Source organism: Paraburkholderia acidicola (genome assembly GCF_002362315.1).
Lineage (GTDB): Bacteria > Pseudomonadota > Gammaproteobacteria > Burkholderiales > Burkholderiaceae > Paraburkholderia > Paraburkholderia acidicola.
The window spans coordinates 2,071,227-2,128,897 of the sequence record NZ_MTZV01000006.1; the positions used below are offsets into that span (position 1 = coordinate 2,071,227).

Annotated in this window: 51 protein-coding genes and 1 pseudogene (2 of these 52 cut by a window edge); 33 read left to right on the top strand and 19 right to left on the bottom strand. The window is 61.8% G+C overall.

Annotated elements, in window-relative coordinates; translation table 11 throughout:
• From BWP39_RS27955 to BWP39_RS27975, 5 genes are all read left to right on the top strand, one after another.
• On the top strand, positions 1-142 hold the 3' portion of the coding sequence (locus BWP39_RS27955; protein WP_096725459.1) for an H-NS histone family protein. 152 nt of this gene lie to the left of the window's left edge; 142 of the gene's 294 nt are visible here — the last part of the coding sequence; its start codon lies off the left edge, out of view; its stop codon occupies positions 140-142.
• Between the two features lie 692 nt (positions 143-834).
• On the top strand, positions 835-1,359 hold the full coding sequence (gene fae, locus BWP39_RS27960) for a formaldehyde-activating enzyme (RefSeq protein WP_096725460.1): 525 nt from the start codon (positions 835-837) through the stop codon (positions 1,357-1,359).
• 51 nt (positions 1,360-1,410) lie between these two features.
• A complete protein-coding gene (locus BWP39_RS27965; RefSeq protein ID WP_096725461.1) occupies positions 1,411-2,448 on the top strand; it encodes an aldo/keto reductase in 1,038 nt (345 codons plus the stop codon).
• Positions 2,449-2,455: 7 nt separating this feature from the next.
• Positions 2,456-3,895 carry an NAD-dependent succinate-semialdehyde dehydrogenase gene (locus BWP39_RS27970; protein WP_096725462.1) on the top strand — a complete coding sequence of 480 codons (1,440 nt, stop codon included), beginning with the start codon at positions 2,456-2,458 and terminating at the stop codon, positions 3,893-3,895.
• A gap of 69 nt (positions 3,896-3,964) precedes the next feature.
• Positions 3,965-5,362, top strand: coding sequence for an MFS transporter (locus tag BWP39_RS27975; RefSeq protein WP_096725463.1), 1,398 nt, complete (start codon positions 3,965-3,967; stop codon positions 5,360-5,362).
• A 4-nt stretch (positions 5,363-5,366) separates the two neighbouring features.
• On the opposite strand, the gene BWP39_RS27980 is transcribed toward BWP39_RS27975, so the two are convergent.
• Positions 5,367-7,052, bottom strand: a complete 1,686-nt coding sequence (locus tag BWP39_RS27980; RefSeq protein WP_096725464.1) for a tannase/feruloyl esterase family alpha/beta hydrolase — start codon at positions 7,050-7,052, stop codon at positions 5,367-5,369.
• Positions 7,049-8,155 carry an OpgC domain-containing protein gene (locus tag BWP39_RS27985; RefSeq protein WP_096725465.1) on the bottom strand — a complete coding sequence of 369 codons (1,107 nt, stop codon included), beginning with the start codon at positions 8,153-8,155 and terminating at the stop codon, positions 7,049-7,051. Before BWP39_RS27985 ends, BWP39_RS27980 begins: the two co-directional genes overlap by 4 nt.
• Before the next feature lie 282 nt (positions 8,156-8,437).
• Between BWP39_RS27985 and BWP39_RS31795 the strand changes: the two genes are divergently transcribed.
• Entirely contained in the window at positions 8,438-8,608 is a 171-nt protein-coding gene (locus tag BWP39_RS31795; protein WP_157915190.1) for a hypothetical protein, read from the top strand.
• Positions 8,609-8,618: 10 nt separating this feature from the next.
• Entirely contained in the window at positions 8,619-10,220 is a 1,602-nt protein-coding gene (locus BWP39_RS27990) for a peptide chain release factor 3 (RefSeq protein ID WP_096725466.1), read from the top strand.
• A 77-nt stretch (positions 10,221-10,297) separates the two neighbouring features.
• On the opposite strand, the gene BWP39_RS27995 is transcribed toward BWP39_RS27990, so the two are convergent.
• Positions 10,298-11,167 carry a LysR family transcriptional regulator gene (locus BWP39_RS27995; protein ID WP_096725467.1) on the bottom strand — a complete coding sequence of 290 codons (870 nt, stop codon included), beginning with the start codon at positions 11,165-11,167 and terminating at the stop codon, positions 10,298-10,300.
• A 311-nt stretch (positions 11,168-11,478) separates the two neighbouring features.
• On the opposite strand from BWP39_RS27995, the gene BWP39_RS28000 reads away from it, so the two are divergent.
• Positions 11,479-13,836: a GNAT family N-acetyltransferase gene (locus BWP39_RS28000; RefSeq protein ID WP_096725468.1), complete on the top strand. Its 2,358-nt coding sequence runs from the start codon at positions 11,479-11,481 to the stop codon at positions 13,834-13,836.
• Between the two features lie 38 nt (positions 13,837-13,874).
• Here the strand turns inward: BWP39_RS28000 and BWP39_RS28005 are convergent, their stop codons facing one another.
• Complete coding sequence (locus BWP39_RS28005; RefSeq protein ID WP_096725469.1) at positions 13,875-14,417, bottom strand: hypothetical protein; 543 nt, start codon at positions 14,415-14,417, stop codon at positions 13,875-13,877.
• Positions 14,418-14,626: 209 nt separating this feature from the next.
• Between BWP39_RS28005 and BWP39_RS28010 the strand changes: the two genes are divergently transcribed.
• The gene (locus BWP39_RS28010; protein WP_096726219.1) at positions 14,627-15,397 is read left to right on the top strand and encodes an SDR family oxidoreductase; all 771 of its coding nucleotides are present in this window, start codon (positions 14,627-14,629) and stop codon (positions 15,395-15,397) included.
• Between the two features lie 9 nt (positions 15,398-15,406).
• Here BWP39_RS28010 and BWP39_RS28015 read toward each other — a convergent pair whose 3' ends face one another.
• Entirely contained in the window at positions 15,407-15,844 is a 438-nt protein-coding gene (locus tag BWP39_RS28015) for a GNAT family N-acetyltransferase (RefSeq protein ID WP_096725470.1), read from the bottom strand.
• 67 nt (positions 15,845-15,911) lie between these two features.
• On the bottom strand, positions 15,912-16,700 hold the full coding sequence (locus tag BWP39_RS28020; RefSeq protein WP_096725471.1) for an IclR family transcriptional regulator: 789 nt from the start codon (positions 16,698-16,700) through the stop codon (positions 15,912-15,914).
• Positions 16,701-16,985: 285 nt separating this feature from the next.
• Here BWP39_RS28020 and BWP39_RS28025 point away from each other — a divergent pair, with 285 nt between their 5' ends.
• From BWP39_RS28025 to BWP39_RS28065, 9 genes are all read left to right on the top strand, one after another.
• Positions 16,986-18,038 (top strand): sugar ABC transporter substrate-binding protein, encoded by a 1,053-nt coding sequence (locus tag BWP39_RS28025; protein WP_096725472.1) that lies wholly within the window; start codon positions 16,986-16,988, stop codon positions 18,036-18,038.
• A complete protein-coding gene (locus BWP39_RS28030) occupies positions 18,035-19,558 on the top strand; it encodes a sugar ABC transporter ATP-binding protein (protein ID WP_096725473.1) in 1,524 nt (507 codons plus the stop codon). The genes BWP39_RS28025 and BWP39_RS28030 overlap by 4 nt, the downstream gene beginning before the upstream one ends.
• On the top strand, positions 19,548-20,600 hold the full coding sequence (locus tag BWP39_RS28035; protein ID WP_096725474.1) for an ABC transporter permease: 1,053 nt from the start codon (positions 19,548-19,550) through the stop codon (positions 20,598-20,600). The genes BWP39_RS28030 and BWP39_RS28035 overlap by 11 nt, the downstream gene beginning before the upstream one ends.
• Before the next feature lie 50 nt (positions 20,601-20,650).
• Entirely contained in the window at positions 20,651-20,974 is a 324-nt protein-coding gene (locus BWP39_RS28040) for a UxaA family hydrolase (RefSeq protein ID WP_096725475.1), read from the top strand.
• A 28-nt stretch (positions 20,975-21,002) separates the two neighbouring features.
• On the top strand, positions 21,003-22,310 hold the full coding sequence (locus BWP39_RS28045) for a UxaA family hydrolase (RefSeq protein WP_096725476.1): 1,308 nt from the start codon (positions 21,003-21,005) through the stop codon (positions 22,308-22,310).
• Positions 22,311-22,357: 47 nt separating this feature from the next.
• Positions 22,358-23,407, top strand: a complete 1,050-nt coding sequence (locus BWP39_RS28050; protein ID WP_096725477.1) for an aldo/keto reductase — start codon at positions 22,358-22,360, stop codon at positions 23,405-23,407.
• Position 23,408: 1 nt separating this feature from the next.
• Entirely contained in the window at positions 23,409-24,245 is an 837-nt protein-coding gene (locus BWP39_RS28055) for an amidohydrolase family protein (RefSeq protein WP_096725478.1), read from the top strand.
• Between the two features lie 82 nt (positions 24,246-24,327).
• Positions 24,328-25,071: an SDR family oxidoreductase gene (locus tag BWP39_RS28060; RefSeq protein ID WP_096725479.1), complete on the top strand. Its 744-nt coding sequence runs from the start codon at positions 24,328-24,330 to the stop codon at positions 25,069-25,071.
• 89 nt (positions 25,072-25,160) lie between these two features.
• Positions 25,161-26,009 carry an ureidoglycolate lyase gene (locus BWP39_RS28065; protein ID WP_096725480.1) on the top strand — a complete coding sequence of 283 codons (849 nt, stop codon included), beginning with the start codon at positions 25,161-25,163 and terminating at the stop codon, positions 26,007-26,009.
• A 114-nt stretch (positions 26,010-26,123) separates the two neighbouring features.
• On the opposite strand, the gene BWP39_RS28070 is transcribed toward BWP39_RS28065, so the two are convergent.
• The gene (locus BWP39_RS28070; RefSeq protein ID WP_096725481.1) at positions 26,124-26,594 is read right to left on the bottom strand and encodes a PaaI family thioesterase; all 471 of its coding nucleotides are present in this window, start codon (positions 26,592-26,594) and stop codon (positions 26,124-26,126) included.
• Between the two features lie 814 nt (positions 26,595-27,408).
• On the opposite strand from BWP39_RS28070, the gene BWP39_RS28075 reads away from it, so the two are divergent.
• Entirely contained in the window at positions 27,409-27,705 is a 297-nt protein-coding gene (locus BWP39_RS28075) for a hypothetical protein (RefSeq protein WP_133116956.1), read from the top strand.
• Here BWP39_RS28075 and BWP39_RS28080 read toward each other — a convergent pair.
• Positions 27,702-28,268, bottom strand: a complete 567-nt coding sequence (locus tag BWP39_RS28080) for a GNAT family N-acetyltransferase (protein ID WP_096725483.1) — start codon at positions 28,266-28,268, stop codon at positions 27,702-27,704. The two genes, BWP39_RS28075 and BWP39_RS28080, sit on opposite strands and share 4 nt — an antisense overlap.
• Positions 28,269-28,575: 307 nt before the next feature.
• Between BWP39_RS28080 and BWP39_RS28085 the strand changes: the two genes are divergently transcribed.
• The 4 genes from BWP39_RS28085 to BWP39_RS31635 all read left to right on the top strand — a co-directional run bounded on the left by BWP39_RS28085 (position 28,576) and on the right by BWP39_RS31635 (position 34,026).
• Entirely contained in the window at positions 28,576-29,883 is a 1,308-nt protein-coding gene (locus BWP39_RS28085; RefSeq protein WP_096725484.1) for an HlyD family secretion protein, read from the top strand.
• Between the two features lie 36 nt (positions 29,884-29,919).
• A complete protein-coding gene (locus BWP39_RS28090; protein ID WP_096726220.1) occupies positions 29,920-32,013 on the top strand; it encodes a peptidase domain-containing ABC transporter in 2,094 nt (697 codons plus the stop codon).
• 98 nt (positions 32,014-32,111) lie between these two features.
• Positions 32,112-33,482: a TolC family protein gene (locus BWP39_RS28095; protein ID WP_170043908.1), complete on the top strand. Its 1,371-nt coding sequence runs from the start codon at positions 32,112-32,114 to the stop codon at positions 33,480-33,482.
• A 235-nt stretch (positions 33,483-33,717) separates the two neighbouring features.
• A complete protein-coding gene (locus BWP39_RS31635) occupies positions 33,718-34,026 on the top strand; it encodes a hypothetical protein (RefSeq protein ID WP_133116957.1) in 309 nt (102 codons plus the stop codon).
• A gap of 1,073 nt (positions 34,027-35,099) precedes the next feature.
• Here the strand turns inward: BWP39_RS31635 and BWP39_RS28100 are convergent.
• Positions 35,100-35,339 (bottom strand): annotated as a pseudogene (locus tag BWP39_RS28100) (lipid II flippase family protein); the annotation flags it as partial.
• 452 nt (positions 35,340-35,791) lie between these two features.
• Here BWP39_RS28100 and BWP39_RS28105 point away from each other — a divergent pair.
• Genes BWP39_RS28105 through BWP39_RS28120 form a run of 4 tightly spaced genes read left to right on the top strand, consistent with a single transcriptional unit; the run spans position 35,792 to position 44,784 of the window.
• Positions 35,792-36,910: an efflux RND transporter periplasmic adaptor subunit gene (locus BWP39_RS28105; RefSeq protein WP_096725486.1), complete on the top strand. Its 1,119-nt coding sequence runs from the start codon at positions 35,792-35,794 to the stop codon at positions 36,908-36,910.
• Between the two features lie 12 nt (positions 36,911-36,922).
• Positions 36,923-39,988, top strand: coding sequence for an efflux RND transporter permease subunit (locus tag BWP39_RS28110; RefSeq protein ID WP_096725487.1), 3,066 nt, complete (start codon positions 36,923-36,925; stop codon positions 39,986-39,988).
• Between the two features lie 6 nt (positions 39,989-39,994).
• A complete protein-coding gene (locus BWP39_RS28115; protein ID WP_096725488.1) occupies positions 39,995-43,210 on the top strand; it encodes an efflux RND transporter permease subunit in 3,216 nt (1,071 codons plus the stop codon).
• 2 nt (positions 43,211-43,212) lie between these two features.
• Positions 43,213-44,784, top strand: coding sequence for an efflux transporter outer membrane subunit (locus tag BWP39_RS28120; RefSeq protein WP_096725489.1), 1,572 nt, complete (start codon positions 43,213-43,215; stop codon positions 44,782-44,784).
• Between the two features lie 2 nt (positions 44,785-44,786).
• Here the strand turns inward: BWP39_RS28120 and BWP39_RS28125 are convergent, their stop codons facing one another.
• From BWP39_RS28125 to BWP39_RS28135, 3 genes are all read right to left on the bottom strand, one after another.
• Positions 44,787-47,012, bottom strand: a complete 2,226-nt coding sequence (locus BWP39_RS28125) for a beta-glucosidase (RefSeq protein ID WP_207557148.1) — start codon at positions 47,010-47,012, stop codon at positions 44,787-44,789.
• A 417-nt stretch (positions 47,013-47,429) separates the two neighbouring features.
• Complete coding sequence (locus BWP39_RS28130) at positions 47,430-47,642, bottom strand: hypothetical protein (protein WP_096725491.1); 213 nt, start codon at positions 47,640-47,642, stop codon at positions 47,430-47,432.
• Between the two features lie 137 nt (positions 47,643-47,779).
• Positions 47,780-48,520 carry an enoyl-CoA hydratase/isomerase family protein gene (locus BWP39_RS28135; RefSeq protein WP_096725492.1) on the bottom strand — a complete coding sequence of 247 codons (741 nt, stop codon included), beginning with the start codon at positions 48,518-48,520 and terminating at the stop codon, positions 47,780-47,782.
• A 175-nt stretch (positions 48,521-48,695) separates the two neighbouring features.
• On the opposite strand from BWP39_RS28135, the gene BWP39_RS28140 reads away from it, so the two are divergent.
• Positions 48,696-49,346 carry a glutathione S-transferase family protein gene (locus tag BWP39_RS28140; protein ID WP_096726221.1) on the top strand — a complete coding sequence of 217 codons (651 nt, stop codon included), beginning with the start codon at positions 48,696-48,698 and terminating at the stop codon, positions 49,344-49,346.
• Between the two features lie 49 nt (positions 49,347-49,395).
• Here the strand turns inward: BWP39_RS28140 and BWP39_RS28145 are convergent, their stop codons facing one another.
• From BWP39_RS28145 to BWP39_RS28155, 4 genes are all read right to left on the bottom strand, one after another.
• Entirely contained in the window at positions 49,396-49,647 is a 252-nt protein-coding gene (locus tag BWP39_RS28145; protein ID WP_096725493.1) for a DUF1488 family protein, read from the bottom strand.
• 212 nt (positions 49,648-49,859) lie between these two features.
• Complete coding sequence (locus BWP39_RS28150) at positions 49,860-50,063, bottom strand: cold-shock protein (protein WP_091012403.1); 204 nt, start codon at positions 50,061-50,063, stop codon at positions 49,860-49,862.
• Between the two features lie 313 nt (positions 50,064-50,376).
• Positions 50,377-50,550 (bottom strand): hypothetical protein, encoded by a 174-nt coding sequence (locus tag BWP39_RS31800; protein WP_157915191.1) that lies wholly within the window; start codon positions 50,548-50,550, stop codon positions 50,377-50,379.
• Between the two features lie 156 nt (positions 50,551-50,706).
• Positions 50,707-51,249, bottom strand: coding sequence for a DUF1003 domain-containing protein (locus BWP39_RS28155; RefSeq protein ID WP_096725494.1), 543 nt, complete (start codon positions 51,247-51,249; stop codon positions 50,707-50,709).
• Positions 51,250-51,405: 156 nt separating this feature from the next.
• On the opposite strand from BWP39_RS28155, the gene BWP39_RS28160 reads away from it, so the two are divergent.
• Together BWP39_RS28160 and BWP39_RS28165 are read left to right on the top strand one after the other, a co-directional pair.
• Positions 51,406-51,624: a hypothetical protein gene (locus tag BWP39_RS28160; protein ID WP_096726222.1), complete on the top strand. Its 219-nt coding sequence runs from the start codon at positions 51,406-51,408 to the stop codon at positions 51,622-51,624.
• Positions 51,625-51,635: 11 nt separating this feature from the next.
• The gene (locus BWP39_RS28165; RefSeq protein ID WP_096726223.1) at positions 51,636-52,247 is read left to right on the top strand and encodes a GNAT family N-acetyltransferase; all 612 of its coding nucleotides are present in this window, start codon (positions 51,636-51,638) and stop codon (positions 52,245-52,247) included.
• 23 nt (positions 52,248-52,270) lie between these two features.
• On the opposite strand, the gene BWP39_RS28170 is transcribed toward BWP39_RS28165, so the two are convergent.
• Positions 52,271-52,675, bottom strand: coding sequence for a carboxymuconolactone decarboxylase family protein (locus BWP39_RS28170; protein WP_096725495.1), 405 nt, complete (start codon positions 52,673-52,675; stop codon positions 52,271-52,273).
• Positions 52,676-52,811: 136 nt separating this feature from the next.
• On the opposite strand from BWP39_RS28170, the gene BWP39_RS28175 reads away from it, so the two are divergent.
• Complete coding sequence (locus BWP39_RS28175; RefSeq protein ID WP_207557149.1) at positions 52,812-53,696, top strand: LysR family transcriptional regulator; 885 nt, start codon at positions 52,812-52,814, stop codon at positions 53,694-53,696.
• An 11-nt stretch (positions 53,697-53,707) separates the two neighbouring features.
• Here the strand turns inward: BWP39_RS28175 and BWP39_RS28180 are convergent, their stop codons facing one another.
• Together BWP39_RS28180 and BWP39_RS28185 are read right to left on the bottom strand one after the other, a co-directional pair.
• Complete coding sequence (locus tag BWP39_RS28180; RefSeq protein WP_170043909.1) at positions 53,708-54,700, bottom strand: alpha/beta hydrolase; 993 nt, start codon at positions 54,698-54,700, stop codon at positions 53,708-53,710.
• Positions 54,701-54,855: 155 nt separating this feature from the next.
• The gene (locus tag BWP39_RS28185; RefSeq protein WP_207557150.1) at positions 54,856-55,965 is read right to left on the bottom strand and encodes an AGE family epimerase/isomerase; all 1,110 of its coding nucleotides are present in this window, start codon (positions 55,963-55,965) and stop codon (positions 54,856-54,858) included.
• A 163-nt stretch (positions 55,966-56,128) separates the two neighbouring features.
• Between BWP39_RS28185 and BWP39_RS28190 the strand changes: the two genes are divergently transcribed.
• The gene (locus BWP39_RS28190) at positions 56,129-56,815 is read left to right on the top strand and encodes an MgtC/SapB family protein (protein ID WP_096725498.1); all 687 of its coding nucleotides are present in this window, start codon (positions 56,129-56,131) and stop codon (positions 56,813-56,815) included.
• Positions 56,816-56,938: 123 nt separating this feature from the next.
• Positions 56,939-57,671 carry the 5' portion of a hypothetical protein gene (locus BWP39_RS28195; protein ID WP_096725499.1) on the top strand. Its footprint extends 593 nt past the window's final position, so 733 of the gene's 1,326 nt are visible here — the first part of the coding sequence; it begins with the start codon at positions 56,939-56,941; its stop codon lies off the right edge, out of view.

The following is a 57,671-nucleotide window of genomic DNA, read 5'->3' on the forward strand; positions in this document are numbered from 1 at the left end:
CAAACGCGCCCCGGGTGCGCGCAAGGCGCCGCTGCCGCCGCGCTATCACAATCCAAAGACCGGTGAAACGTGGAGTGGCCGCGGCCGCACACCTGGGTGGCTGGTGGGCAAGAACCGCGATCGCTTCCTGATCGAAGACTGAAGCCGGCAGCGTTTTTCGCCGCACGACTCAAGATACCGATGGCCGATGCATCCACGCGATGCATCGGCCGTTTGCTTTGTGCAGCGATATCAAGCTGCACTATGTATGACGCGGCAACGTCGCGGTGACGCATCACGTGTCGTTTTTCGCACCGTTGAGTGATTCCCGAAAACGCTCACCTTTGACCGATCTCGCGCGGGCGATGCAGCGGTTCGATGGAGCGTGCTGACGGACGATGACTTCGACTAGACGCGATGTCGATTCGGACATGAGCTCGATGCGGATGGATGCTCGAACGTCGTCTCGGAGTCACTGGTGCCGCTTGGGTAGACTAGCCGCACAGCCTTATCTGACAAGGCTTTGCGACGCTCGATGAAATTTTATCTAACGGCTCACGCACATGCCAGGCACGCTGCATAAGCATACCCATGCGGCTGCCAAAGCACGCGCCTCGCACACCGCATACGGTGCGAACCGACGACGATTTCGCCTCACGTCACTCGCGTGAATACCGCCAGAATTCGCCGGTCCTGAAAACGCTCACCTTTAGGCAGATCGAGACCTGCAACACGCGCCTGGGAGAAACCCGGAAATGAGCGTGCCTCATACCCTGCATCAAAAAACATCGATTCACTGCCGTTCGTCGCGGCCCGCACAATCGCGCCATTCACTCAACCGCTGACGGAACGACCATGAGCGCCACGACGGACAAACAACTTTATATCGGCGAAGGATTCGAAGGGCCGGGCGTCAATCTCGCCCACATCAACGTGCTGGTCGGTCCGCGCAACGGCCCGGCAGGCCAGGCGTTCGCGACCGCGCTCGCGACGCCGAGCACGGGCCACGCGCCGTTCGTCGTGATCGCGCGTCCCGGCGTGCCGACCAAGCCGCTGACGCTGTATGTGAACAAGGCGCAGATCGATGGCGAGTTCCACGGCAATGCGACGTGGGGTGCATCGCAGGCCGGGATTGCGAAGGCCGTGGCTGAGTCGCTGGAGAACGGCACGCTGCCGCCTGAGGCGGAGAACGACTGGGTGGTGGTGTCGGCGAACTGGGTCAACCCCAAGACCGACGATCTCGATGCCGTGTTCGAGAACAACTATCGCGCCTGCAAGAACGCGATCGTCGCGGCGATGAAGGGCTTGCCGCATCGCGATGAAGTGTTTGCTGCCGCGCGCGAAGTATCGAACCCGTTCTATACGCCGAAGCAACGCTGAGCGTAACGCTCGGCTCCACTCGGCGTCGCTAAAAAATCTGGAGACAGTGTCATGGAATACACCCGCCTCGGCCAGTCCGGCCTGAAAGTTTCGCGTCTGTGCCTCGGCACGATGAACATGGGCACGCCGCAATGGAAGCCTTGGATCTTCGATGAAGCGCAAAGCGAACCCATCGTGCGTCACGCGCTCGATGCCGGCGTGAACTTCATCGATCTCGCCGATTTCTATTCGACCGGTGCCGGCGAGGAAGTCGTCGGTCGGATTTTGAAGCGCGCTACGCGTCGCGAAGAGATCGTCGTCGCGACCAAGGTTGGCTACGACATGGGTAGCTACCAGAACGCGGGCGGCCATTCGCGCAAGCACATCATGGACGGCATCGACGGGTCGTTGAAACGTCTCGACATGGACTACGTCGATATCTTCATGCTGCATTTCTTCGACGTGAATACACCAGTCGAAGAAACGATGGGCGCGCTGAACGACATCGTGCGGGCGGGCAAGGCGCGCTACCTCGGCGTGTCGACGATGTACACGTGGCAGTTCGCGAAGATCATGCAGGTCTGCGAGCGCAACGGCTGGCACAAGCCGATCAATATGCAGTTGCAGTTGAACCTCGCTTACCGCGAGGAAGAACGCGAAATGATTCCGTATTGCAAGGACCAGGGCGTGGGCGTCTCGGTGTTCAGTCCGCTCGCACGCGGTTTTCTGACCAGCGATCCGACCTCGACGCGCAACCAGACCGATTTCTTTACTGCGCAGATGTATGGCGACGCGACGACGCGTGAGATTGCTGCATCGGTGGCACGCGTCGCGGCGCGCCGTGGCGTGACGCCCGCGCAGATTGCGCAGGCGTGGGTACTCAATCACGGCGGCGTGTCGAGCATGCTGGTGGGTGCGGATTCGGCGGCGCAGTTCGACAGTGCGCTGGCCGCGCTCGAGACGAAGCTCGACGCCGACGAACTGTTCGAACTCGAACGCAACTACACCCCGTGCGATCTGATCAACGACTACACCGCCGGGCAGCGTATTGCGCGCGAATCGCGGCCCGCCCAAGGCGCGTTCGCGGAAACCTTCGGCAAGGCGGCGTGAGGCATATATGAACGAATTTCTCCGGACAGGGCATTACATCGGCGGCGAGTGGTATCAAGGCGAAAGCACGTATGCGGTTCGCAACCCGGCAACTGGCGACGTGATCGCGCAGGTTGCAAAAGCGGGCGCCGACGAAACCGCGCAGGCGATTACCGCGGCTGAGCGGGCATTTCCCGCGTGGCGCGCATTGACCGCGAAAGAGCGCAGCGTGCGCGTGAAGCGCTGGGGCGAACTGATGCTCGAGCATCGCGACGCACTCGCCGAATTGCTGACACGCGAGCAGGGCAAGCCGCTCGCCGAAGCACGCGGCGAAGTCGCGTACGCGGCGAGCTTCTTCGAATGGTTTGCGGAAGAAGCGAAGCGCAGCTACGGCGACGTGATTCCGAGCCCGAAGCCTGGCTCGAAGATCATCGTGACGCGCGAGCCGGTCGGCGTCGTCGCCGCGATCACGCCGTGGAACTTCCCGCTCGCGATGATCACGCGCAAAGCCGGTCCCGCGCTTGCGGCAGGTTGCACGATGGTGCTCAAGCCGTCCGAAGAAACACCGCTTTCCGCGCTCGCACTGGCCGTGCTGGCAGAACAGGCCGGCATTCCGGCCGGCGTGTTCAACATCGTCTCCGGCGATGCGGTTGCGATCGGTAATGTGCTGACGGCTTCGCCGGTCGTGCGCAAGCTGTCGTTCACCGGTTCGACGCGGGTGGGCAAGTTGCTCGCGAAACAATCGGCGGACACGCTGAAGAAACTGTCGCTCGAACTGGGCGGCAACGCGCCGTTCATCGTGTTCGACGATGCCGATCTCGACGCGGCCGTGCAAGGTGCGATTGCTTCGAAGTTTCGCAACACCGGGCAGACCTGTGTGTGCGTGAACCGCTTCTATGTGCAGGACGGTATCTACGACGCGTTCACCGAAGCGTTGACGCGGGCTGTGAAGACGATGCGTGTCGGCAATGCGCTCGAAGGCGACGTCGAGCAGGGACCGCTGATCAACGAGGCAGCGCTGCGCAAAGTCGAGAGCCATGTTGCCGATGCCTTGCAGAAAGGCGCGACTGCGTTGACCGGCGGCAAGCGCCATGCGCTCGGCGGTACGTTCTATGAGCCTACGGTCTTGAGCGGCGCGACGCGCGCGATGCAGATCGCCGAAGAAGAAACCTTCGGGCCGGTTGCCGCGTGCTTCCGTTTCAAGACTGAAGCCGAAGCGATCGCTGCAGCCAACGATACGCCGTTCGGTCTGTCCGCCTATTTCTACACGCGCGATCTCGGCCGTGCATGGCGCGTCGCGGATGCGCTCGAAAGCGGCATGGTCGGCATCAACGACGGCATCATTTCAACCGAGGTGGCGCCGTTCGGTGGCGTCAAGCAGTCGGGTCTCGGTCGCGAAGGATCGAAGTATGGGCTCGATGAATACGTCGAGCTGAAGTACATGATGATGGCGGGCCTGGGCGGTTGATTCGCGCAGTACGGACACACGCGGTACATACACAACAAAACAGGAGACAGCGTGAGCATCCATCACGACATGCAGGCCGCGCCGCTCGGGCGTACGCCCGGTGCAGCGCGCATAGCGTCAGGAGTGGCACCGACGGCGGCCAGTGCCGCACGCGCTTCCGTCCCGCTCGACGACGTGCCGCTCAATCGCTTTCACGTGAAGATCGCGGGCCTGACGTTCGGCGCGCACTTCACCGAGGGCTACGCGCTCGGCACGATCGGTTATGCGCTTGCGTCGCTGAACCGGCAGATGCCACTCGACGCGTTCTGGATGGGCATGATCGGCAGCTCGGCGCTGATGGGGATTTTTCTCGGCAGTCTCGTGTTCGGCTGGCTGTCGGATCGCATGGGCCGGCAGAAGATTTTTCTGCTGAGCTTCCTGATCATCACACTCGCGGCGTTTGGACAGTTCTATGTCAGCTCGCCGCTGATGCTGTGCGCGTTGCGCGTCATCATCGGCTTCGGCATGGGCGGCGATTTCGCAGTCGGTCACGCGATCCTCGCGGAGTTTTCGCCGCGCAAGCATCGCGGCGCGTTGCTCGGTTCATTCAGCGTGATCTGGACCGTCGGCTATGTCGCGGCGAACGTGCTCGGCATGCTGTACGGCGATGCATCCGCGGATGCGTGGCGCTGGTTGCTTGCGTCGGCCGGTGTGCCTGCGCTGATTGTTCTGGTGCTGCGCATCGGCACGCCCGAATCGCCGCGCTGGTTGCTCGGCCAGGGGCGCGCAGCCGAAGCAAAGGCGATCGTGCTCAAGTACTTTGGACCGCACGTGACGCTCGATGGCGGCGCGCACGATCACACAACACGCACGGCACGCGGCGGCTTCGCGCGGCTCTTCACCCCGGAGCTGATCCGTCGCACGTTCTTCAACTGCACGTTCTTCGTGTGTCTCGTGATTCCGTACTTCGCGATCTACACGTTTCTGCCGACCATCCTCAAGGCGATTCACCTGAACGAGGGCTTCGGCGCCGACTTCCTGCTGAACGGCTTTCTCGTACTCGGTGCGGTGATCGGTATCTGGCTCACGATCAAGCTGCCACGCCGCGTGTTCCTGATCGGTTCGTTCGCGGTGACCTGCCTGTCGCTGGTGGCGCTGTCGCTGTTGCCCGATTCGGCGGCGCTCGCGATGATCGTCGCGTTTGCCGTATTCACGCTGACGATGTCGGCGTTCTCGAACCTGGTTGGCGTGTTTCCGCCCGAATGTTTTCCGACTGAAGTGCGGGCGTGCGGTGTGGGCCTGGCGATTGCCTGCAGCCGGCTCGGCTCGGCGGTCGGCACATTCCTGCTGCCGCTCGGCATCGCGCAGATCGGCTTTCACGCGACGATGTTCGCGCTCGCCGCGGTACTGCTCGTGGGCATGCTGGTATCGATCGTCCTGGCACCGGAGACGCGACACCTGACGCTAAACCAGGCGAGCGGCGAGTGAGGTGTCAAGGCTCGACGCAGCGGAAATTTTCCGCACGATCGAGGTTGCCATGTCCGGTATAGCGCGGAAAGGCGGGGTACCGGCATAGCGGTCGTGAGCGGCCGTTGGTGGCGCGCGCGAGATCGACGGCGACGAGCGTTTGCGGCGCGACGCCGTGTGTAACCCAGTCGTCGAGCGCACCGAGCATGTCGACCGACGGGATGAATACGCCGTTGCCGTGCTGGAAGCCCGGCACCATATACAGACGCATGAACGAATCGACCTGCGCATCGCCGTAACGCGCGATCAGCGCGCGGTAGTACGCGATGGTCTGGTTCGGGCTGATCACTTCGTCGGCGAGTCCCTGCAGCGTGATCAGCTTGCCGCCACGCGCGATGAAGCGCGACATGTCCGGGTTCATCGCACCGATCGTGCCCGACAGATCGACGAGCCGCGGCAGATAGCGCCCCGGGTGCTGGACGTCGAATTGCAGGGAATTCGCGGTGTCGTCGCGCGTCACGAAGTAGCGGATGTACGCGTCGCCCTGCGCGTACAGATAGCCGTTCGAAAAGAAACCGGGTTCGGGCAAGCGTTCGGCTGAATGCGCGAGTCCGAGCATGCCGGTGAAGTGCGTCCCCTGAAACACGTTGTAGCCGCGGTAGCGGGTGACGCCCCATGCCAGTGAGTAGGGCAGCGAGAGCCCGTCGCGCAGCACCGACAGTGTCTTCAGTTGCGCGTTGGTGAGACAGGTGTCGTCTGCATCTTCGTTTGCGGTTTGTGGCGTGCAGCGTAGCGACTGGATCAGCTGCGGTTCGATCGCGCGACAGGCCGCTACGTCGCTGACGATGCCGTCGGCGGCGCCGTCTAGCGCGTCGCACGCGGCAAGCGTGCGCCGGTACACAAGTTCGAGCAGTGTCGGCGGGATGAAACCACCTGGTTTGCCATATTCGGCCTGGCCGACCTGCACGCCGAGCAACCGCACACCGGAGAAGTTCAGCGCCGGCGAGTTGGCGATCACGCCGTCGTAGTCGTCGGGAAAGCGCTGGATCACGGTGTAGCCTTCGCGGCCGCCCGTCGAGCCGCCCGCGAAGTACAACTTCTCCGGCAACCGTCCGTAGCTGCGCGCGATCAGCGCGAGTGCGACGTCGTGAGTCTTCTTCAGATGCGCGTAACCGAAATTGATCACCGCTTCGTCGACGAGTCCGAAGGCGGCGAGACCGGGATTGCCTACGTGGCCCGAGTCGTCGCCGAAGGTCGCGTAGCCTCGCGCGAGCGGTGGCTGATCGGGCGAGAACGGCACGGTACCGGTGCCGCTCACCACGACACCGCTGTAACCGCCGCCGCCGAACTGCAGCGCACGACCGTTCCAGCGCCGCGGCAGATTCAGTTCGAAACGGATGTCGGGGGCACTTGCCTTCAACGGCTTGATACTGCCGACGATGCGGCAGTATTCGCCGTCGACATTGCCCGGCGCCGCGATTGCAATCATCGCTGCGCTATCGATCTGTGCACCGTGCGTCGGCAGACCGATCTCGGCGGCGGGTAGCGCGAGTCCAGCAAGCTCGGTGCAACGCATCGGCACCGTGGGCGGTAAGCGCAACGGCTGAACTGGTGCCTTCTCTCCACCCGCGCCCGGCGCACCGCGGCCCATCGCCAGCGATGTCCACACAAGCGCACCGACGGCGCAGGCGTTGCGTACCCGCGCCGTCATCCGATGCGTGCGCCTTGCACGGCCGCGCGCGTATGCGGACCGCGCCAGTCGCGCCAGGTTTTCGCGAGTGCGAGCATTGCGGCGATGGCCGCGAAATCGCCGGCGAGTGCGGCCAGGAAGCCGGCGAGGCCGTGCCAGCCATGCGGTGTCGCGGTATCGACGACGAGCGAAATCAGCGTGCCGCCGACGAAACACACGAGCCCCGTCCTGCCCACCGCGATTACAGCCGGCAAACGCTGCGCGAGCCGTGCGACCGAGCCGCGCGCAACGCAGTACGCGGCGAGCCACGCGATGGCGCCGAAATTGACGACTCTCACGAACGATAGATGCTGCTTCATGGCACCCGGTAACGGTTGAACGAGAACGAACAGCTTGACCACGGCGAAGGCAACGACGACAGCGAATGCAATACGTGTGAGCCACTGGCCCGCAGGCGATGTCATCCGCACCGCCGAAACCGGATGCAGACGGCACACCATGCCGAGCACGAACATCAATTGCCACGCAAACGGATTGAAGGCCCAGTCGCCGACGTCGTCCATGCTGAACGCCGATGCGATCGGCGGCGCGAACCACCAGATAGCGATGCTGCACGCGAGCGCCGCCACCGCCGAACGGCGCGCCAGCGGTACCGCCAGCGGCACGAACAGCGCAAATATGACATACATCGGCAGCACGCTCGACAGATACGGTTGCCGGCGCAGCGTGAGGATGTCGAATGCGCTGCGCATTGGATGAGCCGCAAAGGGTTGCCAGCCGCTCAGATCGACCATCAGGTGATTCAGGCGCAGCAGCGCGAGAATCGCGCCTGACAGTAGCGTAAGGATCGCCGTGAGCAGGTACGCGCGATAGATTTCCCAGCAGCGCCGGAAGAAACGCGTCCGCGCAGCGGCTGCGCCACCGCGCGCAAGCACGGCCATATAGGCAGCCGCCGACGCATACCCGCCAAGAAACACGAACACTTCCGCCGAGTCGCACAGCGCGTACGCATGCAACATCACGTGCGACAGCATGCTGCCCGGAATGTGATCCAGCACGATGACGATCAGCACGACACCGCGGAAAAAATCGACCTCGATTGAACGCCCCTGGCGTGATTCCATTGGATTCTCGCTGGCTGATATGGGAAACCGAAACGCTGCGCGCTGGCGGTCGCGCATAACCGGTACGAACACCGTGCGCCCGGAATGTTCCCGGGCGCGAAATCATTGTGCGCCTCGACCTGAACCTGCTGCAGCGAGCGCGGCAGGGCGCATTTCCCGCCGCTCCCGCCCGCGACGTGTATCATTCGTCCCGGCGCTGTTCTGTGCTGGCGTTTCCAGCATTTCTTACCGCTCGTGCTATTTCCGTTACGACGCATCACGACCTGTCGGACGGTGTCGCACATGACGCGGGCCGATCCGGACCCTTCCGCAGTCATCGCCGCCGCGCTCGCCACGTTTGCCCAGTCCACCGCCGCACGTGCGTCCGGCCAGATTCCTGTTTGCGTTTTCGAACGCTTTTCGTCTCTTTTAGAGGCGAATCGCTATTCGATCCGCCGCCCGACCTTTCGTTAAGCCAGCTCCGATGCCAGTTTCAGAACTCAACCGCCGCCGCACCTTTGCGGTCATTTCCCACCCGGATGCGGGCAAGACCACGCTGACCGAAAAACTGCTGCTGTTCTCGGGCGCGATCCAGATCGCGGGCACCGTGAAGGGCCGCAAGAGTAGCCGCTATGCGACCTCCGACTGGATGGAGATCGAAAAGCAGCGCGGCATTTCGGTGGCGAGCTCGGTGATGCAGTTCGAGTACGGCGACGCGGTGATCAACCTGCTCGATACGCCGGGCCACGAGGACTTTTCCGAAGATACCTACCGCGTGCTGACGGCGGTCGATGCGGCCGTGATGGTGATCGACGGTGCGAACGGCGTTGAGGCGCAGACGCTGAAGCTGCTAGAGGTGTGTCGCAGCCGCAAGACGCCGATCGTGACGTTCATCAACAAGCTCGACCGCGAAGTGCGCGAGCCGCTCGATCTGCTCGACGAAATCGAACAGCATCTCGGCGTGGCGGCGGTGCCGTTCACGTGGCCGATCGGCATGGGCAAGGAATTCCAGGGTGTCTACGATATCCAGCGCGACCAGGTGCGTTTGTTCCGCGCGGGACAGGACAAGGCGGGCGGCGCCGTCGAAACGCTGCACGCGTTGAGCAACGCGGACGGCGAAGCGCGTTTCGGCCATTCGTGGATCAAGGCGAAGGAAGAAATCGATCTGATTACCGGCGCGACACCGATCTTCGATCGCACGGCGTTTCTCGCTGGCCAGCAGTCGCCGGTGCTGTTCGGTTCGGCGATCAACAACTTCGGCGTGAAGGAAATTCTCGATGCGCTCGTCGATCTCGCGCCGCCGCCATCCGCACGGATGACCGTGCAACGCGCAGTCGAACCCGACGAGCCGAAGTTCACCGGCGTCGTGTTCAAGGTGCAGGCGAATATGGATCTGGCGCACCGCGACCGGGTGGCGTTTATACGCGTGTGCTCGGGGCACTTCGAGCGCGGTATGGCGTTGAAAGTGACGCGTTCGGGCAAGACGTTCCGCGCGAATAACGTCGTGAGCTTTCTGTCGCAGCGTCGCGAGACGGTGGCCGAAGCGTATCCGGGCGACATCATCGGTATTCCCAATCACGGCACGCTCAGTCTTGGCGATACGCTGACTGAGGGCGAGGACCTGCAGTTCATCGGGCTGCCGTTCTTCGCACCGGAAATCTTCCAGACGATCGAAGTGGTCGACCCGATGCGCGCGAAGCAGCTTGGCGAAGCGCTCAAGCAACTTGGCGAGGAAGGGGCGATTCAGGTGTTCCGTCCGGTGATGGGCGGCGCGATGATTCTTGGCGCGGTTGGACAGCTGCAGTTTGAAGTGGTGTCGCACCGGTTGTCGACGGAATACAAGGTTGACGTGCGAATCATGCCCGCGCGCTACCGGATGTCGCGCTGGGTGACCTCCGACGACGCCGCAGAACTGCGGCGTTTCACCGATTCATACTCGGCGCGGATTGCGCTCGATGCATCGAATGCGCCGACTTATCTGGCTTCGCATGTCTCCGAGATCGAGGTTGCGCAGAAGGCGTGGCCGAAGATTGTTTTCAACGAACTGCGTGAGCATTCGGGGGCGCCGTTTAAGAAGGCGCTGTGAGGGTAAGCGGTCAGCCGGCAACGCCAGGAGTGGGCGTACTTCCGCAGCGCTGACACCAGCGTAGTACGCCCACCCCCTCACTCCATCTTCATCACCTCTTCCCGCATCCACCCCGCCAGCGCCTGCACATGTTCGAGCGCTGCATGCCGCGGCGCGATATCGAGCCAGTATCCGTAGGGCCCGGTCACCTCAACGTCCGACATCCGCGCCAGACTGCCCTCCGCGAGTTCCTCGACGATCATGTTCCGATCGACAACCGCCAGTCCCGCACCCTTGCGCGCCGCATGAATCGCCTGCTCGAGCGTCGAAAACTCGATACCGTTCTCCGCATAGTGCGCAGGCAACCCGGCCGCGGCGAGCCAGCTCGGCCACAGTTCGAGGCGCGCATCGTTGTGCAGCACGTGCAGTGCCGGAAGACGCGCCAGCACCGCGTCGAGCGGTTCGCTGACGAAACGCGGCGCACCGACTAACGTGTGTCGTTCGATCATCAGCAGTTCGGACTGCGCGCCGGGCAGCGCCGCGTTGCCGAAGCGGATGTTGCAGTGGCAGTCGTCGCTCGGCCCGGTACGTACCGACAACTCGACGTCCGGCAACTCGACAGCCAGCGATCCGAGGCGCGGTGAAAACCATTGCGTCGCGAAGGTCGGCGGCACGGATAGCACGAGCCGTCGGCGGCCGGTGGCTGAGGCGACCTGGCGTGCGCCGCGCTCGATCGTATCGAATGCATCGGTCACGCACGGCAGCAACTGCGTGCCGGCAGCGGTCAGGCGAATGCCCTTGTGATCGCGCTCGAACAGCTTGGCGCCCAGCGATTCCTCGAGAATCCGGATCTGGCGGCTCACGGCGCCCTGGGTCACGCACAGCGCCGCCGCGGCGCGGTTAAAGCTCATATGGCGCGCCGTCTCTTCGAAGAAACGCAACGCAATCAGCGATGGCAAGCGTCGCATACGGGTCCTTCAGTCTCGATGGTTGTCCGGCGAGGGGGTGCCTCGCCGTTCGCAATCTCTGCGGTTATTGATGTCGTGTGTTGCATGGCGCCGATGTATGACGCCCTTCACAGGACGCCATCCGGAAACCCGCACATGCTCCGCCCGCATCTTACTGCGGTTGGAGGCGGCTTCGTATGCCGTGCAGTATCGTGGGAGCGTTGAATTCGTCGCATCCGGCGGCGCGTTTCCGCGCGACTTCGCCTATCCTCTGATGACGTGCGCGCCTGCCGGTCGTCCCATCGCGCACCTTCCCAACTGCGGAGCCCCCCGTGACCGTTCGCAATCTCGACGCCCTGTTTCGTCCGCAATCGGTTGCCGTGATCGGCGCGTCGCAGCGGCCCGGCAGCGTCGGCGCGATGGTCTGGACACGCGTGCTGCAAGGCGGTTTCGCGGGGCCGCTGTGGCCGGTCAATCCGAAGCTCGAGACGCTCGATGGCTATCCGGTCGCCGCCGACGCTGGCGATCTGCCCGACGCGCCAACCGTCGCGCTGCTGTGCACGCCGCCCGCGACGTGGCCCGGCATCGTGCACCGGCTGGGCGGTCTCGGCACGCGGGCGGCGATTATCGTCGGCGAGGCGCGCAGCGATGCGGATCGCCGTGCCGTGCAGGACACGCTCGCGGCGGCCCGGCCGCATCTGCTGCGTATCGTCGGGCCGGGTAGCCTCGGTGTCATTACGCCCGCGCTGCGCGCGCATCTCGGCGCGCCGTCGTGCACGGTGCCCGCGGGTGGCGTCGCGTGGGTATCGCAATCGAATGCGCTGACCAATGCGGTGCTCGGCTGGGCGCACGCGCGTGGGCTGGGTTTCTCGCATGCGGTGGCGCTGGGCGGCGAGGCCGACGTCGATGCCGGCGACGTGCTCGACTATCTGGCGAGCGACTCGGGTACCCGCGCAATCCTGCTGGAGCTCGACACCGTGCGCGCGGCGCGCAAGTTCATGTCGGCGGCACGGGCGGCCGCGCGCAACAAGCCGGTGCTCGCACTGCGCACGGGCCGCGCCGATCCTGCCGACGCGCTGTACACCGCCGCGTTCCGCCGCGCCGGGATGGTGCGCGTCGATGCACTCGACGACCTGCTCGACGAAATCGAAACGCTCGGCGTGGGCCGCGTCGCGGCGAGCGACACGGCCACGCTGATCACCAGCGACCGTGGCGTCGCGACGCTCGCATGCGATGCGTTCGACGCGGCCGGCGACACGCTCGCGCACTGGCCACAACCCACCACCGATGCACTCGCGCGAGCGTTGCCGCACGTCGCAGCCGGTAACCCATTGGTGCTCGGCGACGACGCGCGCCCCGAACACTTCGGTGCCGCGTTGCAAGCGCTCGCCGAACATCGCGCGAGTGGCACGGCCTTCGTCGTGCACGCATCGACGCACAGCGCACCGGCCGCCGATGTCGCACGTGTGCTGATCGCCCATCAGCGCTACGCGTATCGCGGCTTGCTCGCGTGTTTCTTCGGTGGCCTCGATGCAGCGACGCGCGATGCGCTGCACGCGCAGGGCATCCCGGTGCACACCACGCCGCAGCGTCTCGCGCGCGCGTTCGCGCGGCTCGTCGATTACCGGCTCGGCCGCGAGCTGTTGATGCAGACGCCAGAAGGCTCGCCCGCGCAATTACCGGCCGAGATCGATGCAGCGCAGGTCGAAGCGCGTGCCGCGCTCACTCAGGGCGCAACGCAACTGAGCGGCGCAGCAGCGGCGCGTTTCTTCGGCCACTTCGGTTTGACAGTCGAGGAACAGCAGACCGATAACGAAGCCATCGTCGATGTCGCCGTCGAACTGCACGACGACGACAACTTCGGCCCAGTGTTCCGCTTTACGACTCCATCGCCGGATGGCATCGCCGCGCCGATGCGTGTGTACGGATTACCGCCGTTCAATCCGACGCTGGCCCGCGACATCACGGCGAATTCGCCGTACGCGCGGCGGGTTGCGCCCGAGCCGACGCTTGCCGCGCTGACCGCGTTGTCGCAGACCGTCTGCGAGATCAAGGAAGTGGTCGGGCTGACGCTCACGCTGCGCGTATTGAAGGACCGCACGACGCTCGTGGCGCCGATCGTGCGCGTCGCGGCGACGCGCAGCCGGCTCGCGATCATGCCGTATCCGCGGCGCTTCGAAACGACGCTCGACTGGCATGGCCTGCGCGTGACGGTGCGGCCGATCCGCCCGGAAGACGAAGCCGCGCATCGCGCATTCGTTGGCTCGATGACGCGGGATGACCTGCGCCTGCGCTTCTTCGGTTCGGTGGGGAGCTTCGATCACACGCAGCTCGCACGCATGACGCAGATCGATTATGACCGCGAGATGGCGTTGATCGCCACCATCGCGAACGACGACGGCACGGCGAGCACGCTCGGCGTAGTGCGCGCCGTCGCCGATCCGGACAATGAGACCGCCGAGTTCGCGCTCGCCATTCGTTCCGACCTGAAAGGCAAGCGGCTCGGCCGGCTGCTGATGGAGAAGATCATCGCGTACGTGCGGGCGCGCGGCACGCACTGGCTGGTCGGCGAAGTGCTACGCGAAAACGCCGCGATGATCGCACTCGCGACAAGCTGTGGCTTCACGATGACCACCACCGAAGACCCAGGCGTCATCGGTTTTCGCATGGCGCTCGATGCGCCTGCGTAGCCTTGACGCTCGGGGTGCTGAAGACCGCTTAAACCCGCTTAAGCCGCAAGCTTCATCGCCGCGTCATCAACCTGACTACGCGAAACCGCCAGCTCATCGAGCCACGTATCCGCGTAAATCGCACCAGTCTCACGCTCGAGCCGCGCGATCGTCGCCGCACAGCGGGCCGCATCCTTCGGCGTCGAGATGAAGCTCTTGACCGACTGCCCTGCCTTGAACGCATCGAACAGCGGATCGCGCACTTCGTCGGGCAGACTGCGCGTCCACTGATACGGCTTGCCGTTGAACGTAATCGACGGCGGCAGCACACGTTCTTTTTTCGTCGCGGGAATCAGGCCGTAGGTGCGCGCGGCGTCGCCGATCTGGTCGGGCGAGAAGAGTTCGTCGGGCGTGATGGCGAATTGCTCGATGTAGGTTTCGATGGCCTGCATCGCCGTGGCGCGGTCGTCGCGCTTTTGCTGGGCGCGCGCGACAATGTCGCGCAGTTCGTCGGCCTCGGCGGCGCTGATCGTGAAGTTTGCCTGCTTCTGCTGAAGCTCGGAAAAGCGCTGGAATTCGGAATCGGTCAGAAGTTTCGCCATGACGTGTCGTGAAGGAGGAGAAGGAGCGCGCATCGCGTGCGGTGGGTCCGGAAGGGCCGCTATTCTAGCGTCATGCGCGATGCGGTTCCAGTCGTTCGAGCAAATTGTGCGGCGGGCGGTGTGCTGCAAGTCTCTTGTGTATCGACGACAATGACGTCCTGCTTCGGATGTTCTCGCCGCGCATCGTCAATCTCTTTGTGGAAATCGCCATGACCTCTACGTCTTCTCCGTCCTCTTCCACCACGCGCGCGATCGTCACGGGCCACACACGCGGGCTCGGCGCCGCGCTGGCCGCGCAACTGCTCGCGCGCGGCATCGCGGTGCTGGGCGTGTCCCGTGGCGGCAATGCGGCGCTCGCGGAACGCTTCGGCAGTCTGTATGAGGAAGTCGCGCTCGATCTCGCCGACTCCGATGCAACCGCACAATGGCTCGCGAGCGATGCACTGCGGCGTTTTGTTGGCGACGCGGAGCGCGTCGTGCTGTTCAACAATGCGGGTGTCGTCGAGCCGGTCGGACCGGTTGAAGGCCAGGATATCGCGGCGATCGCGCGCGCGGTGAGCGTGAATGTCACCGCACCATTGATGTTCGCGAGCGCGCTGGCCGCTGCGAGCGCTGCGGCGACAGACCGGCGCATCGTGCATATCTCGAGCGGCGCGGCGCGCAATGCGATTGCGGGCTGGAGTGTCTATTGCGCAACGAAGGCGTCGCTCGATCACCATGCGCGTGCGGTCGCGCTCGATAAGAACCGTGCGCTGCGTATCTGCAGCGTGGCGCCTGGTGTCGTCGATACCGACATGCAGGCGGCGATCCGCAATGTGGATATCGAACGTTTCCCGCAACGCGAGCGCTTCGACGAACTGAAGCGTAGCGGCAAACTCACGACACCGGACGATGCCGCCCGGCAACTGCTCGACTATGCGTTGAGCGACGGCTTCGGCAGTGTGCCGACTGCGGATGTGCGGGAACTGCCGCCGCAGTGAGGCTCGTTGCTACGCGTCGTTCAGATTTTTGGTCATGAACACGCGACGCGTGCCCGGCGGATTGCTGGCGATGTCGCCGAACGCGCGCCAGCCGTACCGTGCGTAGAAGTCGGGTGCCTGGAAGCTGATCGTGTAGAGGAAGCCCGTATGGCAGCCGCGTCGGCGGCCCTCTTCCTCGGCACGCGCAAGCAGCGTGCTGCCGATGCCCGAGCCGCGCAGCGATGGTGGCAGATAGAACAGATCGATGAACAGCACGCCGAGCGACGTGCGACCGGTGATGCCACCCACCTCGCCGGTGGCTGGATCGGTGACCCGCACGGTCAGTGGCCGCTTGTCGTTGATACCGGTTGTGTCGATATTGAATCGGTCGAGCCCTTCGGAGAGCAGCGCATCGAAGTCGGCATCGTCGGTATCGGCAACGGTAATGGCAACGAGAGGGGCGGTCATGATCGGCAGGGTCCGGTGAGTTAAAGGCAGCGTGCCGACGCTTCCGGACCTACGCAGATGGCAACCTTCAAGCCTCCACTTCGCGGAACATCGACAGCCCCTCGATCATCTCACGCAGCAGCACCGCTGCGGCTTCGATGGTCGGCGCAGCGTACTCGTCGATACGCCGCAGATACGGACAGGTCAGCACCGCAATCGCCTGGCCCGACGGCCCGAGTATCGGGAACGTCACATCGGTGACACCGAACGTCTGCTGGCTGTCCTTCTGCCAGAACCCGGCCTGATGGATCTTGGCGCACGTGGCATCGAGCGCGGCGCGATCGATCGTCACTTCGCCCTTCACCTTCGTATGTTCGGCGAGCATCTGTTCGCGCTGCTCGTCGCTCTGGAACGCGAGCATCACGCGCCCCGAACCAGTATCGATCAGCCCCACACGCGACCCGAGCCGTACCGACATCCCCCACGATCCCGGCCCGTCCACCTGCGCGATAACCAGCAGATTGCCGCGGTCATAGACGACCAGGTGACATGACTGTTCGGCGACGTCGGCGAAACGCTGCATACGCGGTAACGCTTCGGCAATCAGCCGGCTCATCGGCGGATGACGATGCGCGAGCGCGTAGAGCTTCAGGCTCAGCGAGTAGCGATCGCCCGATGCCGAGCGCACCACATACTGTCGCGCGACCAGCCGCTCGAGCATCCGGTAGATCTCGCTGGCATTGCGATTGAGCAACTTGGTGATTTCCGCGCGCGTGAGCCCGTCGCGCTGCTCCGCGAGCAATTCGAGAATGTCGAGACCTTTGTCGAGCGCGGGAGCACGATAACGGTCGGCGTCGTCTTTTTCTTCTTGATCCATCGTGAGTCGGTGTTCGATTGCGGTTTTCGTAAGTGGCGCGCGAGTGTAGAGCGTCGCGCGCCGGCCAAGGTGCATACAGTATCAGCAAGCAGGCCAGGGAAAACACGGACGCTTGCAATGCGCACTTCACTTGACTTCAAAAAGTCCGCATATGAATAATACGTTCATTGGTGAATTGACGCTCGCCAATTTAACAACAACGCGCAGGACGATGCACTGGTCAATCTGCCGGCCGGTTCACGCAGTACCCCGCAGTTCCCACAACGCGCAGATCAGGAGACAGACATGACATTCGCAAAAGGGCCGCGCACGGCTCGCCGTTCGGCTTTACGCACCGTTTTATCGGCCGGGCTGGCCGCTGCATGCGTGGCGAGTTTCGCCGCCAGCGGTGCGGCGCAAGCCGCGGAGATCGGCAAGGTTGGCCTGGGCCTGCCACTGCTGACCTCGCCGTTCTGGGAGTCGTACAACAAGTATCTGCCGAAGTACGCGAAAGAGATGGGCATCGACATCCTCGCGCCGGTCAATTCGAATAACGACCCTGCGCAGCAGATCACCGACATGAACAATATGGTGAACCTCGGTGCGAAGGGCATCGTGGTCGGGCCGATCGATTCCGCGGCGATCAGCCGTGCGCTCGACAACGCCGCTGCGAAGGGTGTCAAGGTCGTCGCCGTCGATGTCGCGCCGACCCAGGGCGCGGTTGCGATGGTGGTGCGCGCCGACAACCACGCGTACGGTGCGAATGCCTGCAAGTACATCGGCGAGCATGTGAAGTCGGGCAAGGTCGTGCAGATCATGGGCGACCTCGCATCGGTGAATGGTCGTGACCGCTCCGAAGCGTTCCGCGCCTGCCTGAAGAATTATCCGGGCCTGTCGCTGCTCGAAATTCCGGCTGCATGGAAGGGCGATGTCGCGGCGACCGCGCTCGACAGCCTGCTTACCGCGAATCCGGACGTGAAGGCGATCTATATGCAGGCGGGCGGCGTGTACCTCTCGCCGACGCTGCAAACGCTGCGCCGCAAACAGATGCTGTTCCCCGCCGGCGATGCGAAGCACATCGTGATCGTCAGCAATGACGGCATTCCGCAGGAATACGACGCGATCCGCCGCGGCGACATCGACGCAACTATTTCGCAACCTGCGGATCTCTACGCGAAATACGGCCTCTATTACATCAAGGCCGCGCTCGAAGGAAAGACCTTCAAGGCAGGTCCGACCGATCACGACAGCACGATCATCCAGTTGTCGCCGGGCGTGCTCGAAGACCAGTTGCCGGCGCCGCTCGTCACCAAGGCGAACGTCAACGACAAGAACCTGTGGGGCAATACGCTCAAATGAACGTGCCTGTGAGTGAAGCAGTGGCCGTGGTCGAAGCGCTTGGTGTCACGAAGCGCTTCGGTTCGACGGCTGCGCTGAACGACGTGAGCATCCGCGTGATGCCTGGCGAGTCGCATGCACTCGTCGGGCGTAACGGGGCCGGTAAGTCGACGCTGGTGTCGATACTGACCGGCCTGCGCAAACCCGATATCGGCGAGGTGCAGTTTGCCGGTACGGCGGCGCCGGTGATCGCCGATCGCGACGCATGGCGCGAACGCGTGGCCTGCGTCTATCAGCATTCGACGATCATCCGCGACCTGACCGTTGCGGAGAATCTGTTTATCAACCGGCAGCCGCAGCGGCGCGGCGTGATCGACTGGAGCGTGATGCGCCGCGATGCGCGTGCGTTGCTCGATCACTGGAAGATCGACGTGCGCGAAGATGCGCGTGCCGGCGATCTGACTGTCGAAGCGCGGCAACTGGTCGAGATTGCGCGTGCATTGTCGTATGGCGCGCGTTTCATCATTCTCGATGAGCCTACTGCGCAACTCGACGGCGATGAGATCAAGCGGCTGTTTCGCCGTATCGACGAACTGCAGCGCGAAGGCGTCACGTTCCTCTTCATCTCCCATCATTTGCAGGAGGTGTACGAGATCTGCCAGGCGGTGACGGTGTTGCGCGATGCGCGGCATATCGTCAGTGCGCCGGTATCGGCGTTGCCACGCGAGCAGTTGATCGAAGCGATGACCGGTGAACGCGGCGGCCTCGCGGTCGCCGACGCGGCAGGCCGTGCGGCATTGCCGGCCGGCACGCCGGTGGCGCTCGAACTCGCCGGGTTGTGCGGTGGTGATTACGAAGATGTGTCATTTACGTTGAAGCGCGGCGAAGTGATCGGCCTCACAGGAGCGACGAGCAGCGGCCGCACCAGCGTTGCCGAAGCGATTGCCGGTCTGCGCCGGCCGCAGCGCGGCGAGATTCGCGTGGACGGTACCGTGCTGCCGCCCGGCGATGTGCCCGCGGCACTCGCGCGCGGCATCGGTTGCGTGCCGAAAGATCGCCATCACGAAGGGTTGGTGCTCACGCAGTCGGTGGCGGAAAACGCATCGATGACGATCGCGCGGATGCTCGGCCGGTTCGGCATTGCAACACCCGCGAAGAAGAACGCGTTCGGCCAGAAGATGATCGAGGCGCTCGGAATCGTCGCACCCGGACCCGATCACGTCGTGTCGGGACTGTCCGGCGGCAATCAGCAGAAGGTCGTCATGGCCCGCGCGCTGGCTACTGATCCCGACGTGCTCGTGCTGATCGATCCGACCGCTGGCGTCGATGTGAAATCGAAAGAAGCGTTACTCGCGGTCGTGCACCGCGTACGCGAGGAAGGCAAGGCGGTGCTCGTCGTATCCGGCGAACTCGACGACCTGCGCACCTGCGACCGTGTGCTCGTGATGTTCCGTGGCCGTATCGCGGCCGAATTTCCTGCAGGCTGGCAAGACCACGACCTGATCGCATCCGTTGAAGGAGTCAGTCTCCATGAAGAATAGTGTGCCAAGCCCCGCCTTTCCGGCGGGCCCCGGGCAACCCGCGAATCCGGCGCAAGGTACGGCTCGCCCGGCCCGTCCGCGCATCGAGTTCGCCCGGCTGCGCGACCTCGCCCTGGTGCCGGCGCTGATCCTGCTGCTCGTGATCGGCGCGTTCGTGAATCCGAATTTCCTGACGAAAGCCAACCTGATTAGCGTGCTCGGTGCGTCGGCGGCACTTGCGCTCGTCGTGCTCGCGGAATCGCTGATCGTGCTGACCGGCAAGTTCGATTTGTCGCTTGAATCGACGGTCGGTATCGCGCCCGCCGTTGGCGCGATGCTCGTCATGCCGGTCGCGTCCGCTGGCTTCGGCACGCAGTGGCCCGCAGCGATCGGTCTGCTTGCCATCGTCGCGGTGGGAGCGTTGATCGGTTTTATCAACGGTTTTCTGGTTGTACGGCTGCGGCTGAATGCGTTCATCGTCACGCTCGCGATGCTGATCGTGCTGCGTGGCATGCTGGTCGGCGCAACCAAGGGCGGCACGCTGTTCGACATGCCGCCGTCGTTCTTCGAACTCGCCACCACGATCGTGTTCGGCCTGCCACTGTCGGTATGGCTCGCCGCTGTAGCCTTCGCGATTGCCGCGTTCATGCTGCGCTATCACCGGCTCGGCCGCGCGCTGTATGCGATCGGCGGCAATCCGGAAGCAGCGCGAGCAGCGGGTATTCGCGTCGAACGCATCACGTGGGGCGTGTTCGTGCTGGGCAGCATGCTGGCGGCGCTCGGCGGCCTGGTGGTGACGGGCTACGTCGGCGCGATCAACGCGAATCAGGGCAACGGCATGATCTTCACGGTGTTCGCGGCGGCGGTGATCGGCGGTATTTCGCTCGATGGCGGCAAGGGCACGATGCTTGGTGCGCTGACCGGTGTGTTGCTGCTCGGTATCGTGCAGAACCTGTTGACGCTCGCGCAGGTGCCGTCGTTCTGGATTCAGGCGATCTACGGCGCGATCATTCTCGGCTCGCTGATGGTGGCGCGGCTCGCGAGTGGTGAAGGGCAGAACTGAGAACGCATAGCGCCGCCTCAGGCGGCGCACGCAATACGGGGAGAATTCTCTTGAGTAGTCCATCGAACACCGACACGCGTCTGATCCTGCTGAGCCCGCAGGACAACTGCCTGATCGCGGGGGCGCGGCTCGAAGCGGGTACGCAGGTCGACATCGAAGGCGAGCGCGTGACGCTCGTGAAGACCATCGAACTCGGCCACAAGGTTGCGCGCCGTGCGCTCGTCAAGGACGAGAAGGTGCTGCGCTACGGTGCGGTGATCGGCCATGTCAACGGGCCGGTTGCGCGCGGCGAACATCTGCACACGCACAACCTCGAAAGCGATTATCTGCCCACTTATACGCACGACGCGGGCCACGAATTCGTGCATCACTGAAGCGGCTTCGTGCCGTGCTGGAACGATCATGACTGACTCTTCCGTAGCAAATACCACCGCCGAACCGGTGCTGCAAGGCTGGTTGCGCAACGACGGCCGCAAGGGTATCCGCAATGTCGTCGCGGTTGCCTATCTGGTCGAATGCGCGCATCACGTTGCGCGTGAAATCGTCACGCAGTTTCGCGAACCGCTCGATGCTTTCGACGATCCGCTTGCCGAACGCGAACCACCCGTGCATCTGATCGGCTTTCCCGGCTGCTATCCGAACAGCTACGCGGAAAGGATGCTGGAGCAGCTCACTACCCATCCGAATGTCGGCGCGGTGCTGTTCGTGTCGCTCGGTTGCGAGAGCATGAACAAGCATTACCTCGTCGATGTCGTGCGCGCGAGCGGCCGGCCGGTCGAGGTGCTGACCATTCAGGAGAAGGGCGGCACGCGCAGCACGGTTCAATACGGCGTCGACTGGGTGCGCGATGCGCGCCGTCAGCTCGCGGCGCAGACCAAGGTGCCGATGGCGCTCAGTGAACTGATCATCGGGACGATTTGTGGCGGCTCCGATGGCACGAGCGGGATTACCGCGAATCCGGCGGTGGGCCGCGCGTTCGATCATCTGATCGAGGCGGGCGCGAGCTGCATTTTCGAGGAGACCGGCGAACTCGTCGGTTGCGAATTTCACATGAAGAGCCGCGCGGCGCGGCCCGAACTCGGCGATGCGATCGTCGAGTGCGTGGCGAAGGCCGCGCGCTATTACTCGATTCTCGGTCATGGCAGCTTCGCGGTGGGCAATGCGGATGGCGGTTTGACCACGCAGGAAGAGAAGTCGCTGGGTGCGTATGCGAAGAGCGGTGCGTCACCGATCGTCGGTATCATCAAACCGGGTGACGTACCGCCTACCGGCGGCCTGTATCTGCTCGATGTCGTGCCGGACGGCGAGCCGCGCTTCGGTTTTCCGAACATCAGCGATAACGCGGAGATTGGCGAACTGATTGCTTGCGGCGCGCACATCATTCTGTTTACGACGGGGCGCGGCTCGGTGGTGGGCTCGGCGATTTCGCCGGTGATCAAGGTGTGTGCGAACCCGGCCACCTATCGCAATCTGTCGGGCGATATGGATGTGGACGCGGGGCGGATTCTCGAAGGTCGCGGCACGCTCGACGAAGTGGGTCGCGAGGTGTTCGACCAGACCGTCGCGATCGCGCAAGGTGCGGCGTCGAAGTCGGAGTCGCTGGGGCATCAGGAATTCATTCTGGTGTACAAGACGTTCGAGCCGGTCGGGCCCGCTTGTCTGCCGTCGGGTGCGGTGCCGCGGCGGGTGGTTGAGATCACGGCGCATTGAAGGGCGGGAGTGCGGCACCGCACTCTTCAATCTCGGAGACGGATGCAATGACAGAGGCTAGATCAACAACCACGCCCGCAGTCGCACAACGACGCAACATCGGTCGACGCGCGCTGCAGGTCAGCGGGCTTGGACTCGGTACAGCGCCACTCGGCGGCCTGTACCGCGATTTATCGGAAGAAGAAGCACAAGCCACCGTCGATGCCGCCTGGAACGCAGGCGTGCGCCTCTTCGACACGGCGCCGCACTACGGTCACACCAAAGCCGAACACCGCCTCGGCACCGCGCTACGCCGCTATCCGCGCAGCGAATACGTACTGTCGACCAAAGTGGGACGTCACTTCGTGCCGCGTGTCACACCGTACGACGGCAGCGAAGGCTGGCAGAACCCGCTGCCGTTCGAAGCGCACTACGACTACACGCGCGAAGGCATCCTGCGTTCGTTCGAAGACAGCCAGCAGCGCCTCGGTATGGTCGATATCGACATTCTGCTGATCCATGACATCGGTCGTGTGACGCATGGCGAGCGCAACGCGCACTACTGGAACCAGCTCACGGCGGGCGGCGGTTTTCGCGCGCTCGACGAGCTGCGCGCGGGCGATGCGGTGAAGGCGGTCGGCCTCGGCGTCAACGAAGGCGCCGCGATTCTCGAAACGATGGCGGAGTTCGATATCGACTGTGCGTTGCTGGCCGGTCGCTACACGCTACTCGAACAGGCGACGCTCGACGACCTGTTGCCCGCCTGTACCGCACGCAATGTGAGCATCCTGTTGGGCGGCGCGTTCAACTCGGGGATTCTCGCGCGCGGCGTGCAGGGCGATCTGAAGTTTAACTATGGTGAGGCGCCGCCGGAGATCATCGCGCGTGTGGCACGGCTCGAAGCGGTCTGTAAAAGTTACGATGTCCCGCTCGCTGCAGCCGCGCTGCAGTTTCCATATGCGCATCCGGCGATCGCCTCGGTGCTCACCGGAGCGCGCAGCCCCGCCGAATTGCACGAAAACGTCGCATCGTTCGAACGCCCGATTCCTGTGGAGTTGTGGCAGAAGCTGCGCGAAGAAGGGCTGATCGATCCGCGTGCGCCGGTGCCGGGAGTCTGACGTGACGACGCAGATCGATGCGCACCAGCACTACTGGGACCCCGAGCGCGACGACTACGGCTGGCTCACGCCCGATCTTGCGGCGCTCTATCGCCGCTTCGGTCCCGCCGATCTCGCGCCACTGCGCGAACGTGCGGGCGTGGCGCGTACCGTGGTCGTGCAGGCCGCGGCAACTGTCGATGAAACCCGCTACCTGCTCGCACTCGCGCGCGACGAGGCTTCGATTGCGGGCGTGGTCGGCTGGGTGCCGATGTTGCTGCCCGACACGCCCGCCCTGATCGGCGAACTGGCGGCACAGCCGAAATTCAAGGGCGTGCGCCCGATGCTGCAAGATCTCCCCGACGACGACTGGATCGCGAACCCCGAACTCGCGCCCGCTATCGATGCGCTGATCGCGCACGATCTCGCATTCGACGCATTGATCTTCGCGCGCCACGTCGCGCCGCTCGAAATCTTCGCGACGCGTTTTCCGAAGCTGCGCATCGTCGTCGATCACGGCGCGAAGCCGCCGGTCCGCGACGGCGCTGCAGGCTGGCAACCGTGGGCCGACGGAATTGCGCGGCTCGCGCGTCTGCCGAACGTGCACTGCAAGGTGTCGGGTCTCGCCACGGAAGCGTCGCCGGACTGGACCGACACCACGTTGCAGCCCTACGTCGCACATCTGCTCGCGACCTTCGGCGCTGAGCGCCTGATGTGGGGCAGCGACTGGCCGGTGCTGAATCTGAACGGCGATTATCTGCAGTGGCATGCGGTGGCGGACAAGCTGCTTGGCGCGCTGCCGCATGCGCAGCGCGACGCGATATTCGGCGCGAACGCGGCGGCGTTCTATCGCTTGTGACCATAAAATGCCCGCAGCACGCCGGTGAGCGCACGCTGCAATACCGGGTATGACGCAAACGCTATTTCAACTGGAGCCGTAGATGATACAAAGACTGGCCGGCAAGACGGCCTTGATTACCGCCGCCGGGCAAGGCATCGGACTCGCGACGGCCGAACTGTTCGCGCGCGAAGGCGCGCGCGTGATTGCTACCGATCTGCGTATCGACGGTCTCGCCGGCAAGCCGGTCGAGGCGCGCAAGCTCGATGTGCGTGACGGCGCGGCCATCACGGCGCTCGCCGCCGAACTCGGCGCAATCGACGTGCTGTTCAACTGCGCGGGCTACGTGCACGCCGGGTCGATTCTCGAGGCGAGCGAAGAAGATTGGGACTTTGCGTTCGATCTGAACGCGAAGGCGATGTACCGGACCATCCGCGCGTTTCTACCGGCGATGCTGGAGAAGGGCGGTGGTTCGATTATCAACATGTCGTCGGCGGCATCGAGCGTGAAGGGCGTGCCGAACCGCTTTGTGTATGGCGCGTCGAAGGCCGCGGTGATCGGACTGACGAAGGCCGTCGCTGCAGACTTCGTTACACGTGGTGTACGCTGTAACGCGATCTGCCCGGGCACCGTCCATTCGCCGTCGCTCGAACAGCGGATCGCGGCGCAGGCGGCCGCGCAGAACGCTTCAGTCGACGCGGTACAGGCGGCATTCGTCGCACGCCAGCCGATGGGCCGGGTCGGCAAGCCCGACGAGATCGCGGCGCTCGCGCTGTACCTCGCTTCGGACGAATCCGCGTTCACGACGGGCCAGGCGCATGTGATCGACGGCGGCTGGTCGAACTAAGAGAACGGGCAGAACTGGTAGACCTGGCGGAGCGACCGCGCACAGGTTGTTGTTACTGGACACACATTGGATAAAGAGGAAGTGCCACGATGAAGCTGCTTCGTTATGGACCGAAAGGTCAGGAAAAGCCCGGCCTGCTCGATGCGCAAGGCAGGATTCGCGATCTGTCGAAGGTGGTGGACGATATCGACGGCGACGCGCTGACCGATGCCGGTCTCGCTAAACTGCGCGCGCTGGACCCGGATTCGCTGCCGGTGGTGGAAGGCAATCCGCGCATCGGTCCGTGCGTCGGCAAGATCGGCAAGTTCGTCTGCATCGGCCTGAACTACGCCGACCACGCCGCCGAATCGAACCTGCCCGTGCCGCCGGAACCGGTCGTGTTCAACAAATGGACGAGCGCGATCACAGGGCCGAACGACGGCGTCGAAATTCCGCGCGGCTCGAAGAAGACCGACTGGGAAGTTGAACTCGGTGTCGTGATCGGCAAGCCGGCCAAATATGTCGACGAAGCGAACGCACTCGACTACGTCGCGGGCTACTGCGTGATCAACGACGTGTCGGAGCGCGAATGGCAGATCGAGCGCGCCGGCCAGTGGGACAAGGGCAAAGGCTTCGACACGTTCGGCCCGATCGGCCCGTGGGTTGTCACGCGCGATGAAGTTGCCGATCCGCAGAATCTCTCGCTGTGGCTCGAAGTGGACGGCCATCGCTACCAGAACGGCAGCACGAAGACGATGGTGTTCGGTGTCGCGAAGCTCGTGTCGTATCTGTCGCAGTGTATGAGCCTGCAACCTGGCGATGTCATCTCGACCGGCACGCCGCCGGGCGTCGGCATGGGTGTGAAGCCGGAAGCCGTGTATCTGAAGCCGGGTCAGACGATTCGTCTCGGCATTGAAGGGCTCGGCGAGCAGCAGCAGAGGACGTACGCGGCGGAGTGACGCTGCGCGGTGCTTGTGTACTTCGAGCACAACGAATGGGCCGCCGCGAGGCGGCCTTTTTTATTGCCCGCTCGATCGCTCGATCCCTCGAACACCCCGTTGGCTAGCGCGGGCTCAGGTAGGTTGCCCCGTACTATCCACCGAAGGCGCCCACCCCGGCGCACTGGTTTCCGTCCCGTCACCGATCCGGTTGACGGTGCCCTGCGCGACCGCGATCAGCCGTTCGTCGTGGTCGTCTATCACGAACAGGTTGCACTGACAGGTCGCGTGCTGTCGTCCCGCGTAAACGACCTGCGCGCGTGCTACCAGCGTGCCGCGCACGGCAGGGCGCAGATAGTTGATCTTGTATTCGCCCATGACGACCCGCGGCCCGAGCGCCAGCGCGCCCGCAAACGTCAGCGCGTTGTCCGCCAGATAGCTGATGACGCCGCCATGCACGAAACCGTGCTGCTGCTTCAGTTCGTCGCGGATCATCAGGCATAGCGTCAGTTCCTGCGTGCCGACGTGTACCAGTTCGGCACCCAGCAGCACGCTGAACGGCTGTGCGTGCAACGCGCCGCGTGCTCGATCGAGGAGATCTGTCATCGCCGGTTCCTTCGGGCTGCGCCCGCACTGGTTCTACCCACTCTAGGAAGCAGCGGCGTGGAGTCAAGGTAAATCGAAAAAATCACTGCGGAACTGTTGCGCGAAACAGTTGGAATCCACCTGATCGGCACATTCGATCAACCTGTTTCGTCTTTTAGGGCGATCAGCCATCCCGATTCGCGAGCGATCCGGCGCGCGATGCGTGGCAATGCTTCCTGCCGGGATCGCGGTCGATTGCCGGATGGTAGCTACACCGATTTTATGGCCTTTGCAATAGAGCGAAAAGGCCGCTAGTGCCGCGTATTATCGGGCGCGTCGGCATGGACGAGTTGACCAGCAACCGTCGATCGATTGATCGCGAGACTCAAAACATTTCGGAAAATCAAGCTAGCCACCATCTCGTGCGCTGACGGTCGTTTGATCGCGGCAGCGCGGCTCGGGGAGACCTCCAGCTGAGCTGAAATGGGAGTCAGAGCCTATGCAGTGGGCAAACAGGATTGCCTGGTCAATCCTCGCTTTCTCTGTTCTTGCGTGTCTGTGTCTGCTCGGTTACGTCGCGCATGAATGGATAGCTGCACGCGATGCGTACGTGCCGCCTGTAACAACGCTAGCGAACGCGCCCGACATAGAGGCGCATACGGCGCTCACGCGAGCAGCGGATCCTCAGAATTCGGGGTGGTGATGAGGAATCGGTCCACGAACTCACCTGCAGCCAGTCGAAGACGGAGGTGACGCCATGCCGGTCGAAGCGCACAGGCGCAGACACGTGACAAGGCACGACGTCGTGGATCTGACGCCACGATGGAAGGTCTTGATGCCGATACTGATTTCGGCGATCGAGTATGGAACGGACACCGGCAGAGAGAATGCGCGACGCAATCTCAACAAGCTGGCCGACAAAGTGGATTCGGGGCAGGAGCTGCAACGACGTGTGCGGGCCGCGCTTGATCGCCTGACGAGAGTCTGGCCTACCAGGCACGATGCACTGAGTCCCGCAGAGCGCGCCGCGCTAGCGGAAGTGATGGAAGTGTTGACGCTGACTGCTGCGGATGTCGTGCGTGTTGCGCACCGTGAAGATATCGCGGACGAAAGCGGCTGGATCGATAGTTAGCCGACACAAGCATCGCTTGTACCAGCGTCGCCCCGACCAGCCGAACTCCGATCAGGAACGGGAGGCGCTATTTGCAGGTCTCGCCTCATATAGCGAACCCATCCGATTCTGCCCTTCTCCCGGATTCCCAGATCCAGCCAGCCGGCTTTGGCATACGAACGACGGCCGGCCTCATTCTCTTCGTCGACAGAAAGCATGATCGACGCGGTATCGGTCCAATGAGCCAGGAGCCATTCCGGCAAATGCCGGAGCGCCGCCGTTCCGATTCCCAAACCCTGGAAGCGTAAGTCGATACGTAGGGCCGAAATGACGGCCGCTCCCGTTGAAGCCCAACCAGGTGCGGCGTTGCGCCTCTTCAAAACGAGAAAACCCGCAATCGCTTCCCCGTCGAAAATAGCCGCGCCCAGGATGTCACCAGTCACATCGGACGCGCAAGCCGCGACTGCGCGGTGAGTTGGCCCTGCGTATTCAATCTGTTGATCGGAAATCTTCAATTTCTCAACGTCGATTTTCTGGGCCGGATTTAACTCCTCCCATCGGACGATGTGGATCTCATGAGCCATTGCTTTTCCAACCAGGGGCGAGCGCGAAAGATTGCGGGGGAATCGGAGGCATTCTACTAGCTGCGCTCGACGACGTCGGCATAACGTCCGGGGCGATCTGGATATGCACACATCAGGTAAAAAACTTCGTGATTGACTGGTCCCCTTTGATATCTGGCTCGTCTTTAGAGCGGGACCAGCCAGAAAGACAGTTCAGGCTAGAGATTCAAGGGGAGATCGGTCGATAACTTAGGAAGTCTGACCGGTCGGACGAAACCCACGCAGGTTTCAGATAGAAAAACGGACTCAACAAACATTTTCTTTTGTTGTGACAAAAAATCCAATCCAGAAGACCGCGGTCGAACGTCTGGCCGATAAAGATGGGGAAACGGTGACGCCACTATTCAGGCTCGCCGCGCTTGAGCATCGACAGCAACAGTGGCTCGGGGATGTGGTCCTCACAGGTTCGTCGCAACAGCTAGGCACGAGTGTCGTGCTCTTTGCGATCGCAGTCTCGATCGGCCTGTTCCTTGTCTTCGGTGAATACACGCGTAAGGAGGAAGTCCAGGGACGCGTGACGCTCAACGACGGTCCCGCAGATGTTTTCGCACCTGTGATGGGGACAGTGGTACGCCAACTGGTCCACGAGGGTGAACAGGTCAAGGCGGGACAACCCCTGCTGGTTCTTTCAACCGATCGAACCATCGCGAGCGGATCATCACGTGAATCGATGGGTGTCTCGCTGCGTGCTCGAAGATCCAGCCTTGAAGACGCCAGGCAACAGCAGAAAACCGTGCTTGATGAAGAGACCCGAGCCCTCAAGGAAAGGATAGCGGACCTCGACACAGCAATACGTCACCTCGATGCGGAAATAGCCGGAACCGGAAGCCGATACGACTTGAGTCTCACCAACAACAGACGGTTCGAGCAGTTGCGAAGCGAAGATATCGTCTCGCAATCTGAACTCGAACAGCACCAGCAGGAGTCACTCACTCAGCAAACGGCGCTTGAGGATCTGCGCAAGCAGCGATCGTCATCGCAGAGTGAACTCGCACAGTTGCGGGCGGACCTCGCAAATGCCCCGTTGAAAGAGCAGAACACGCTTGCGGAAATCCAACGCCAGATTTTTGAACTCGATAGCGAGATCGCAGATAACGAGTCGAACCGACAGATCACGATTCCCGCTCGAGTCGATGGTGAGGTTACGTCGCTCCTGTCGCGAGTCGGTGAAACGGTCAATCCGACCACACCGCTGCTGTCGCTGCTTCCGCGCGATGGACACTTCGTTGTTCATCTGTTCGCTCCGAGCAAGGCGATTGGATTCGTCAAAGTGGGCAACCCTGTCTCGCTGCAATACGACGCGTTTCCCTACGAGAAATTTGGCCAGTACACAGGCCACGTCAGTTCCATTTCCCGTACCGCACTCAGCCCCGGTCAACTTCAGTCGCTCATTCCAGGGCAAACCGAATCGCTGTACCGCGTCGCAGTTGATCTGGATGCCCAGACAGTTAATGCGTACGGCAAGCAGGTACCGCTTCAGGATGGAATGAGTGTTCAGGGTGATGTTCAGATCGATACCAGAAAGCTGTATGAATGGGTACTGGAGCCCTTGTATGCGCTCACCCGACGTTCATAAACAGCGCCGCGAAAATCAGTTGTGGAGCGCTTGCAGATGATTGACAGGCTCCAGTTCGGATTCCGCCGACGGATCTATCCGCAGTTGCAGACAGAGGCGACCGAGTGCGGCCTCGCCTGTCTTGGCATGATCGCTGCGTTCTACGGCTATGAAATCGATCTGCCCGCGCTGAGGCAGCGTTTTTCCGTGTCCCTGAAGGGACTGACGATGGCCGATCTGGTACGGATCGGATCGGCGCTCCAGCTCGCTGGCCGCGCGGTCAGCCTTGAACTCGACGAGCTTCAGTCGCTGCGCTTGCCCTGCATTCTGCACTGGGATTTCCAGCATTTTGTCGTGCTGGAGCGTGTGGCCCGTGATCACGTTGTTCTCGTTGATCCGGCCACTGGCACCAGGAAGGTCACTTGGGGAGAGATGTCACTGCACTTTAGCGGCGTCGCGCTCGAACTCACTCCGACCCCGGCATTCCAGGCGAAACGGGAGCAGCAGCGCATCGGTTTAGGAGACCTGCTGGGCCGGACAACGGGTGTCGGGCGAGGATTGCTCAAGGTCTTTCTGCTGTCGCTCGCTCTGGAGGGCTTCAGTATCGTTGCGCCGTTTTACGAGCAGTGGGTCGTTGATCAGGCCATCGCTACGGGGGACCGGAATCTCCTGACAACGCTTGCCTTGGGCTTCGGGCTTGTCACGATCATCAGCATCATCACCGAAGCCTTGCGCGGCTGGGCCGTCACCGTTTTCTCGACGCTGGTGAACGTGCAGTGGACTGCCAACGTGTTCCGTCACCTGACACGCCTGCCGATCGACTACTTTGCGAAGCGCCACATTGGTGACATCGTGTCTCGCTTCGAGAGCATTGACGTCATACAGCAATCGCTGACACTGGGTTTTGTTGAGGCAATCCTGGACGGCGTGATGTCGACGGGCACGTTTGCCATCATGCTGGTCTATGACCGGTGGCTTTGTCTGATCAGTGTGTGTGCAGTGCTGGCCTATGCCGTCCTGAGATTCTGCCTGTATGGCGCCTTGCGCATGTCGAACCAGCAGCAGATCGTTTTTGCTGCCCGTGGTAGAAGCATGTTGATGGAGACCGTGCGCGGCATACAAAGCGTGCGTCTGTTTGGTAAGGCAGATGAACGGCTCTCGCGATGGCTAAACCTCGTCGTAGCGGGCAAGAACACCGGTCTGCGCACGCAACGGTTAATGCTGGTTTTCCGCACTGCCCACCAGTTGATTTTCGGGCTCGAGTTTATTCTGGTTATCTTCCTCGGTGCGCGCACCGTGATGGATAACGCTATGTCGGTCGGCATGCTGTTCGCGTTTCTCTCCTATCGCTCGCAGTTCACCGCCCGGCTGAGCGCGCTGATCGACAAGTTCTATGACCTTCAGATTCTCAAGCTTCATGCAACGCGGCTTGCAGATATTGTCCTCACGGAGCGTGAGCATGAAGGAGAACTGATCCGGCGCCCGGACGTCGATATCGAGCCCTCGATTGAAGTACGCGGCCTCTCGTATGCCTATGGGAAAGCCGAACGACGGGTAATCGACGACTTCGGTGTGACCATCGCCTGTGGCGAATCGGTCGCCGTTATCGGGCCATCAGGCTGTGGCAAGACAACGCTACTCATGCTCCTGGCAGGCCTGCTGAAACCCGACGCCGGTGAGATTCTTGTCGGAGGAATTCCAATCAGGCAGTTGGGGTTATCGAACTATCAGTCAATGCTTGGCGTCGTCATGCAGGATGACCGGCTCTTCGCCGGATCAATCGCGGACAACATCAGCTTCTTCGATCCGGCTCCGGATGACGCGTGGATCCGCAAGTGCGCAGAGCTCGCTTCGATCCGCGACGAGATTCTTGCGATGCCGATGGGTTTTCATACTCATATCGGCGATATGGGGTCAGCCCTGTCGGCCGGACAGCGACAACGGGTCATGCTGGCGCGAGCGCTCTACCGACGACCCCGGATACTGCTGCTCGATGAAGCCACCAGCAACCTTGATCTCGACAATGAGCGCTCGGTCAATCTCGCCATACAGGCGCTGAATATCACCCGTGTTGTTATCGCGCATCGACCGGAGACCATCGCGTCGGCGGATCGCGTGATTGATCTTGCGCGCGCGAAGGCAGAAGCATGAGCACGATTCGCTCACGGAGCCGCTGGACGAGCATGCTGCAGGGCAGGCAGGTCATTGCCAGTCTGCTCTTCCTTGCATCAACCGTGTCGAGCGCGCATATGGACCCGTTCGACACACGCGCAGCCATTGACATGACACCACCGTCGACGCTGGCCGGGGATGAGCGCGATGCACGCGCGTGCGCAAGTGAGTCCCTGCCGCAGCGCCTGTCCCTCTATGAGGCCGTGAGCCGGGCGCTTTGCAACAATCCGAAGGTGCAGCATAGCTGGGCTAACGTGTTGATGAATGCGGACCAGGTCGGTGTCGCACAGGCGGCGTATCTGCCGACCGTCAATGCCAATGCATCGGTGCAGCGTGCCCGCAACACGTACACGAATCTTGGTCAGGGTCAACCGGACTGGACAACGCGGACATCGAGCCAGGATGCCTCTCTCTCGTTGTCCTGGGTGTTGTTCGATTTCGGACAGCGCTCAGCTAATCTGACTTACTACCGTCGTTTGCTGGATCTGGCGAAAGCATCCCATACCAATTCGCTGCAAACCATCTTCGAACAGACAGCGGAAGCGTTCTACAACGCTTGGGCCGGTGAGAGTACGTTAGGTGCGGCTGTCGAGGCCGAGGCCACTGCAGAGCAAAGCTATCGCAGCGCGCAGCGCAAGCATGCTGCAGGCGTGGGCACACTGAACGACGAACTGCAGGCGCGGACAGCCTGGCAGCAGGCGACATTTGATCGCATCAACGCGGCGGGCCTGCTCAAGATCGCACAAGGCACGCTGTGTACAGTGATGGGGCTCGCTGTCGACACACCTGTTGCGATCGACGTCGACGTCGGCGCGCAACCGACAGCGCAGTTCAGTCAGTCAGTCGGAGACCTGCTCGAACAAGCCCAGAACGTTAATCCCAAGCTTCGAGCCGCAAGGGCCCAGCTCGATGCCGACAAGGCTGGTGCCGCGCGTGCGAGAAGTCAGGCGTTGCCGACCGTTTCCCTGACTGGCAACCTGGACAACGACCGGCAGGTTGCAGGGTATCCAGGTGCGACGCCTGAAAAATCGCGTGTCATTGGCATTCAGATCAGCATCCCGATCTTCTCGGGATTCGGGCAGGTCTACCGCCATCAGGCGTCCGAGGAACAGGTCAACATCGACCGGGCCGATTTGCGTGATGCCGAGCTACAGGTGGCCACCTCGGTCTGGCAAAGCTACCAGACAGTGACGACCAGAACAGAGAGCGTCAACGTCGCCAGGTCGGAGCAAGAGAGTGCGCAGCAGGCTTACGAGGTGGCAAGCCGACGCTATGCGGTAGGAATCGGGGCTCTCCTTGACCTGCTCACGGCTCAGAGTGCGCTGGCGAACGCGCGTCGCCAGATTGTCCAGTCACAGGCCGACTGGCGAATTTCCCGGCTTCAACTCGCGCTGGCTATTGGCGTACTCGATGGCTGGCAGGGCGTGTCAGGAACGGAGGCGCCGTGAAGGATGGTCTCTTCCCGACTCGGTTGCCTCCCGCGTTCCATCGCACTTGCGACGCTTTGTGCTGTAGCGAGCAACTATTTTTACAACCAGTAGGATATTCACGCAAAAGGAGGCCAATCGATCCACGATCTAATACGAACCATACCGCTATGAACAAAGTATCAGGATGTAGCGATTCGGGGTTCTTCGGAAAACCTGATGTCGCGTTTTCTCAATCTTTATCAATGGTGTTGATATGCGTGAATTGAAAGAGCATGAACTGTTGCTGGTCGGTGGTGGGATTGATCAGGAGGAATCCTCTAATGGCGGAGGCGCAGTTTTCGGAAGCGGGGGTTTCGCCGGTGCTGGAGGCATCTCTGGCGCTTGGGGTGATGCGGCCGCTACCGCAATGGGAACTGGTGCAACCGCTGGTATGACCGCTGCCATGACCGGTTCGGTCAATCCGAGCACGGCTTTCGTTTACGGATTAGTCGCCGGAGGGGTTGGTTCGCTGGTCAAGACCGGAGTAACAAAGGTTCTCAATGGTGGCAAGCCTCCTCGGTAAGGAGCATTAGGAATAGGTTTTAGTCTCTTCGGCTCAAATTTTCGTTCCCTAGGGCGCCAATTTTTTGCTGCCGATATGATTGTTGGTTTTAACACCTCGTCCTAGTGGGCGAGGTGTTCATTGATGGCTGGTGGTGGGATAACGGAGAGCAAAATTTATGTTTAACTTGATGAAATATCTGCCAATTGTCGTTCGGTCGCTACATGTTGGCTTCATGTTTGCGGCAATTGATTTTTTTGCTATCAGACTTGGTTTTTCCGTGTCTGTTGGATTGACTATATTTGTAACCTTAACTTCTGTTCTCTTAAGTCAATTATTCTGTACATATTTCGAATCTCTAGGAAATAGGAACGACTGAGACAGGCTGATGACGTGGTCAACATATCGCCAATAAGTCATCGAGATGGGCGGTCTGGGGCAGTGTTGATGATGATCAGGCGTGACCGGTCAGACTGGTTGTGCTCCAGCAACGTCAGTTGGAAACTTGTTTGTCCAACTGGGTGCAGTGAACCAGAATGTCCATGCAGTAAAGTGCCAACGCGAAGGCTTCCTTTGGCTGGATTCACGGTAATCCCCGGAGGGCGGCCAGCAGGTGCAAGTATCTTGGGCACCCATACTTCAATGCCGTCCGCCCCAACACCTACACCGCAACCAGTCCCGAGCCCTGGCTCGCCCAAGAGAAGTGGGAAAGCGATACCCCACGCGTTTTCTGTTGCATGAGTTAATTTAAACGTGAATTCAGGATCGGGAATTCCCCGGGTTTTAATTTATTTATTTCAACGAGGAAATTATGAATATAAAGGACATTGTTTTTATATTAATTCTATCGACAATTCTCACATTGGGATTGTTCGGTATGGCAGCTTTATTTGCGAAAAATATAATTCAATGGTTCCATTCATTGCCGGTGGCGACAGCAAGATTGATTATTAGCTTTTCTTGGATCGGATCGTGCATAGCGGCGATCGTTGCCTCGCGGAGGTATCGTATTTATCGAAGAGAAAATTGACAAGGATTGTGGTGGCCTATCTGCATCCGGTATTCCGAATGGGTGAGTGATTTTTCTGACATCAAAAATCTCCGAGCATGTTCCGCTTGATGTGATGCGCGAGCCCTTCCTCGACACGCTTCGCGAGCAGCGGCCCCTGAAACGAATTCGCCGTGCGCGACACGAGCGCGATGATGCCGAACAGCGCAAATGAAACGGCGATGCGGCGTGTCCGCACACCGGCGATGCGCACCGCGTACGCAAGCGTGGCGATGACGTGGATGACGAACGTCAGTACGCAGATGGCCAGCAGTTGAATGTCCATGGTCGCGATCGACGTGATTCGAAGTGATGGAGTGATGAAGTGACGCACGCAAGACTCCATAGAAGCGGCCTCGTGCTCAACGTGCCTCTATTCTGTCGTCTGGCGTAATAGATTCTTGACGAAAGGAACGGTGATCGGTTGTAACGTGCGCCGCGCGATGCCGAAATGCACCGTGCATCGTCGAAATGAAAGGCTTTTGTTATCGACGTGACGTCGAGCGGGCACACCGTTCACACGACGACGAGCAACACGCGTGTGACAAAAATCGGCGCTCGATCATTCAGCTAATCGAAGGAAACCTGTCAGTCTGTCAGTAATATTTCGAGACTGCGGAAACAGCCCACGTAACGCGTGGGCGCAGTTCTTCGTGACATCCTCCGGCCCATTGATGACAGACCGGCAACGCGCTGCAGACGTTGCCGATCATGTCCAGGTTTCCGCACGAGGGGTTCATGAAGAGAAGGCATATCGGCTGGGCGATCGTCGTCCTGGTAGTGGTGGTCCTTGCGGTGTGGTTCTTTCATTTCCGCCATCCGGCCAGCAAGCAAGCCGCGCCCGCACCGGGCACGCCGGTCTCCGCGGTGGCGACGAAACTTGCCGACGTACCCGTCTATATCGATTCGCTCGGCACCGTGACGCCGACGCGCTCCGTCACGGTCATCACCCAGGTTAACGGGATTCTCGATACCGTCGATTTCAAGGAAGGCCAGGTCGTCCGCAAAGGCCAGACCATCGCGCACATCGATTCGCGTAGCCTCGAAGCGCAGCTCGTTCAGGCGCAGGGCACGCTCGTGCACGATCAGGCATCGCTGGCGAATGCGCGTCTGGACCTGCAGCGCTACCGTCAGTTGATCAAGGCCGGTTCGATCACACAGCAGACGCTCGACACCCAGGTCGCCACCGTCAATGAGGACGAAGGCACGGTCAAAGCCGACACGGGCAACGTGCAGAACCTGCAGGTGCAGGTGAGCTATTGCACGATCACGTCGCCGGTGGATGGCGTGGTGGGCCTGCGGCTCGTCGATCCGGGCAACTACGTGACTACGGCGAGCACGACCGGCATCGCGGTAATTACGCAGTTGCAGCCGGCCACGGTCGTCTATGCGGTGCCCGAGGACTATCTCGGCCAGATCCACAAGGCGATGACACGCGGCGCAGTGCCCGTGCTCGCGTACGACCGCGACAAGAAGAGTTTGCTCGCGCAGGGCACATTGCTCGCGCTCGACAATCAGGTCGACACGTCCACCGGTACGGTGAAGGTCAAGGCCGAATTCCCGCAATCGGGCGACACGCTGTTTCCGAATCAGTTCGTCAATGCGCGGATGCAGGCCGACACGCTGCAGCAGGTACCGGTCGTGCCGACCGCGGCGATCCAGCACGGCAGCATCGGCGACTTCGTGTTTATCGTCGGCGCGGGCGACAAGGTCGCGCTGCGCAACGTGAAGGTCGGCCCGGTGAGCGGTGACAGCACGGCGATTCTCGACGGTGGTGTGAAAGCCGGCGAACAGGTCGTGACCGACGGCGCAGACAAGCTCGACAACGGCTCGCGCGTGCGCGTCGTCTCGCACTAGCGGGCGCGTCCAATGAATATTTCGCGTCCCTTTATCGAGCGGCCGATCGCGACGTCGCTGCTGATGATCGCGCTGCTGCTCGCGGGCCTGCTCGGTTATCACCTGCTGCCGGTATCCGCGTTGCCGGAAGTCGACTATCCGACGATCCAGGTCTACACGCAGTATCCGGGCGCGAGCCCCGACGTGAGCAGCTCGTCGATCACGTCGCCGCTCGAACGCCAGTTCGGTCAGATGCCCGGCCTGAAGACCATGAACTCGACGAGTTCGAACGGTGTGTCGGTGATCACGCTGCAGTTCGATCTCGCGTTGTCGCTCGACGTCGCCGAACAGGAAGTGCAGGCGGCGATCAACGCGTCGGCGAGTTTCCTGCCAGCGAACCTCCCGTACCCGCCGGTGTACAGCAAGGTCAACCCGGCCGATGCACCGGTGCTCACGTTGTCTCTGACGTCCGATGTGCTGCCGCTCACGAAGATCGAAGACCTGGCCGATACGCGGCTCGCGCAGAAGATCTCGCAGATCTCCGGTATCGGCCTCGTCACGATCAGCGGGGGGCAGCGGCCTGCCGTGCGCATCGAAACGAATTCGGGCGCGCTGAACTCGCTTGGCATGTCGCTCGACGACGTGCGTACCGCGCTCGGTAATGCCAACGTCAACCAGGCGAAGGGCAATCTGGATGGCAAGTACCAGGCGTATTCGATCGGTGCGAACGACCAGCTTCAATCGGCCGCCGACTACGCGGACCTCGTGATCGCGTACAAGAACGGCGCGCCAATTCGCCTCACGCAGATTGCGAAATCGATCGATGGTGCAGAGGACACACGCCAGGCGGCATGGACTGGTAAGACACCGGCGATCATCCTGAACATCCAGCGCCAGCCGGGCGCCAACGTGATCGATGTCGTGGACCGCGTGCAGAAGTTGTTGCCGCAACTACGCGCGAGCCTGCCCGCCACGCTGAAGGTCGACGTGCTGACCGATCGCACGCAGACGATCCGCGCGTCGGTCACCGACGTTGAATACGAACTCGGCGTGGCCGTCGCGCTGGTCGTGATGGTGATCTTCCTGTTCCTGCGTAACGTGCCGGCCACCGTGATTCCGGCCGTTACCGTGCCGCTCTCGCTGATCGGCACGCTCGCGGTCGCGTGGGGGCTTGGCTTCTCGCTGAACAACCTGACGCTAATGTCACTTACCATCGCGACCGGTTTCGTTGTCGACGATGCGATCGTGATGATCGAGAACATCACACGCTATATCGAAGCGGGCGAGGCACCGCTTGCGGCCGCACTGAAAGGTGCAAAGCAGATCGGCTTCACGATCATCTCGCTGTCGGTGTCGCTGATCGCGGTGATGATTCCGCTGCTGTTCATGGGCGATGTGGTGGGGCGGTTGTTCCGCGAGTTCGCACTGACACTTGCCATCGCGATCGTGCTGTCGGCGATCGTGTCGCTGACGCTCACACCGATGATGTGTTCGCGGATGCTGAAGGAGCACGAGGGCGAGCGGCGCGTCGATTTCTTCGACCGTGTGAACCGGCGCTACGAACAGGGCCTCGGCTGGGTGCTCGAGCATCGCGGGCTGACGCTGGTGTCGGTGGGGATAACGGCAGCGCTGACGTTCCTGATCCTGATCTTGATGCCGAAGGGCTTCTTCCCCGAGCAGGACACCGGGCTGATCGAAGGTATTTCGCAGGCAGCACCGTCGATCTCGTTTAGCCACATGGTCGAGAAGCAACAGCAACTGGTCGCGCAGATCATGAAGGACCCGGCAGTGGAGAGTCTGTCGTCGTTCGTCGGCATCAACCAGACGAGCCCGACGCTGAACCAGGGCAGCGTGCTGATCAATCTGAAGGACAAAGGCGATCGCGACAGCAGCGCCGCGGTGATCCGCCGTCTTGCCGACGTGACCGCGAACAATGCTGGCATGAAGCTGTTCCTGCATCCGGTGCAGGACTTGACGCTCGACGATACGATCTCGACGACCAGTTACCGGGTGGGCTTGCAAGCCACCGACCCGACCGTGCTGACCCAGTGGACCCAGAAGCTGATCGCGGCGCTGAAACAAGACCCTGCATTCGCCGATGTACAGAGTCAGGCGTTGCAGGAGGGTAACCAGATCCAGCTGACCTTCGATCGCGACACCGCATCGCGCCTCGGCATCACACCGCAAGCAATCGACGACGTGCTGTACGACGCGTTCGGCCAGCGCCAGGTGTCGACGATCTATACGCAGCTCAACCAGTACCACGTCGTGCTCGCCGCCGATCGCAGCGCCGACGATCTCGGCCACCTGCTGTCGGGGTTGTATGTCGACACGTCGTCGGGGGATGTCGCACCGCTGGCGTCGATGGCGACGATGAAAATCGTCCCGTCGCCGGTGACGATCAACCGTCAGGGGCAGTTCCCGTATGCCGACGTGTCGTTCAATCTCGCACCGGGCTACACGCTCGGCACGGCGTTGACGCATCTGCACGACGTGGAGTCGCAGATCGGTTTGCCTGCGACCGTACAAGCTTCGCTTGAAGGCTCGGCGGCGACGTTCGAGCAGTCGCTGTCGAACGAGGCGTACCTGGTGCTCGCGGCGATCATCGTCGTCTACCTGATGCTCGGCATCCTGTACGAGAGCTTCATCCATCCGGTCACGATCCTGTCGACGCTGCCGTCTGCCGCGCTCGGCGCACTGCTGGCGCTCGTGATTACCGGCACGCAGTTCGACATCATCGGCTTGATCGGCATCGTGCTGCTGATCGGCATCGTGATGAAGAACGCGATCATGATGATCGACTTCGCGCTCGAACTGGAGCGTAACGAAGGGCTGCCACCCGTCGAAGCGATCCGTCGCGCGGCTGGCCTGCGCTTCCGCCCGATCCTGATGACGACGATGGCGTCGTTGTTCGGCGCGCTGCCGCTGGCGTTCGGTACCGGGATGGGTTCGGAGCTGCGCCATCCGCTCGGCATCGCGATTATCGGCGGGTTGCTCGTGAGCCAGTTGCTCACGTTGTTCTCGACGCCGGTGATCTACCTGGCAATGCATCGTGTCGAAAGCTACTTCAGCCGACGCGCACAGCCCGCGGTGGAGTGACGCGCGATGAACCTGTCTGAACCGTTCATCCGGCGGCCGATCGCGACCACGCTGATCGCCATTGGCATCGCGCTGTTCGGCGTGCTCGCGTTCAAGCTGCTGCCGGTTGCGCCATTGCCCGAGGTCGACTTCCCGACCATCAACGTGCAGGCCACGCTGCCTGGCGCCGATCCGACGACGGTCGCGACTTCGGTTGCGACGCCGCTCGAACGTCAGTTCGGACAGATCTCCGGCATCACGCAGATGACGTCGGTGAGTTCGCTTGGCGCGACGCGCATCACGATGCAGTTCGATCTGAACCGCAATATCGACGGCGCTGCGCGCGATGTGCAGGCAGCCATCAATGCGGCACGTACCAACCTGCCTGCGAACCTCGACGGAAATCCGACCTACCGCAAGGTGAATCCCGCCGATGCGCCGATTTTGATCATCAGCCTCACGTCGGATTCGGCGACGCGCGGCCAGTTGTACGACGCGGCTTCGACGGTGCTGCAACAGAAGCTGCTGCAAACACCTGGCGTTGGCGATGTTACGGTGGGAGGCGGCGCGCTGCCGGCTGTGCGCATCGAACTGAATCCGGACCGCGTGAGCCACTACGGTATCAGCCTCGAACAGATCCGCACGGCGATCTCGAACTCGAACGTCGATCTACCGAAAGGCTCGGTCACGGCCAGCGGCAATGGCTACGAAATCGGCGCGAACGACATGCTGGTTGCGCCCGCCGATTACCGTCCGCTGATCGTGCGACGCAACGGCAACGACGTCGTGCATATCTCCGATCTCGGCTATGTGCGCCAGGACGTGGAGAACCTGGAGAACTACGGGCTCTCGAACGGCAAGCCCGCGGTGCTGCTGGTCGTGTTCAAGGAGCCGGGCGCAAACGTCATCGATACAGTCGACAACGTCAAAGCTGCGCTACCGTTTCTCGAAGCATCGATCCTGCCGACCATCAAGCTGAACATCCTGATGGATCGCACGACGACGATCCGCGCGTCGCTGCTCGATGTGGAGATCACGCTCGCGATCTCGGTGCTGCTCGTCACGCTGGTGACGTTCGCGTTCTTCCGCAACTGGCGCACGACGCTCGTGCCCGCAATCGCCGTGCCGCTATCGCTGCTCGGAACGTTCGGCATCATGTACTTCCTTGGCTACAGCCTGAACAATCTGTCGCTGATGGCGCTGACCATTTCGACGGGCTTCGTCGTCGACGATGCGATCGTTGTCGTCGAGAACATCATGCGGCATATGGAGCGTGGCGAGGGGCCGGTGCAGGCGGCGCTGTCGGGCGCGCGCGAAGTCGGTTTTACGGTGCTGACGATCAGCGTTTCGCTCGTTGCGGTGTTCATTCCGCTGTTACTGATGGGCGGCATTGTCGGGCGATTGTTCCGCGAGTTTTCCGTGTCGTTGTCGGCGGCGATCCTGATGTCGATGCTGATTTCGCTGACGGTCACGCCGATGCTGTCCAGCATCGCGCTGCGCAGCACTAACGCGGGACATCACGAAGAAGAATATCCGGACTCGCGCTTTCACCGCTTCTATGCACGCACGCTCGGCTGGGTGATCCGTCGTCCGCTGCTGATGGGCTGCGTCACGCTGCTCGTGCTGGTGCTCAACGTGGTGCTCTACATCGTCGTGCCGAAGGGTTTCTTCCCGCAGGAAGATACGGGGCGACTGGTCGGGCAGATCCAGGCGTCGCAAAGCATTTCGTACCACGCGATGCAGCAGAAATTCCTGAAGATCAATCAGCTCGTATTGAAGAATCCGAACGTGGCGTCGGTGGGTGGTTTCATTGGCGGGAGTAATGCGGTGAACAGCGCGCAGATGTTCATCACGCTCAAGCCGCTTGGCGTGCGCAAGGCGAATGCGGACCAGGTGATCGCGCAGATCCGCCGTACGCTCGGCGATATTCCTGGCGCGCGGCTTTATCTGCAGTCGGCGCAGGACATTACCGTGGGCGGTCGGCAGAGTGGTGCGCAATACCAGTTCACGATGACCGCGGACGATCAGACCGATCTCGACAAATGGGTACCGCAAGTCGTCGCACAGATGCACAAGCTGCCGATTCTCCAGGACATCAATACCGACCAGCAGGACAACAGCATGCAGGCGGCCGTCAACGTGAACCGCGATACGGCGGCGCGCATGGGCGTCAACTTCGATTCGATCGACCAGGGGTTGTATGACGCATTCGGTCAGCGTCAGGTATCGACGATCTACAAGGCGGCGAACCAGTATCACGTTGTGATGGAACTGGCGCCCGAATACTGGACCGACCCGTCTGCGCTGAAGGGGATCTATATTCCTTCGGGTGCGCCGAGTTCGACGGCGAGTGGCGCGAACGGTAGCGCGAGTCCAGCGGCCGCGGCGGTGGCGAGTGCGGCGTCGGCCGCGAGTGTTACATCGCCTTCGTCGACAGGAGCGCCCGCGACGACGACTGCTACGCCATCCACCGCTGCGCTGACGAATGGCAATGCGCTCGTGCCGCTGTCATCGATGGCGAACTTCTCGATCCAGCGCACCGCGATCTCGATCAACCATCAGGGCACGTTTCCCGCCGTGACCGCGTCGTTCAATCTGCGCCCGGATGCATCGATCGGTGAGGCCACGCAGCAGGTCGACGAATCGGTCGCGCAACTGCGCATGCCGGGCAGCATCATCGGACAGTTTGCGGGCACTGCGCAGGTGTTCCAGCAATCAGTGGCCAGCGAGCCGCTGCTGATCGTCGCCGCGCTGCTGTCGGTGTATATCGTGCTCGGCATCCTGTACGAGAATCTGATGCATCCGCTGACCATTCTGTCGACGTTACCGTCGGCGGGTGTCGGCGCGCTGATCGCATTGCTCGTGACCAACACGCAGCTGTCGATCATCGCGCTCGTCGGTGTGATCCTGCTGATCGGCATCGTCAAGAAGAACGCGATCATGATGATCGACTTCGCAATCACCGAAGAGCGCGAGCGCGACCTCGAGCCCGAGGAAGCGATTACGCGTGCCTGCATGATCCGCTTCCGGCCGATCATGATGACGACGATGGCGGCGATTCTCGGTGCGATGCCGCTGGTGTTCGGCTCCGGCTATGGGTCGGAATTTCGCAAGCCGCTTGGTATTTCGATCATCGGTGGGTTGTTGTTTAGCCAGGTGCTCACGCTGTACACGACACCGGTGATCTATCTGTGGCTCGACCGGGCGTATCGCCGCCTGCGCCGTCGACGGAAGGAGGTTTGAGGATGAAACTACGATCTCTTCGTACGGTGCGCAGCGCATGCGCGGTTGCCGTCACACTATGCGTCGCCGCATGCGCGGTCGGCCCCGACTACCACAAGCCCCCGGTCGACGTGCCCGCGACATTCAAGGAAGGCGTCGACTGGCAGCGTGCGCAGGCCGACCCGCAGGCTTCGCTGTCGAGCACCTGGTGGCTGGCGTATCACGACGACACGTTGACGCATCTGATCGAACAGTCGCAGCAGGCGAACCAGTCGATCGCCGCTGCAGAAGCGGCATACCGGCTAGCGCAGGCCACCGTTGCGGCCAGCACCGCGAGCCTGTTCCCGGTGATCTCCGCCGACGGTTCCGGGAGCCGCAGCCGAAACGGTTCGACATCGAGTGCAGGTTCAAACGAACTGACAACAGGCAGCAACAGCAATAACGGCACCACGACGGGCGTGCGTAATGCCGTCGGCGTGACGGCAACAGCGAGCTGGGAGCCAGACCTGTGGGGCCAGGTGCGTCGCGAAATCGAATCGAGCAAGGGCGCAGCGCAGGCATCCGATGCGCAGCTTGCAGGGGAACGCCTGTCGATCGCCGCGACGCTCGCAACCGACTACTTCGCGCTACGCCAGCTCGACGTCGACATCGGTCTGTTACGCGAACAGCAACGCATCGACGCGCGCATTCTCGACATGACGCGCGTGAGTTTCCAGCAGGGCACGGCATCGAACGATAACCTGCTCGCCGCACAGGACACGCTCGAAGTGGTGATCGCCGATCTGCAGACGTCGCAGACCTCGCGCGAACAGGATGAGCACGCGATCGCCGTGCTCATCGGCGTGCCACCCGCGACGTTCTCATTGGCCGCGCAAACGGACTACGCGTTTCCCGATCCGGCGATACCGCTGGCATTGCCGTCGCAACTGCTCGAACGGCGTACCGACGTGGTTAGCGCCGAGCGCACAGCGGCATCGGCCAACGCGAAAATCGGTGTAGCGAAAGCGGCATTTTTCCCGACGCTCACGCTGAGCGCCGAAGGCGGCTTTCAGCACAACACGTTTGCGAATCTGTTCTCGATGCCGAACCGCATCTGGACGCTCGGCCCCGATCTTGCGGCGACGATCTTCGACGGCGGCGCACGGACGTCGGCCGTGCACGAAGCCGAAGCGACCTACGACGAGACTGTGGCGAACTATCGCGAGACGGTGCTCGCTGCATTCCAGAATGTCGAGGACAGTCTGTCGACCTGCAATCATCTGCGGCAACAGGCGCATGCGTTCGACAACGTGTACCAGCGCAACCAGCAACTCTTTGCAAGCGAGAACGCGCAGTTGCAGGCGGGCACAGCAAGCGAAGAAGGTCTGCTCACGCAGCAGTTGACGCTATTGCTGGCTGAGCAGAATCTGAAGGACACGCAGGCGCTGCTGACACAGGGCAGTGTTGCACTGGTCAAGAATCTGGGCGGCGGCTGGCAGTGGGACGATCACAAGGAGGCCGCCGTTGCGATGGCTGCGCCGGCCGGTGCGACTGCAGTTTCGCAGCCGACGCCCGACGCAGATGCAACGACGACCTCTACTTCACACGCGGACTAACTTCAGCCCCCCGTCAGACGGATATCGCGCGACGATGCGCCGACATAGACCTTGCTACCGGGAACGAACTTCCACGTATTGTTCGCGACATCCCAGATGCTCTGATCTTGCGGCGATACCACGAGCCTGACGGTCTGCTCTTCACCCGGCTGCAGGTTCAGGCGGTCCCATCCGGCGAGTCGCTTCGGCGGTTCATTCGGATCGTTGATGCCGAGATAGAGCTGCGGCACATCGACACCTGCAACCTGACCGTCGTTCTTGACGTGGAAGGTCACGATCAGGTCGTGCCACGGCGTGTTATGCACCGACAGACGCGAGTACTTGAAGTGCGTGTACGACAGGCCATACCCGAACTCGAACAGCGGCTTGATGTTCTGGCTGTCATACCAGCGGTAACCGATCTTCAGCTTTTCGGTGTAAACCGGATTCGGCGAGAACGTGCCGTTTTGCCCCCACGTCGGCGTGTCCTGATCGTGAACCGGGAACGTCACGGGCAGCCTGCCTTCCGGATAGATCTTGCCGAACAGCAGGTTGGCAATTGCCGGCCCGCCGGCCTGACCTGGGTACCAGGCTTCGACCACGGCAGAGACGTTGTCGATCCACGGCATCAGTACGGGGTTGCCGTTTTCGAGCACGACGATTGTGTGCGGATTGACGTTTGCAACGGCCTGGACGAGCTCGTTCTGATTCGACGGGTTCGACAGACTCAGACTGCCGAGATCGGCGAAATCCTCGCCTGCCGGCTGCACCACGACGACGATGGCCACATCGGACTTGCTGGCCAGTGCGACTGCGGCGTCGATCTGCTGCTGGGTGTACGCGACGAACGGATTGTTCTGGTCGGTGTTGCCCGCGTAGGTCACCGTGGCGTTAGGCGCCTGCTGCTGAATCGACTGAACGATCGTCGGATTCACCTTCAGCCATGGGACCGGCCACCAGTGACAACCCGTACCCGACGGGAACGTCAAGCCGCCGCACCCTGCAAACGCGCCGGTCACCGGGTCCCGCGTATTGCCCGAACCACCGCCCGCAAGAATGCCCGCGTCGGCGTGCCCACCGATCACCGCAATGCTCTTGAGGCTCGCTGCGGCAAGCGGCAGTTGCGCCTGGTCGTTCTTCAGCAGGACCATGCTGTGTTCCGCTGTTCTCTGCGCAAACGCGTTGGCCTGATCGAAGTCCACGGTGCCACCAGGCTTCGCCGGGTCGTCCATGACACCGAGGCGGATCATCGTGTAGAGCTTGCGCCGCACCATGTCGTCGAGGCGCGACTGGGTGATGGCATGGCTCTGCAGAGCCTGGGTGACCAGCGCCGGCGTCAGAAAGACGGTCGGTCCGACATCCTCTTCTTCATCGAGTCCCGCATTGATCGCATTCGCGGTGCTGTGAGTTGCACCCCAGTCGGATTGAATCTGCCCCTGGAAATGCCAGTCGTTCTTCAGAATGTCGTTGAGAAGGTGCTGGTTCTCGCAGGTATAGAACCCGTTGAGCATGTTATAGCCGCACATCACGCTGCCGGGATTAGCTTCCTTGACGGCGATCTCGAATGGCCGCAGATAGAGTTCGCGCAAGGTCCGCTCGTCGATCTGGCTGTTGCCGCCGCCGCGACCGGTTTCCTGTTCGTTGCCGGCGAAATGCTTGATCGACGCAATGACTTTCTGGCTTTGCGTACCGCTCGTGCGCTGCGCGAGCATTTCGCCCGCGAGCAGCGGATCTTCCCCGAGGTACTCGAAGGTCCGGCCGCCGCGCGGTTCGCGCGTGAGATTTGTGCCGCCGCCGAGTCCCATGGCGAAACCTTGCTCACGGAGCTGCTTCGCGATCTGGGCGCCGTAGTCATACGACAGTCGTTTGTTCCAGCTTGCCGCGACCGCAATCGTGGCAGGGAACGTGGTGCTCGGTTCGATGGTGCTGCCGCCACCCGTCGACGAGTCGACCATGTTCAGGTCCGGGATGCCCAGCCTCGGAACGCCCTGGATATAACCGCCACCGCCTAGAGGAACCTGGTTCATCTGATACTCGGAGTGAATCAGCTGAAGCTTTTCATCCTGAGTCAGGAGCGCAAGCAGCGCCTTTGCCCGCAAATTGGCCAGCCCGAGCGAAGCCGAAAAATTCTCAGCAGACGCCGCGGGACTTGAAGCCGCCGCAGCGACGGCGCTCTTGGCGGATAACTGCGCAGCCGCGCTGCCCGGGCTGCTGCCGCTATCGCCGCCGCAACCGCTGATTGCACTCACTACCCCTGCCGTAGTGAGGATGCCTATCCATAATGAATAACGTGATCTCATGTCATCCCTCCATTGTTCGTGTCTAGTTCACTGCATGCGCCCTTGAAACAGGCAGATACGTATCGTGACTATTGATGCCGGCTCTGGTCGCCTCGTGCTGGCCGTAATGTGACGTTGGAGAAACGTAAAGAAATGCTATGCACCATGGATACATGCGCCGCTCGTCGTGCTACGCGACGGGCGGACACTTTCATGATGCGGACTTGAAGTAATTACCCTCGACCTGAGGGGAGATTGTTGTTGCGCCTGGCAGGAAATTACGTCGAATGGAAGCGCTTCCATTTAACATTTGGTAAGTTATCCAGCGCGCACAATGGGGTCAATCAGGGTTTATATGGATCAGGCGATGCGAGGAGCACTGCGGGGTTACTGCAGGGCGTCGCGGCCATCGAGGTGCAGGCGTCGCAACAGGTCGCGACCGCGTGTGGTGAGTTCGAGCGTCGAGCCGCGATGATCGCGTCGCCGCACTTCCACGAGTTCGTAGCGGCACAAGGCGAGAACGTCGGGATCGAATTCCTCGAAGCGCAAGGTTGCGTCGCGAAACAGTAGCAAGGTTGCGAGTTCGTGATGGCTCAACATTCGACACCTCCGTAGCGAGCACAGACAATGCCGTCATGGTAGTGAGCCGTTTCTGACGTTTGGCTACAGGCTTTTTTCCGCGAATTACGCTGTTACATCGCTGACGAAAAGGCGTCGAACGAGGTGAGTGCGAGCGCTCAGCGTTTGAGTGCCGCCAGCCGCGCGCGTAGTTCTTCCGATGCCAGCGAGTCCTCGTAACCTCTGCGTGAGACGAGTGCGTCGCGCTCGCCGGCTGCGATCTGGTTGAGCTGTGTCTTCATCGATTGCACGACGCCAGGTTCGCACGCGCGAATCGCATCGACGTAGTGCGCGACGCGTTCGTTCAATGCGTTGGTGTCGATGAGGTCGGTCAGAAAACCGATGCGCAGCATTTCAGCGGCGTCGATCGTGATGCCGGTCAGGAACAGGCGCTTCGCGTTCGCGACGCCGAGTGCCGTGACATAGCGGCGCATGCCGCCGGGATAGTAGTGCAGCCCGATGCGCGCGGCAGGCATGAACATTTGCGCGCCGGTCACGCCGATACGGAAATCGCAGCACAACGCGAGATCGGTTGCGCCACCGTAGACGCTGCCGTTCAACGCGCAGATTGTCGGTAGCGGGCATTGTTCGAGTGCATCGAGAAATGCTTCGAAGCGACCGTCGAGTTGTTCGACGATGGCCGTTAGCGTGTAACCCGAGCTGAAGGTTTGCGTACCCGTTCCCGTGATGACGAGCGCGCGGCATTCGTGCGATTCGCGTACGGTCTGCAGATGCGCCATCAGCGGAGCGAGATCGTCGGGATCGATCCGGTTGTGGTGATGCGGTCGATCAAGCGTGATTTCGGCGATCTGGTTGCGGATCGCAAAGCGTGGCGTGCCGGCGGTCGTGTCGTCGTTCATGGTGTTCGGGGAGTGGCGTGTCTTCGGGTTGAACCGGAAGGCTACACCGCCAGGTAGCTAGCGGAAATACCCTTTATCGAGGGAACATAAGCGGGTGCGTCTGAAGCGACGCGTGCCCGACGGAGTGTCGCAGATACAATCGACCGCAATCGCTGCAACGTTACCGGAGACGCATATGCTGCAGGTGTGGGGGCGACGCAACTCGTTCAACGTCCAGAAGGTGATGTGGCTGATCGGCGAACTTGGGTTGTCTCATGAGCACATCCCCGCAGGCGGTGCGTTCGGTATCACGGACACCGCCGCGTTTCTGGCAATGAATCCGCACGGTCGCGTGCCTGTCATCAGGGACGACGATGGCACGGTAGTCTGGGAGTCGCACAGCATCTTGCGGTACCTGGCCGCGCGCTATGGCACCGCGCGCTTCTGGCTCGACGATGCAGTGCAACGGTCGCAGGCGGACCGCTGGATGGACTGGTCGCAGACCAGTTTGCAGCCGGCCTTTCTAACGGGCGTGTTCTGGGGTTTCTTCCGAACGCCGGAGGCGCAGCGCAATATGCCGGCGATCGACGCAAGCGTGCGCCGCTGCGCGGACTATTTTCAGCAGCTTGATCGCGTGCTTGCCGGGCAACCGTTTCTGGCAGGCAATAGTTTCACGCTCGCGGATATTCCGGCCGGCACGCATCTGTACCGGTACTTCGAACTGGAGATCGCGCGGCCCGATATTCCCAACGTCGAAGCGTGGTACGAGCGGCTCAAGCAGCGCGCCGCGTATCGCGAACATGTGATGATTCCGTTCGACGATCTGCGCGGCCGACTCGATTATTGAATGCACCTGCGTGCACATACACCGCCTTATCGATGCATCCAGAATACCTTCAGGAAATCGTATAGCGGTTTTGCGGTCCACCCATATAAACATTCCTGGCAAGCGACAGAATCCGTTCACGGTGGCGATCGAATGCGGCAAGCACAGCTGATTTGTCGTGGCCTGCTTCGGGGCCCAGACTCGATATCACCGAATCGTCGATGGCGAAAGCGATCTCGCGAGCATTGTCGTAACCCCAGAAACATACGCAATGTCGTGAGGCATCGTAGCTGCGGCTGGGATTGGGGAAGTTGAGCGCCATGTTCTCATCCCGGTTCTTGAGGCGTTGAGCATCCGTATCACGCGCTTTGCGAGTCAACAGTGCGCCTCACGACCCATGAGGTCAAGGGCTCGTTTGTACGTAATCGTGCTGGGTATTGGCGACGCAGAGAGTGATGCGGAGGATGACGCAGAGGCGGTGCAGAGAACCTGCAGAGACCGGTGCCCAGAGATGGGCACCGGATACATCATGCGTTACAGCGGCTTGATGTTAGCTGCTTGCAGACCCTTCGGGCCGCGCTTCGTTTCGTACGAAACCTTCTGGTTCTCAGCGAGGGTCTTGAAGCCTTCGCCAGTCACTTCGGAGAAATGCGCGAAAAGGTCTTCGCCGCCTGCATCGGGAGTAATAAAGCCAAAGCCCTTGCTGTCGTTAAACCACTTGACGGTACCGGTATCCATAACCAAATCCTTGGTGAAAAATAAAATGTGCTCCGGAATGGAGCGTTCGAAGCGATCAAGGAGTGAGAGGACCACGAATACCGCTAACACAGCGATCAATTGATGAGCAGCAATCGACTTTCTTGAACGTCGTCGCGCACAATACGCTGATGCGACCGAAAAGGTCAAGGAGTATACGAAATCGGTGTATCGGTACTGTCGTACCAAATGTCGGATGAAATACATGGCGACAACATCGCCAAATCCAGCCATCATGCCCGAAGCGCGGCCGCTTCCGCGGCTGGCGAAACGGGAGAAGCATGATGGCAAAGGGTCAACTGCGTAGTAATCGCGAGGCGAAAAAACCTAAACAAGACAAAAAGCCGGCGTCGCCCGCCGCGGGTGGATCCTGGGCGACTGCACCGAAGACCGCACCCAGCAGTGTGCCGGTTAAGAAGAAATAGTGGAAAGTTGACCGCGCATCGAGCGAAATCTGCGCTTTATTCACGCTTTCCACCTTTTATCTGCATATGCGCTACCTGTAGCGCATGTAAATCGGCCAGAGCGGTCTTCTGGCGAACGCGGCACCCACTGAATCCGCTGACGATTCATGCCGCATTGCCCGCACGACTGCGCCGGCCACCCTGTGCGTTCCTCCCGATCCTCACGCGTTGCCCGACAAAACCTTGCGATGCATCTCACTCGTCAGTGCTTCGATGCGCTCGCTGAGTTGCCGCGTGAGTTCGGTCAGCTTCGTGTTCTGCTCGACAAGCGCGGTGAGTTGCGCGGTTTGCTGGCCAATCTGTACGGCACGTTGTTCGGCTGCGAGCGCGAGTTCCTCGCGATGTCGAGCGTCGGCGTCCGCATGTGCCTTGTCGCGATCGGCCTGGCGCGTTTGCGCGAGCAGGATCAGCGGTGCGGCGTAGGCCGACTGCAGACTGAATGCGAGGTTCAGCAGAATGAACGGGTAGACGTCGAACTTCGTCATGCCGGTGACGTTCGCGATGACCCACAACAGCACGATCATGGTTTGCGCAATCAGAAACGTCGGCGTGCCGAAGAAGCGCGCAAACGCTTCGGCCTTGAGCGCAAACCAGTCGTCACCGAATGGCGACGACAGATGCGCGTAAGGAAGATGAAAACGCAGATGTAGGCCGTGTGAGTGGGCCTTGGGCGTGTCGTTGGGGGGGAGGGTCGGCTCGGTCATGGGGAATCCTGTTCGGGGATGAGAACGGGGTGAGGCCGAAGGGAATCGTAGCGCAGCACGCGACGAATGCCCGCTGTTTGCAGCGCAATGAAAGTAACACGCGCCGGAGTAGAATCGATGAACGGGATATCCGTCACGACATGCTTCGGTGCTGCGATGAAAACGCCTTCTACCAATGAAAAAACGCGCAAGCGTCCTTCCACCCTGACGTTGAATATCCTTACCGCACTCGTTGGCGTGATCACGCTCGGTGCGGGCATTGGCTGGCTCGTCTATACCTGGTTCGTCGATCTCGAAGTGCCGTACTTTGCGATTCCGCTAGTCGTCTGCGTGCCGGTGATCGCAGCCGTTGCATTTCGCAACCTCTGGGATTGACCGCGCCGTCGATGAGCGACAACGTCTCCGAACTCGTTCAGCCCACGCTGGTGGGTACGATCGTCGAGCTTCAACCGCTGCGACCAGAACATGCATCCGGTCTGCTTGCGGCCGCGGCCGACGGCGAGTTGTGGAACATGAGCGTGACCGTCGTTCCTGGACCCGCGACGATCCATGCGTACATTGCAAGCGCACTTGAAGGGAAACGTGCTGGCACGGCGATGCCGTTCGTGATCGTTCGCCGCGATACCGGTGCGCTGGTCGGCAGTACACGCTTCTGGAAAATCGACCGCGCGAACCGCAAGATGGAAATCGGCCACACGTGGTTAAGCGAGTCGGTTCAACGCTCGGGGGTCAACACCGAATCGAAGCTGCTGCTACTGACTCACGCGTTCGAAGTCATGAACGCGGTGCGCGTGCAATTCACTACCGATGAACTCAACGAGAAATCGCGAGCCGCGATTCTGCGTATCGGTGCGAAACAGGAAGGCATTGTCCGGCACGAACGCATCATGCCGGACGGGCGCAAACGCAACTCGGTGCGTTTCAGCATCATCGATTCCGAGTGGGTGGACGTGAAGACGATGCTGCTGCAGAAGGTCGCGAGATCGGCTGCGTATTGACGACGGCTTGCCCGCGCCGTCATTCACGCCGCAGCAGTCGCTTCGTGTTCCATCTGCGCAAACACCTCCTTCAGAAACACGAGAGAATTTCTGACGGCAGGGCCACCCGCATAGAAGGTCAACTGCAAAACCGTCTCGACGATCTGCTCTTTCGTGGCTCCTACCCTAAGTGCAGCTTCGGCATGCGCACGCAATTGCGGCATCGCATTGCCCAGCGTCACGCACGACGCGACGAGGATCAGTTCGCGCGTCGCGAGGTCGAGGCCGGGTCGATCCATGATCGAGCCGATCGACCATTCGATCGTCATGTCCGCGAACGCCGGGCAGATCTCCGCGACCTCGGCGACCATCGCCGCACCGGCGTGACCGCCATGAAGCTGTTCGAACAGTTCGAGACCGCGGCGGCGAAGAGGGGAATCGGTGGGCATCGTGTCACTCCTGAAGAGGTTGAAGGAAGCGGCCCGTCGGATGTCGGTGCCGTCTGTGCCGTGCCTCTAATATCGTTGTTGGCTGCGGTGTTTTGAAGTAGGCTCGGGTGCCTTCACTCAGAACCATGGGTTCGGAATGCTCGATCGCCTGCTCAGCATGTCGGTATTCGTCTGCGCCGCAGACCGGCGTAGTTTTGCCGCCGCCGCCGAAATATTCGGCATCTCGCCGACGATGGTCGGCAAGCACGTCCGCTTTCTCGAAGAGCGGGTCGGCGCGAAGCTGCTGAATCGCACGACACGTCAGCAGTCGCTGACGGAAGTCGGACGGCTTTACTACGAGCGATGCCGGCAAGTGCTGGCCGATGCGGACGCGGCTGATGCCTGCGCCGACGAAATGCGCGCTGCGCCACGCGGCGTGCTGAAAGTGCATGCGCCGGTATCGTTTGGCAGTCAGCGTCTCGTGCCTGCGTTGGCTCGCTATCTGCGGCGCTATCCCGGTGTCGATGTGGATCTGACACTGGCCGATCGTCCGATCGACTGGGTCGAGAAGGGGTATGACGCGGCGATACAGATCGGTGATCTGGCTGATTCGGGGCTGGTCGCGAGAGAACTCAAGCGTTACCGGATGTGGCTGTGCGCCGCACCCGTGTACCTGGCGGAAGCGGGCTTGCCGCAAACGGCCGCCGATCTAAGTGCGCACAATTGCCTCGGCTTCAGTTACTGGCAGAAGAAGAACATCTGGCGATTGAGTCGCGGCGAGTTGACGGAAAGCGTGCCGGTGAAGGGTCGTCTCACGGTGAACAACGGTCAGGCGCTGCGCACGGCGGCTATCGTGGGGCTCGGCATCATCATGCAGCCTGAGGTGCTGGTCGAAGACGACGTTGCAGCCGGTCGTCTGATTCGCCTTCTGCCCGACTACGAACTGCCGTCGCGGCCGGTGCATCTGCTATATCTCGCCGACCGGCGGCTGACATTGAAGCTAAGAAGCTTTATCGACTTCGTGGTGGAGTCGTTGCGCTAGCCGTGCGCTGCTCAGGCGAGCACGCCGGGTATCAGCTTGTTGTACACCGCCCAGGTTTCGAACAACGCGGGCCACGCGTGAACCAGCGAGCCTGGCTGACCCATGCCCCAACCGTGACCGCCTGCCTGGAAGATGTGCATCTCGGCGAGCACGTCGTTTTTGCGTAGCGCGTTGAACATCATCAGACTGTTGTCGACCGGCGAGACCGGATCGTCCTTTGCCTGTGCGAGAAATGTGGGCGGCGAGGTGGCGGTGACCTGCCGGTCCACCGAGAATTCGATTGCCTCCGCGAGGCTCGGATGCTCGCCGATCAACTGACGACGCGTTTCCGTGTTGTCGAACGGCGGCACCAGACTCAACACCGGGTAGATGAGTCCGGCGAAATTCGGCTTCGACGATAACGTGTCGGTTGTATCGATCGGCGCGTACCGGTCGATGTGCGATGTGACCGCCGTCATGCCAGCCAGATGTCCGCCCGCGGAAAAACCGAGCACGCCGACGCGCTGCGCGTCGATGCCGAACGAAGCGGCGGCGGTGCGGATAACGCGCATTGCGCGCTGGCCGTCCTGCAACGGCGCAGTTCGCACCCATCCTTCGCCGGGCAGGCGGTAGACGAGTTCGAACGCAGTTACGCCGAGCGATTGCAGCCATCGGCACGCCGGGCCGCTCTCGCTGCCGAGTTCGATATGCCGGTAACCTCCGCCGCTGATCACCAGAACCGCCGTGCCGTTTGCCTTGCGCGGCCGGTAGACGTTCATGCGCGGGTGCGAGACGTTGGTCACTGAACCTTTCGCGCTGACGTGTTCGGGGCCGGTGGGGCCGTTACCGCCCGGCATGCGGCCGCTCGGCCATAGCGCTAACGCTTCGGAAGCACGGCTGGTGGTGCGGACATCAGCGACATCACTGACATCCCGAAGCGCGCGATGTTTTTCGCCGCGGGCAAACGCCATCGTAGCGACGGCGGACAGTCCCGCGCCCATGATCAATCGACGATTCCTGTTCACACCGTTCCCTTGCGGTTGTTGCGAAAGCGAACGCGCGTCGCTGGAAACAGTAGCTTATCGACCGTCGTGTAGAACGTAAAATATATATTTACGGTGCTTGCGATACTTATTGAATATCGCAGGGACAAACGAGACGACGCGTACTGCATGCGTACTCAGCGAGGCAACGCAGCGTAAGCCGTGGCGAGGTGGTACGGCGTGGTCGACGGCATATCGGCGCGCGCAACGTTGCCATCGGGCGTCTTGCATTCGAACCAGCCATGCGGCTGCAGAAACCGCTCGCGAAAACGCGCGATCTGCGGTGTCAATTCCGCTTGCACGACAGCGTCGTCATGTGTGGCGAGCGCGCGCAGATATTCACTTTGCGCCCAGATGCGCTGGGTTGCATCCTTGACGCGTCCGGTTTCATCGAGCGCTGCGTGAACACTGCCCGTTGCAGCGTCGATGCCATGCTGCTGCGCGAATGCAAATGCACGCGGTAGCGCATCGGCGAGTCCCGATCCGTCCAGCAACGCACCTGCACGCCGCACGAGCCAGAACCATTCGAACTGATGACCCGGCTCAAGACGGTTATCGTTCGCACCGATCGGCAGCTCGGCGATGCAACCGGTCGGCGCGTGGACGAACGCGCGTGCAACAGCGCTGCCGAGTCGCTGCAATGCGTCGTCGTAGGCGGCATCGTGCGTCGCTTCGCGGGCGGCAAGCCAGGCTTCGGTCAGATGCATCAACGGGTTTTGCAGCGGTGCACCGGTGACGTTCGAGAAACCGGCATCGAGCGCCGCGTTGAGCAAGCCGTCAGGTGCAGCGAAGCGTTCTGTGATGAGCGCGGACGTGTGCTGCACGATATCGAGCGCTTCACGATTGCCGGAGCGCGTACCGTATTCGGCGCAAGCGAACACGACGAACGCGTGCGTATACAGGTCTTTTGTCGTGTCGAGCGGCGCACCTTTTTCATCGACGCTGTAAAACCATCCGCCGCGCGTGCTGTCAAGAAAGTAGCGGCGCAGCGCATCGAATAGCGTATCGGCATGTGCCGCATCGCCCGCCTGCGAAAATACGAACAGCTGGCGCGCGCATGCCATGGCGCGGTAGCGTACGGCAGGCAGCGCGGTACGCCCGTCGCTGTGCACGGCTTCATACGGCAGACGCAGGGCCGTATTGAAACCGGGACCGCGCCAGACCGGCAGAACGACCTGCGCGAAATGCTCGCGTAGTTGCGCAGCGGCAGAAGGGGCGGAAGCGGACGAGGGCGCGGACTGGTTCATGCTTGGATAGCCTGGGTATCGTGACGGCGGGTAGAGGGCGACGGGTGTAACGCCATGAGCCGGCCTGGCGGGCGCACGGTGCCCAAGCATAAAGCAAATGCGTGACCATCGCGAGCGCAGCGCATGGGCTGCGATTCATCGATATCGATAAGGAGGTAAAGCAATGCTGGGGAATGTAGAACTCATCTTACGACTGATCCTGGCTGCCGCGCTTGGCAGTGTCATCGGCTTCGAACGAGAACGGCTTTCGTGGGCTGCGGGGCTGCGCACACACATGCTCGTATGTGTCGGGTCCGCACTCATCATGATCGTGTCGGCATTCGGTTTCGCAGACGTGCTGGGTGGGGACCACATCGTGCTCGATCCATCGCGGATGGCCGCCCAGGTCGTGTCGGGCATCGGCTTTCTCGGCGCGGGTTCGATCCTGCTACGCGGAGAGATTGTGCGAGGTTTGACGACGGCGGCCAGCCTCTGGTCGGTGGCGGCGATCGGCCTTGCGGTGGGCGGCGGGTTGTACACCGCATCGATTGCAGCGACGGTGATCATCCTGATCATTCTCGCGGGTATCAAACCGATCGAGCGGCGTTTCATCACGGTCAAGCAGCGACGTCAGTTCACGCTGCTGATCGAACGCGGCGCGATGACGTTCCATTCGCTACACGACGCACTCGGTTCATCGAGCCCGCGCGTGAAACAGTTTGTCATGCAGCAAAGCGACGACGCACCCGAGTTCGATGAGGTCATGATCACGCTGCACCGGGTGTCGGCACCCGAGTACGCGTCGATCTGCGAGCGGCTGCGACAACTGCCCGGCGTGAAAGAATTCAGGGAGGAGAACTTGCCATCGTGATGCGAGCGGGCCTCGCCGTGCGACAATGCGGTCTTCAAAAAACACAGACCGCATCGCGCAGCAGCGACCGGCGCCCGATGTCTGGCGACGAGCGCTGCGCGACTAATCTTTTTTCGCATCGCTATGGCAGCAGATTCCGCAGATCCCCACGCATCCCCGACTACCCGGCGGCGCCGTTCCGACGCGACGAAGCCACAGGCCTCGAGCGTTTCGACTGAAACCGAGAACAAGCTTGCGCGCGCCGCGCAATCCGCGCAGCGCCTCGCGCAGTTGAGCGACGTTCCTCGCGACGACAGCACACTCGACCTGTTTCCCGACGATCCCACCCGCGCGACGCTGCAGGCGATGAATATCGATGTTCGCCAGGGCACGCTGTCGGGGTTCGAGTTGCCGGAGGTGGTGCTTGCGGCGATAGGAGTACCGGATAGCGCGCAGGCCGTGGCGACTGGTACTGATACGAAGGTGGCGCGGCGCGTTTCGCGTTCGGCGAAATTAGATGACACGCCGGAAGCGGGATCGGGCGAACTCGCCGGCCAGTGGAGCGACGCGTCTGCTTCGAGCAGCGTTGGGGAGTTGGCTACGAGCGTGAACACGAACACGACGAGCGGTACACAGCCTGCGGCCGAGGCGGATGTGCCGCAGCCTGTAGTCGCATCGGCGGAACCGGCCGCTTCGGGCGAGGCTGCGCAGGTAACGGCCGTGGCAAGTGTGGCGCGGAGTGTCGCCGCGTTGCGTCAGTCGCCCGACGATGCAACGGTGTCGTCGTCCGGCACGACGAGCGGCAGCAAGCCGGCCATTCCGCCGCAGCGTTTCGCCGCGACGTTCGCAAAAGCGGCGAGCGCATCGCGCGAAGCGG

What these genes read in the sequence shown, in the direction of transcription:
- BWP39_RS28130 (WP_096725491.1), bottom strand. Translation starts at nt 47,642, where the DNA reads ATGTTGAGCCATCACGAACTCGCAACCTTGCTACTGTTTCGCGACGCA.
- fae (WP_096725460.1), top strand. Translation starts at nt 835, where the DNA reads ATGAGCGCCACGACGGACAAACAACTTTATATCGGCGAAGGATTCGAA.
- BWP39_RS31795 (WP_157915190.1), top strand. Translation starts at nt 8,438, where the DNA reads ATGACGCGGGCCGATCCGGACCCTTCCGCAGTCATCGCCGCCGCGCTC.
- BWP39_RS28175 (WP_207557149.1), top strand. Translation starts at nt 52,812, where the DNA reads ATGCTCGATCGCCTGCTCAGCATGTCGGTATTCGTCTGCGCCGCAGAC.
- BWP39_RS28185 (WP_207557150.1), bottom strand. Translation starts at nt 55,965, where the DNA reads ATGAACCAGTCCGCGCCCTCGTCCGCTTCCGCCCCTTCTGCCGCTGCG.
- BWP39_RS28065 (WP_096725480.1), top strand. Translation starts at nt 25,161, where the DNA reads ATGAAGCTGCTTCGTTATGGACCGAAAGGTCAGGAAAAGCCCGGCCTG.
- BWP39_RS28160 (WP_096726222.1), top strand. Translation starts at nt 51,406, where the DNA reads ATGAAAACGCCTTCTACCAATGAAAAAACGCGCAAGCGTCCTTCCACC.
- BWP39_RS28095 (WP_170043908.1), top strand. Translation starts at nt 32,112, where the DNA reads ATGGACCCGTTCGACACACGCGCAGCCATTGACATGACACCACCGTCG.
- BWP39_RS28165 (WP_096726223.1), top strand. Translation starts at nt 51,636, where the DNA reads ATGAGCGACAACGTCTCCGAACTCGTTCAGCCCACGCTGGTGGGTACG.
- BWP39_RS28115 (WP_096725488.1), top strand. Translation starts at nt 39,995, where the DNA reads ATGAACCTGTCTGAACCGTTCATCCGGCGGCCGATCGCGACCACGCTG.
- BWP39_RS28190 (WP_096725498.1), top strand. Translation starts at nt 56,129, where the DNA reads ATGCTGGGGAATGTAGAACTCATCTTACGACTGATCCTGGCTGCCGCG.
- BWP39_RS28025 (WP_096725472.1), top strand. Translation starts at nt 16,986, where the DNA reads ATGACATTCGCAAAAGGGCCGCGCACGGCTCGCCGTTCGGCTTTACGC.
- BWP39_RS28150 (WP_091012403.1), bottom strand. Translation starts at nt 50,063, where the DNA reads ATGGATACCGGTACCGTCAAGTGGTTTAACGACAGCAAGGGCTTTGGC.
- BWP39_RS28140 (WP_096726221.1), top strand. Translation starts at nt 48,696, where the DNA reads ATGCTGCAGGTGTGGGGGCGACGCAACTCGTTCAACGTCCAGAAGGTG.
- BWP39_RS28020 (WP_096725471.1), bottom strand. Translation starts at nt 16,700, where the DNA reads ATGGATCAAGAAGAAAAAGACGACGCCGACCGTTATCGTGCTCCCGCG.
- BWP39_RS28035 (WP_096725474.1), top strand. Translation starts at nt 19,548, where the DNA reads ATGAAGAATAGTGTGCCAAGCCCCGCCTTTCCGGCGGGCCCCGGGCAA.
- BWP39_RS28050 (WP_096725477.1), top strand. Translation starts at nt 22,358, where the DNA reads ATGACAGAGGCTAGATCAACAACCACGCCCGCAGTCGCACAACGACGC.
- BWP39_RS28045 (WP_096725476.1), top strand. Translation starts at nt 21,003, where the DNA reads ATGACTGACTCTTCCGTAGCAAATACCACCGCCGAACCGGTGCTGCAA.
- BWP39_RS27965 (WP_096725461.1), top strand. Translation starts at nt 1,411, where the DNA reads ATGGAATACACCCGCCTCGGCCAGTCCGGCCTGAAAGTTTCGCGTCTG.
- BWP39_RS28015 (WP_096725470.1), bottom strand. Translation starts at nt 15,844, where the DNA reads ATGACCGCCCCTCTCGTTGCCATTACCGTTGCCGATACCGACGATGCC.
- BWP39_RS27970 (WP_096725462.1), top strand. Translation starts at nt 2,456, where the DNA reads ATGAACGAATTTCTCCGGACAGGGCATTACATCGGCGGCGAGTGGTAT.
- BWP39_RS28010 (WP_096726219.1), top strand. Translation starts at nt 14,627, where the DNA reads ATGACCTCTACGTCTTCTCCGTCCTCTTCCACCACGCGCGCGATCGTC.
- BWP39_RS28090 (WP_096726220.1), top strand. Translation starts at nt 29,920, where the DNA reads ATGATTGACAGGCTCCAGTTCGGATTCCGCCGACGGATCTATCCGCAG.
- BWP39_RS28070 (WP_096725481.1), bottom strand. Translation starts at nt 26,594, where the DNA reads ATGACAGATCTCCTCGATCGAGCACGCGGCGCGTTGCACGCACAGCCG.
- BWP39_RS28110 (WP_096725487.1), top strand. Translation starts at nt 36,923, where the DNA reads ATGAATATTTCGCGTCCCTTTATCGAGCGGCCGATCGCGACGTCGCTG.
- BWP39_RS28135 (WP_096725492.1), bottom strand. Translation starts at nt 48,520, where the DNA reads ATGAACGACGACACGACCGCCGGCACGCCACGCTTTGCGATCCGCAAC.
- BWP39_RS28080 (WP_096725483.1), bottom strand. Translation starts at nt 28,268, where the DNA reads ATGGCTCATGAGATCCACATCGTCCGATGGGAGGAGTTAAATCCGGCC.
- BWP39_RS28075 (WP_133116956.1), top strand. Translation starts at nt 27,409, where the DNA reads ATGCCGATACTGATTTCGGCGATCGAGTATGGAACGGACACCGGCAGA.
- BWP39_RS28105 (WP_096725486.1), top strand. Translation starts at nt 35,792, where the DNA reads ATGAAGAGAAGGCATATCGGCTGGGCGATCGTCGTCCTGGTAGTGGTG.
- BWP39_RS28145 (WP_096725493.1), bottom strand. Translation starts at nt 49,647, where the DNA reads ATGGCGCTCAACTTCCCCAATCCCAGCCGCAGCTACGATGCCTCACGA.
- BWP39_RS28155 (WP_096725494.1), bottom strand. Translation starts at nt 51,249, where the DNA reads ATGACCGAGCCGACCCTCCCCCCCAACGACACGCCCAAGGCCCACTCA.
- BWP39_RS27975 (WP_096725463.1), top strand. Translation starts at nt 3,965, where the DNA reads ATGCAGGCCGCGCCGCTCGGGCGTACGCCCGGTGCAGCGCGCATAGCG.
- BWP39_RS31635 (WP_133116957.1), top strand. Translation starts at nt 33,718, where the DNA reads ATGCGTGAATTGAAAGAGCATGAACTGTTGCTGGTCGGTGGTGGGATT.
- BWP39_RS27995 (WP_096725467.1), bottom strand. Translation starts at nt 11,167, where the DNA reads ATGCGACGCTTGCCATCGCTGATTGCGTTGCGTTTCTTCGAAGAGACG.
- BWP39_RS28005 (WP_096725469.1), bottom strand. Translation starts at nt 14,417, where the DNA reads ATGGCGAAACTTCTGACCGATTCCGAATTCCAGCGCTTTTCCGAGCTT.
- BWP39_RS28170 (WP_096725495.1), bottom strand. Translation starts at nt 52,675, where the DNA reads ATGCCCACCGATTCCCCTCTTCGCCGCCGCGGTCTCGAACTGTTCGAA.
- BWP39_RS28030 (WP_096725473.1), top strand. Translation starts at nt 18,035, where the DNA reads ATGAACGTGCCTGTGAGTGAAGCAGTGGCCGTGGTCGAAGCGCTTGGT.
- BWP39_RS28060 (WP_096725479.1), top strand. Translation starts at nt 24,328, where the DNA reads ATGATACAAAGACTGGCCGGCAAGACGGCCTTGATTACCGCCGCCGGG.
- BWP39_RS28120 (WP_096725489.1), top strand. Translation starts at nt 43,213, where the DNA reads ATGAAACTACGATCTCTTCGTACGGTGCGCAGCGCATGCGCGGTTGCC.
- BWP39_RS27980 (WP_096725464.1), bottom strand. Translation starts at nt 7,052, where the DNA reads ATGACGGCGCGGGTACGCAACGCCTGCGCCGTCGGTGCGCTTGTGTGG.
- BWP39_RS27990 (WP_096725466.1), top strand. Translation starts at nt 8,619, where the DNA reads ATGCCAGTTTCAGAACTCAACCGCCGCCGCACCTTTGCGGTCATTTCC.
- BWP39_RS27985 (WP_096725465.1), bottom strand. Translation starts at nt 8,155, where the DNA reads ATGGAATCACGCCAGGGGCGTTCAATCGAGGTCGATTTTTTCCGCGGT.